This is a genomic window from Micromonospora sp. NPDC023956 (genome assembly GCF_040639195.1).
In the GTDB taxonomy this organism is placed as follows: Bacteria; Actinomycetota; Actinomycetes; order Mycobacteriales; family Micromonosporaceae; genus Micromonospora.
Window position 1 is genome coordinate 1 of record NZ_JBEZZN010000021.1, and the last position, 57671, is coordinate 57671.

The 57671-nt window shown below is 74.2% G+C and carries 46 protein-coding genes and 2 riboswitches (1 of these 48 running past the window's edge); of the genes, 25 read left to right on the forward strand and 21 right to left on the reverse strand.

Going from position 1 to position 57671, the window contains the following annotated elements; genetic code table 11:
• Nucleotides 1-306: 306 nt before the first annotated feature.
• Nucleotides 307-1536 carry an ROK family transcriptional regulator gene (locus tag AB0F58_RS27525; protein WP_357148904.1) on the forward strand — a complete coding sequence of 410 codons (1230 nt, stop codon included), beginning with the start codon at nucleotides 307-309 and terminating at the stop codon, nucleotides 1534-1536.
• A gap of 111 nt (nucleotides 1537-1647) precedes the next feature.
• Here the strand turns inward: AB0F58_RS27525 and AB0F58_RS27530 are convergent, their stop codons facing one another.
• A complete protein-coding gene (locus AB0F58_RS27530) occupies nucleotides 1648-1779 on the reverse strand; it encodes a hypothetical protein (protein ID WP_357148907.1) in 132 nt (43 codons plus the stop codon).
• Nucleotides 1780-2001: 222 nt separating this feature from the next.
• Complete coding sequence (locus AB0F58_RS27535) at nucleotides 2002-2538, reverse strand: pyridoxamine 5'-phosphate oxidase family protein (RefSeq protein ID WP_357148910.1); 537 nt, start codon at nucleotides 2536-2538, stop codon at nucleotides 2002-2004.
• Between the two features lie 696 nt (nucleotides 2539-3234).
• Here AB0F58_RS27535 and AB0F58_RS27540 point away from each other — a divergent pair.
• Nucleotides 3235-3531 (forward strand): hypothetical protein, encoded by a 297-nt coding sequence (locus AB0F58_RS27540; RefSeq protein WP_357148913.1) that lies wholly within the window; start codon nucleotides 3235-3237, stop codon nucleotides 3529-3531.
• Nucleotides 3532-3593: 62 nt separating this feature from the next.
• A complete protein-coding gene (locus tag AB0F58_RS27545) occupies nucleotides 3594-3887 on the forward strand; it encodes a hypothetical protein (protein WP_357148916.1) in 294 nt (97 codons plus the stop codon).
• A 111-nt stretch (nucleotides 3888-3998) separates the two neighbouring features.
• On the opposite strand, the gene cobN is transcribed toward AB0F58_RS27545, so the two are convergent.
• On the reverse strand, nucleotides 3999-7637 hold the full coding sequence (cobN, locus tag AB0F58_RS27550; RefSeq protein WP_357148919.1) for a cobaltochelatase subunit CobN: 3639 nt from the start codon (nucleotides 7635-7637) through the stop codon (nucleotides 3999-4001).
• A gap of 72 nt (nucleotides 7638-7709) precedes the next feature.
• Nucleotides 7710-7787: riboswitch (cobalamin riboswitch) on the reverse strand.
• Nucleotides 7788-7856: 69 nt separating this feature from the next.
• Here cobN and AB0F58_RS27555 point away from each other — a divergent pair.
• From AB0F58_RS27555 to AB0F58_RS27565, 3 genes are read left to right on the forward strand one after another with little or no spacing between them, the layout of a single operon-like run.
• Nucleotides 7857-9056: a precorrin-3B synthase gene (locus tag AB0F58_RS27555; RefSeq protein ID WP_357148922.1), complete on the forward strand. Its 1200-nt coding sequence runs from the start codon at nucleotides 7857-7859 to the stop codon at nucleotides 9054-9056.
• On the forward strand, nucleotides 9053-9682 hold the full coding sequence (locus AB0F58_RS27560; protein ID WP_357148925.1) for a precorrin-8X methylmutase: 630 nt from the start codon (nucleotides 9053-9055) through the stop codon (nucleotides 9680-9682). The genes AB0F58_RS27555 and AB0F58_RS27560 overlap by 4 nt, the downstream gene beginning before the upstream one ends.
• Nucleotides 9679-11202: a precorrin-2 C(20)-methyltransferase gene (locus AB0F58_RS27565; RefSeq protein WP_357148927.1), complete on the forward strand. Its 1524-nt coding sequence runs from the start codon at nucleotides 9679-9681 to the stop codon at nucleotides 11200-11202. The genes AB0F58_RS27560 and AB0F58_RS27565 overlap by 4 nt, the downstream gene beginning before the upstream one ends.
• 133 nt (nucleotides 11203-11335) lie before the next feature.
• Here AB0F58_RS27565 and AB0F58_RS27570 read toward each other — a convergent pair whose 3' ends face one another.
• The 5 genes from AB0F58_RS27570 to AB0F58_RS27590 are packed head-to-tail and all read right to left on the reverse strand — an operon-like array spanning nucleotide 11336 to nucleotide 14703.
• On the reverse strand, nucleotides 11336-12127 hold the full coding sequence (locus AB0F58_RS27570) for a cobalt-precorrin-6A reductase (RefSeq protein WP_357148930.1): 792 nt from the start codon (nucleotides 12125-12127) through the stop codon (nucleotides 11336-11338).
• The gene (locus AB0F58_RS27575; RefSeq protein WP_357149083.1) at nucleotides 12124-12945 is read right to left on the reverse strand and encodes an ATP-binding cassette domain-containing protein; all 822 of its coding nucleotides are present in this window, start codon (nucleotides 12943-12945) and stop codon (nucleotides 12124-12126) included. Before AB0F58_RS27575 ends, AB0F58_RS27570 begins: the two co-directional genes overlap by 4 nt.
• A 17-nt stretch (nucleotides 12946-12962) precedes the next feature.
• A complete protein-coding gene (gene cbiQ / locus AB0F58_RS27580) occupies nucleotides 12963-13709 on the reverse strand; it encodes a cobalt ECF transporter T component CbiQ (RefSeq protein ID WP_357148933.1) in 747 nt (248 codons plus the stop codon).
• Nucleotides 13709-14026, reverse strand: coding sequence for an energy-coupling factor ABC transporter substrate-binding protein (locus AB0F58_RS27585; RefSeq protein WP_357148936.1), 318 nt, complete (start codon nucleotides 14024-14026; stop codon nucleotides 13709-13711). The genes cbiQ and AB0F58_RS27585 overlap by 1 nt, the downstream gene beginning before the upstream one ends.
• Nucleotides 14023-14703, reverse strand: a complete 681-nt coding sequence (locus AB0F58_RS27590) for an energy-coupling factor ABC transporter permease (RefSeq protein WP_357148939.1) — start codon at nucleotides 14701-14703, stop codon at nucleotides 14023-14025. The genes AB0F58_RS27585 and AB0F58_RS27590 overlap by 4 nt, the downstream gene beginning before the upstream one ends.
• A gap of 29 nt (nucleotides 14704-14732) precedes the next feature.
• Nucleotides 14733-14903: riboswitch (cobalamin riboswitch) on the reverse strand.
• Between the two features lie 293 nt (nucleotides 14904-15196).
• Between AB0F58_RS27590 and AB0F58_RS27595 the strand changes: the two genes are divergently transcribed.
• Genes AB0F58_RS27595 through AB0F58_RS27615 form a run of 5 tightly spaced genes read left to right on the forward strand, consistent with a single transcriptional unit; the run spans nucleotide 15197 to nucleotide 20390 of the window.
• Entirely contained in the window at nucleotides 15197-16780 is a 1584-nt protein-coding gene (locus AB0F58_RS27595; protein ID WP_357148941.1) for an ABC transporter substrate-binding protein, read from the forward strand.
• Nucleotides 16777-17802 (forward strand): ABC transporter permease, encoded by a 1026-nt coding sequence (locus AB0F58_RS27600; RefSeq protein ID WP_357148944.1) that lies wholly within the window; start codon nucleotides 16777-16779, stop codon nucleotides 17800-17802. The genes AB0F58_RS27595 and AB0F58_RS27600 overlap by 4 nt, the downstream gene beginning before the upstream one ends.
• Nucleotides 17795-18670, forward strand: coding sequence for an ABC transporter permease (locus AB0F58_RS27605; protein ID WP_357148947.1), 876 nt, complete (start codon nucleotides 17795-17797; stop codon nucleotides 18668-18670). Before AB0F58_RS27600 ends, AB0F58_RS27605 begins: the two co-directional genes overlap by 8 nt.
• A complete protein-coding gene (locus tag AB0F58_RS27610) occupies nucleotides 18667-19689 on the forward strand; it encodes an ABC transporter ATP-binding protein (RefSeq protein WP_357148949.1) in 1023 nt (340 codons plus the stop codon). The genes AB0F58_RS27605 and AB0F58_RS27610 overlap by 4 nt, the downstream gene beginning before the upstream one ends.
• The gene (locus AB0F58_RS27615; protein ID WP_357148952.1) at nucleotides 19686-20390 is read left to right on the forward strand and encodes a dipeptide/oligopeptide/nickel ABC transporter ATP-binding protein; all 705 of its coding nucleotides are present in this window, start codon (nucleotides 19686-19688) and stop codon (nucleotides 20388-20390) included. The genes AB0F58_RS27610 and AB0F58_RS27615 overlap by 4 nt, the downstream gene beginning before the upstream one ends.
• A 124-nt stretch (nucleotides 20391-20514) precedes the next feature.
• Here the strand turns inward: AB0F58_RS27615 and AB0F58_RS27620 are convergent, their stop codons facing one another.
• The 7 genes from AB0F58_RS27620 to AB0F58_RS27650 all read right to left on the reverse strand — a co-directional run bounded on the left by AB0F58_RS27620 (nucleotide 20515) and on the right by AB0F58_RS27650 (nucleotide 26890).
• A complete protein-coding gene (locus AB0F58_RS27620; protein ID WP_357148955.1) occupies nucleotides 20515-21690 on the reverse strand; it encodes a zinc-dependent alcohol dehydrogenase in 1176 nt (391 codons plus the stop codon).
• 25 nt (nucleotides 21691-21715) lie between these two features.
• A complete protein-coding gene (locus AB0F58_RS27625) occupies nucleotides 21716-22693 on the reverse strand; it encodes an SRPBCC family protein (protein ID WP_357148958.1) in 978 nt (325 codons plus the stop codon).
• 85 nt (nucleotides 22694-22778) lie between these two features.
• The gene (locus tag AB0F58_RS27630; protein ID WP_357148961.1) at nucleotides 22779-24218 is read right to left on the reverse strand and encodes an aldehyde dehydrogenase; all 1440 of its coding nucleotides are present in this window, start codon (nucleotides 24216-24218) and stop codon (nucleotides 22779-22781) included.
• Between the two features lie 42 nt (nucleotides 24219-24260).
• On the reverse strand, nucleotides 24261-25046 hold the full coding sequence (locus AB0F58_RS27635; RefSeq protein WP_357148964.1) for a thioesterase domain-containing protein: 786 nt from the start codon (nucleotides 25044-25046) through the stop codon (nucleotides 24261-24263).
• Nucleotides 25043-25285 carry a tautomerase family protein gene (locus tag AB0F58_RS27640; RefSeq protein WP_357148967.1) on the reverse strand — a complete coding sequence of 81 codons (243 nt, stop codon included), beginning with the start codon at nucleotides 25283-25285 and terminating at the stop codon, nucleotides 25043-25045. Before AB0F58_RS27640 ends, AB0F58_RS27635 begins: the two co-directional genes overlap by 4 nt.
• Nucleotides 25248-25961 carry a fumarylacetoacetate hydrolase family protein gene (locus tag AB0F58_RS27645; protein ID WP_357148970.1) on the reverse strand — a complete coding sequence of 238 codons (714 nt, stop codon included), beginning with the start codon at nucleotides 25959-25961 and terminating at the stop codon, nucleotides 25248-25250. The genes AB0F58_RS27640 and AB0F58_RS27645 overlap by 38 nt, the downstream gene beginning before the upstream one ends.
• Complete coding sequence (locus AB0F58_RS27650; protein WP_357148972.1) at nucleotides 25958-26890, reverse strand: class I SAM-dependent methyltransferase; 933 nt, start codon at nucleotides 26888-26890, stop codon at nucleotides 25958-25960. Before AB0F58_RS27650 ends, AB0F58_RS27645 begins: the two co-directional genes overlap by 4 nt.
• Nucleotides 26891-27502: 612 nt before the next feature.
• Between AB0F58_RS27650 and AB0F58_RS27655 the strand changes: the two genes are divergently transcribed.
• The 11 genes from AB0F58_RS27655 (at nucleotide 27503) to AB0F58_RS27705 (ending at nucleotide 47504) form a co-directional block, all read left to right on the forward strand.
• Nucleotides 27503-27790, forward strand: a complete 288-nt coding sequence (locus tag AB0F58_RS27655) for a phosphopantetheine-binding protein (protein WP_357148975.1) — start codon at nucleotides 27503-27505, stop codon at nucleotides 27788-27790.
• Nucleotides 27787-28956, forward strand: coding sequence for an acyl-CoA dehydrogenase family protein (locus AB0F58_RS27660; RefSeq protein WP_357148978.1), 1170 nt, complete (start codon nucleotides 27787-27789; stop codon nucleotides 28954-28956). Before AB0F58_RS27655 ends, AB0F58_RS27660 begins: the two co-directional genes overlap by 4 nt.
• A complete protein-coding gene (locus tag AB0F58_RS27665; protein WP_357148981.1) occupies nucleotides 28956-29960 on the forward strand; it encodes a hypothetical protein in 1005 nt (334 codons plus the stop codon). The genes AB0F58_RS27660 and AB0F58_RS27665 overlap by 1 nt, the downstream gene beginning before the upstream one ends.
• On the forward strand, nucleotides 29957-31054 hold the full coding sequence (locus AB0F58_RS27670; RefSeq protein WP_357148984.1) for an HAD-IIIC family phosphatase: 1098 nt from the start codon (nucleotides 29957-29959) through the stop codon (nucleotides 31052-31054). The genes AB0F58_RS27665 and AB0F58_RS27670 overlap by 4 nt, the downstream gene beginning before the upstream one ends.
• On the forward strand, nucleotides 31051-34869 hold the full coding sequence (locus AB0F58_RS27675) for an amino acid adenylation domain-containing protein (protein ID WP_357148987.1): 3819 nt from the start codon (nucleotides 31051-31053) through the stop codon (nucleotides 34867-34869). Before AB0F58_RS27670 ends, AB0F58_RS27675 begins: the two co-directional genes overlap by 4 nt.
• Nucleotides 34856-38086 (forward strand): amino acid adenylation domain-containing protein, encoded by a 3231-nt coding sequence (locus tag AB0F58_RS27680; RefSeq protein ID WP_357148990.1) that lies wholly within the window; start codon nucleotides 34856-34858, stop codon nucleotides 38084-38086. The genes AB0F58_RS27675 and AB0F58_RS27680 overlap by 14 nt, the downstream gene beginning before the upstream one ends.
• Nucleotides 38083-44289: an amino acid adenylation domain-containing protein gene (locus tag AB0F58_RS27685; RefSeq protein ID WP_357148993.1), complete on the forward strand. Its 6207-nt coding sequence runs from the start codon at nucleotides 38083-38085 to the stop codon at nucleotides 44287-44289. Before AB0F58_RS27680 ends, AB0F58_RS27685 begins: the two co-directional genes overlap by 4 nt.
• Entirely contained in the window at nucleotides 44286-45176 is an 891-nt protein-coding gene (locus AB0F58_RS27690; RefSeq protein WP_357148996.1) for a 3-hydroxyacyl-CoA dehydrogenase NAD-binding domain-containing protein, read from the forward strand. Before AB0F58_RS27685 ends, AB0F58_RS27690 begins: the two co-directional genes overlap by 4 nt.
• A gap of 95 nt (nucleotides 45177-45271) precedes the next feature.
• The gene (locus AB0F58_RS27695) at nucleotides 45272-45442 is read left to right on the forward strand and encodes an MbtH family NRPS accessory protein (protein WP_357148999.1); all 171 of its coding nucleotides are present in this window, start codon (nucleotides 45272-45274) and stop codon (nucleotides 45440-45442) included.
• A 59-nt stretch (nucleotides 45443-45501) separates the two neighbouring features.
• On the forward strand, nucleotides 45502-46557 hold the full coding sequence (locus tag AB0F58_RS27700; RefSeq protein WP_357149002.1) for a ketoacyl-ACP synthase III family protein: 1056 nt from the start codon (nucleotides 45502-45504) through the stop codon (nucleotides 46555-46557).
• Nucleotides 46557-47504, forward strand: coding sequence for a LysR family transcriptional regulator (locus AB0F58_RS27705; RefSeq protein ID WP_357149005.1), 948 nt, complete (start codon nucleotides 46557-46559; stop codon nucleotides 47502-47504). The genes AB0F58_RS27700 and AB0F58_RS27705 overlap by 1 nt, the downstream gene beginning before the upstream one ends.
• Before the next feature lie 114 nt (nucleotides 47505-47618).
• Here the strand turns inward: AB0F58_RS27705 and AB0F58_RS27710 are convergent, their stop codons facing one another.
• The 5 genes from AB0F58_RS27710 to AB0F58_RS27730 are packed head-to-tail and all read right to left on the reverse strand — an operon-like array spanning nucleotide 47619 to nucleotide 53618.
• Nucleotides 47619-49103 carry a UbiD family decarboxylase gene (locus tag AB0F58_RS27710; protein WP_357149008.1) on the reverse strand — a complete coding sequence of 495 codons (1485 nt, stop codon included), beginning with the start codon at nucleotides 49101-49103 and terminating at the stop codon, nucleotides 47619-47621.
• Nucleotides 49100-49654 carry a flavin reductase family protein gene (locus tag AB0F58_RS27715; RefSeq protein WP_357149011.1) on the reverse strand — a complete coding sequence of 185 codons (555 nt, stop codon included), beginning with the start codon at nucleotides 49652-49654 and terminating at the stop codon, nucleotides 49100-49102. The genes AB0F58_RS27710 and AB0F58_RS27715 overlap by 4 nt, the downstream gene beginning before the upstream one ends.
• A gap of 17 nt (nucleotides 49655-49671) precedes the next feature.
• Nucleotides 49672-50430: a dioxygenase gene (locus AB0F58_RS27720; RefSeq protein WP_357149014.1), complete on the reverse strand. Its 759-nt coding sequence runs from the start codon at nucleotides 50428-50430 to the stop codon at nucleotides 49672-49674.
• Nucleotides 50431-50475: 45 nt separating this feature from the next.
• On the reverse strand, nucleotides 50476-51984 hold the full coding sequence (locus AB0F58_RS27725; protein ID WP_357149018.1) for a 4-hydroxyphenylacetate 3-hydroxylase N-terminal domain-containing protein: 1509 nt from the start codon (nucleotides 51982-51984) through the stop codon (nucleotides 50476-50478).
• On the reverse strand, nucleotides 51981-53618 hold the full coding sequence (locus AB0F58_RS27730; protein WP_357149021.1) for an aromatic amino acid ammonia-lyase: 1638 nt from the start codon (nucleotides 53616-53618) through the stop codon (nucleotides 51981-51983). Before AB0F58_RS27730 ends, AB0F58_RS27725 begins: the two co-directional genes overlap by 4 nt.
• 372 nt (nucleotides 53619-53990) lie before the next feature.
• On the opposite strand from AB0F58_RS27730, the gene AB0F58_RS27735 reads away from it, so the two are divergent.
• The 3 genes from AB0F58_RS27735 (at nucleotide 53991) to AB0F58_RS27745 (ending at nucleotide 57537) form a co-directional block, all read left to right on the forward strand.
• The gene (locus AB0F58_RS27735; protein WP_357149024.1) at nucleotides 53991-54713 is read left to right on the forward strand and encodes a response regulator transcription factor; all 723 of its coding nucleotides are present in this window, start codon (nucleotides 53991-53993) and stop codon (nucleotides 54711-54713) included.
• A 325-nt stretch (nucleotides 54714-55038) separates the two neighbouring features.
• Nucleotides 55039-56385, forward strand: coding sequence for an MFS transporter (locus AB0F58_RS27740; protein WP_357149027.1), 1347 nt, complete (start codon nucleotides 55039-55041; stop codon nucleotides 56383-56385).
• Nucleotides 56386-56460: 75 nt separating this feature from the next.
• Nucleotides 56461-57537 (forward strand): histidinol-phosphate transaminase, encoded by a 1077-nt coding sequence (locus AB0F58_RS27745; RefSeq protein WP_357149030.1) that lies wholly within the window; start codon nucleotides 56461-56463, stop codon nucleotides 57535-57537.
• A 35-nt stretch (nucleotides 57538-57572) separates the two neighbouring features.
• Here the strand turns inward: AB0F58_RS27745 and AB0F58_RS27750 are convergent, their stop codons facing one another.
• A protein-coding gene (locus AB0F58_RS27750; protein WP_357149032.1) for a class I SAM-dependent methyltransferase crosses the window boundary here: on the reverse strand, nucleotides 57573-57671 show its end. 729 nt of this gene lie beyond the right edge of the window; only the last 99 of its 828 coding nucleotides appear in the window; its start codon lies off the right edge, out of view; its stop codon occupies nucleotides 57573-57575.

Consider the following 57671-nt stretch of genomic DNA (forward strand, 5'->3'; position numbering starts at 1 on the left):
GACCCCGTCGCCGGCGGTGAAGGGCGTGCGCAGCCACTCGCGCCGCACCACCCGCCAGCACAGGGGGGACTCCCGCGCCCCCACGCCGGGCGGGCCGGAGCGGTACCCCGGTCCACCCGGCGGGGAGCCGGCACTGCCCGGCCGGCTCCCCGCCGACCACCGCCGGTCGTCCCGCCGGCCCGCGACGCCGTCCGGATCTCCGCTCGACCTATGCTGCGATCGAAGCGGTGGGGGCATGCAGCCGTGTGCCGGCACACCGCCGGAGTCAGGGCGGCCCGCGCGCCGCCGGAGCAGGGAGCACGACAGGTGGAGGCGAAGCGAGCGACCGTGCGGGACATCCGACGGCGCAACCGCGCGGTCCTGCTGTCCAGCATCTACTTCGACGGGCCGCTCAGCCAGCAGGAGCTGGTCCGCGGCACGGGACTCAGCGGAGGTACCGTCAGCAACCTCGTCGGCGAGATGAGCGAGGAGGGCCTGATCGAGGAGGCGGGCTCGGCCGACTCGGACGGCGGCCGTCCGCGCACCCTGCTCCGGGTACGACCGACCTACGGCTACCTGGTGGGGGTGGACGTCGGCGAGACCCGGGTGCAGGTCGAACTCTTCGACCTGGCCATGGGACCGCTGGCCAAGGCGGACTTCCCGCTCGACCCGCAGGACCGGCGCGGTCGCGAGCCCGGGACGATCGCGCGGCACATCCTCGCCGGACTGGACCAGGTGATCGAGGCGGCCGGGGTGAGCCGACGGTCCCTGTTCGGCGTCGGCATCGGGGTGCCGGGAGTGGTGGAGCAGGGCCGCGAGGCGGTGGTGCACGCCCAGACCCTCGGTTGGACGGCCGTCCCGCTGGAGGCCATGCTGCGCGACGGCGTCGACGCCACCATCCACATCGACAACGGGGCCAAGACGCTGGGCCGGGCCGAACTGTGGTTCGGCGCCGACCGCAGCGTCCGGCACGCGGTGGTCGCCCTGGTCGGGTCCGGGGTGGGCGCCGCCGTCATGACCAACGGCGTGAGCTACCGCGGGGCCAGCAGCAGCGCCGGCGAGTGGGGGCACACCACGCTCGTCTACGGTGGCCGGGCCTGCCGGTGCGGGGCCCGGGGCTGCCTGGAGGCCTATGTCGGGGCCGAGGGCGTGCTGGACCGGTGGCGGCAGGCGGGACGCGGGCCCGGTGCCCCCGGGGCGGACGAGGAGTCCGAGATCGCTGCCCTGCTCGCGGCGGCCGACACCTCGGAGGTCGCGGCGCGCGTGCTCCAGGAGACCGCCGGTTACCTGGGGGCGGGCATCGCCAACCTGATCAACCTGTTCAACCCGGAGCGGATCGTGCTCGGCGGCTGGGCGGGACTGGCGCTGGGCGGCCGGCTGCTGCCGGAGATCCGCGCCGCCGCGGCGGCCCACGCGCTGCACCACCCGTACGCGCAGACCACGATCGACCTGTGCCGCCTGGGCCCGGACGCGGTGTCGGTCGGTGCCGCGACCCTGCCGGTGGCCTCCCTGCTGGAGCGCGGCGGCACCCGCCCGGCCCCGCGCGTCACCCCATGAGACCGGGGCAGCCGCGGACCCGCCATTGCCCGGCCAGCCACTCCGAACGCCCGCCGCTGCGAGGGCCCGGTCCAGCCCCGTCCGAACGCCCGCCGTCGTGGGGCGTAAGGCTCAGTCGTCCTCCCGGACGTACGCCGCGTCGACCTGCCCGTCCTCGGGCTCGTCGACGTTGTCCTCGGGTGCAGGCTCGGGAGCGACGCGGGGCCGGTGCGACGTCGCGGCGGCCCGGGTCCTGGCCGCCACCCGCCGGTCGGTCTCGCCCGGCGGGGCTTGCGGTGTGGGGCCCTCACCGGCGCGGCCACCATCGGCAGGTGTGTCCACCCGGCGCGAATCCACCCGCCGTCGCGGTGGTTGCGCACCCAGACGTGCGTCAAGTCGTAGGGGGCGTTGCGGACCTCCCACGAACCCTGCTTATCACCAGAACTCTCGTCACGTGGCTGGTCCCGATGCGGCCCGTGCTGCGGATCAGGACTGGGGCGCCGCAGTGAGCTTCGCGAAGTCGGGGGCGTAGACGGTCATCCAGTGCGGATGTAGCCGGTAGTAGACCACGTCGTTTTCCCAGTCGAAGAAGTCGTCGCCGTCGCCGTAGAAGTCCTTGAAGTACGCGAGCAGGTCGGGCCAGTCCGCGGCCGGCTCGCCGTCCTGGGGGTTGAGGATCTCCACCTTGCCGTGCGTGAACACGCCTAGGTCCTCACCGCGCATATGCGCGGCGCTGACGGCGGGCCGCGCCGCGAGATGGCGCGCCTTGGCGGCGTTGCGCGCCGTGCCAAAGTGCCACTTCCCGTGCAGGAAGTGCCCGTCCACACCGCTGATCCGTGGCTCGCCCTTCGCCGTCACGGTGGACAGGGCGAGGGTGCGCATGCCGGTGAGGACCTGGGTGAGCTGCTCCGCGGTCAGTGTGCTCTCAGCCTTGATGATCGAGCGGAGGTGCGAGGTGGAGCGGGAGAGGGAGGCGTCAAGGAGGGCCTGAAGCTCTTGGAGATCTTCTGGAGTTTCGAACATGGAGGTCCTTGTCTATCCCATGTGTATCCGTGGTGCCCAGTCCGCGCCATCGACGCCGACCGGTGAAGCCATACTCGACCCGAAGTCTGACACCTTGTGTCATATTTCCTCCTCTGTCTTGCGGACATCACCGCCCCGGTAATCATCGGCAGGGTGCCCGGCCATGGATCCCCTAACGGGACGCCAGCACAGACGCCGATGGCCGAGCCCACACCACCTACCAAGATCCACTATTTGGCCCCTGGTGTCGCCGTACCTACCAACACCCCAGTAACGCCCGTAGTGCCGCCGCCAGCCCACGCTCCACGTCGTTACCCGCCGCCGCCTCCAGACGGTCAACATCGGCGTCGAGCTGCGGCAGATCACAGACACGTCGAGCAGCAAACCGCGTTCCTTCGCCGCGTCCCACTCTTCGGCGTCAGCGCGGTGGCGCTCACGCCGCTGCGTCCGGGTGGCACGGCAGGATCTTCGGACGCGGCTGCGGAGGGCGCAGCACCAACAGCAGACCCATCCCGGTGCCGCTTCGGCATCACTTTCACCGAGCCGGCGTCAGATCCACTGATCCGAGGCGCCAACTCTCCCGACCCGCATCAGTTGCGCCGAGCCAGGACATCGACTGGGGAGGGCTTCCGGTACCGGTCGGTGTGCGTCGTGGCGATAATCGAGATCAACACGAGGGACATCGAAAGGACGCGAGTGATACGTCGACTTGTGCACGTGATGGCGGCGATGACCGTCGTTCTCGCCGGTTCGGCCGTGGTGGCCGCCCCGGCCTCGGCGAGTGACCGGTTCGGCTTCGTGTGCAACCTGAGGGACAACACCTGGTTGCGGTCCGCGCCGCACGGCTCGGTGCTGCGGACCCTGACCGCCGGGCGCGGGTTCCGGTGGCACGGCGAGGTCTGGGCCATCGACAACGACACCTGGATCTACGGCCACGGCGCCGAGTACCCGGACGTCGACGGCTGGGTCCCGGCCGGCAACACCACCTGCTGAGTGCCGTCCCGGTTCGTCCGGGTGGCCGAAGGCGGCAGAGGACCACAGTGGAAAGGACTCGAGTGAAGCGCAAACTTCTGCACATCACGACGGCCGCAGCCGTCGTTGTCGCCGGTTCGGCCGTGGTGGCCGCACCCGCCTCGGCGAGTGACGCGCCCGGCACCGTCTGCAACCTGAGGGAGAACACCTGGCTGCGGTCCGCGCCGCACGGCTCGGTGCTGCTCACCCTGACGGCCGGACGCGGCTTCCGCTACCACGGCCAGGGCTGGTCCGACGGCACCGACTGGATCTACGGCCACGGCGCCGAGTACCCGTCGATCGACGGCTGGGTGCTGGTCGGCAACACCACCTGCTGAACGGCGGCTGCACCGGGGACGACCGCCGGCGACGGCGGTCGTCCCCGCGCTCGACGCTCCCGTCGCCGTCCCGTCCGGACCGTGCAACCCCGGACGGGACGGCGACGAGGGTCAGTCGCCGTCCTCCAGGTCGCCCTCGACCTCCAGGTACGCCTGGCGCAGTGCGTCCATCAGCTCCGGGTCCGGCTTGGCCCACAGCCCCCGGTCGGCGGCCTCGGTGAGCCGCTCGACGATGCCGCGCAGCGCCCACGGGTTCGACCGGCGCAGGAAGCGCTGGTTCTCCTCGTCCAGCACGTAGCTCTGGGCGAGCTGCTCGTACATCCAGTCGGTGACCACCCCGGCGGTCGCGTCGTAGCCGAAGAGGTAGTCGACGGTGGCGGCCATCTCGAACGCGCCCTTGTACCCGTGCCGGCGCATCGCCGCCATCCAGCGCGGGTTGACCACCCGGGCCCGGAAGACCCGCGCGGTCTCCTCGGTCAGCGAGCGGGTCCGCACCGCGTCCGGCGTGGTGCTGTCACCGATGTACGCCCGGGGAGCCTGACCGGTCAGCGCCCGTACCGTGGCGATCATGCCGCCGTGGTACTGGAAGTAGTCGTCGGAGTCGGCGATGTCGTGCTCGCGGGTGTCGGTGTTCTTCGCCGCCACCGCGATCCGCCGGTACGCCGACTCCATGTCCTGCCGGGCCGGTCGGCCCTCCAGGCCGCGCCCGTAGGCGAAGCCACCCCAGACGGTGTACACCTCGGCCAGGTCGGCGTCGTCGCGCCAGTTCCCGCTGTCGATCAGCGGCAGCAGCCCCGCCCCGTACGCCCCCGGCTGGGAGCCGAAGATCCGGGTGGTGGCCCGCCGTTCGTCACCGTGCTCACCAAGGTCGGCGCGGGCGTGCGCGGCGAGGTAGTTCTCCTCGTCCGGCTCGTCCAGGGCCGCCACCGCCCGGATCGCGTCGTCGAGCAGGAGCACCACGTGCGGGAAGGCGTCCCGGAAGAACCCGCTGATCCGCACGGTCACGTCGATGCGTGGCCGGCCCAGGTCAGCCAGCGGGACGACCTCGAAGCCGGTGACCCGCCGGGACATCTCGTCCCAGGTCGGCTGCACGCCGATCAGGGCCAGCACCTCGGCGATGTCGTCGCCGGCGGTGCGCATCGCCGAGGTGCCCCAGACCGACAGCCCCACCGACCGGGGCCACTCACCGGTGTCCCGGCGGTACCGCTCCGCCAGCGAGGTGGCCATCGCCTGCCCGGTCTCCCAGGCCAGCCGGCTCGGGATCGCCTTCGGGTCGACGGTGTAGAAGTTCCGGCCGGTGGGCAGCACGTTGACCAGGCCCCGCAGCGGGGAACCGCTCGGCCCGGCCGGGACGTACCCGCCGTCGAGGGCGTGCAGCACCGCGTCGATCTCACCGGTGGTACCCGCCAGCCGGGGCGCGACCTCGGTCGCGGCGAACGTCAGCACCGTCCGGACCGCCTCGGCCTGCGGCGCGTCGTCGCCGAGCACCTCGGCGCAGACGCCGGCCACCGCCTCCGCAGCCCAGTCGTGCCGCTCCATCGCCTCGGCGAGCCGCCGCGCGACGGCCTCGACCCGGTCCACCTCGGCGGTCTGCTCCGCCGCCGTCTCGTCCAGCCCGAGCACGGTCCGCAGCCCCGGTACCGCACCGACCTGCCCGCCGAAGACCTGTCGGGCGCGCAGGATCGCCAGGATCAGGTTGACCCGCGCCTCGCCGGTCGGCGCCTGCCCGAGCACGTGCAGCCCGTCGCGGATCTGGGCGTCCTTGATCTCGCAGAGCCAGCCGTCGACGTGCAGCAGGAACTCGTCGAACTCGGCGTCGTGCGGGCGCTGGTCCAGACCGAGGTCGTGGTCGAGGCGGGCGGCCTGGATCAGCGTCCAGATCTGCTGGCGGATCGCTGGCAGCTTGGCCGGGTCCATGGTGGAGATGTTGGCGTACTCGTCGAGCAGCTGCTCCAGTCGGGCGATGTCGCCGTAGCTCTCCGCCCGTGCCATCGGCGGGACGAGGTGGTCGACGATGGTGGCGTGCGCGCGTCGCTTGGCCTGCGCGCCCTCGCCCGGGTCGTTGACCAGGAACGGGTAGATCAGCGGAAGCTCACCGAGGACGGCGTCCGGGCCGCAGGAGGCGGAGAGGCCGACGTTCTTGCCGGGCAGCCACTCCAGCGAGCCGTGCTTGCCCAGGTGCACCACCGCGTGCGCGCCGAACTCCTCGTCCAGCCAGCGGTAGGCGGCGAGGTAGTGGTGCGTGGGTGGGAGGTCCGGGTCGTGGTAGATGGCCACCGGGTTCTCGCCGAACCCGCGCGGTGGCTGGATCATCAGCAGCACGTTCCCGGCCCGCAGGCCGGCCAGCACGATGTCCCCGTCGGGGTTGGCCGACCGGTCGACGAACAGCTCGCCCGGGGCCGGACCCCAGTGCTCGGTCATCGCCTCCCGCAGGTCCTCCGGCAGCGCGTCGAACCAGCGGCGGTAGGTGGCCGCCGGCACCCGGACCGGGTTGCCGGCCAGCTTCTCCTCGGTGAGCCACTCCGGATCCTGCCCACCGGCGGCGATCAGGGCGTGGATGAAGCGGTCACCGTCGGTGTCGTCGCCCTCTCCACCGGGCACCAGGCCGGGCAGCGCGTCCGGACCGTCGAGCGGGCCGACGTCGTAGCCACGGTCGCGCAGCTCGCGCAGCAGACGGACCGCGCTGGCCGGGGTGTCCAGGCCGACCGCGTTGCCGACCCGCGCGTGCTTGGTCGGGTACGCCGAGAGCACCACCGCGATCCGTCGCTGCGCCGGCGGGACGTGCCGCAGCCGGGCGTGCCGCACGGCGATGCCGGCCACCCGTCGGGCCCGCTCCGGGTCGGCCACGTAGTGCGGCAGCCCGTCGGCGTCGGTCTCCTTGAACGAGAACGGCACGGTGATCAGGCGTCCGTCGAACTCCGGCACCGCGACCTGGGTGGCGGCGTCCAGCGGGCTCAGCCCGTCGTCGCTCTCCGCCCACGTCCGCCGGTCGCTGGTCAGCGCGAGCGCCTGGATGATCGGTACGTCCAGCGCGGCCAGCGCGCCCACGTCCCAGGCGTCGTCGTCGCCCCCGGCGGACGCCTCCGCCGGCCGGGTACCACCGGCCGCGAGCACCGTGACCAACAGCGCGTCCGCCCGGCCGAGGGTGCGCAGCAGCTCGGTGTCGGCGGTACGCAGGCTCGCGCAGTACACCGGCAGCGGCACCCCACCGGCGTCCTCGATCGCCGCGCAGAGCCCCTCGACGAAGGCGGTGTTCCCGCTGAGCTGGTGCGCCCGGTAGTAGAGGACCGCCACGGTCGGCCCGTCGACCTGCCGCCCCGTGCGCTCCAGCGAGCCCCAGGTGGGCTGCTCGGCCGGCGGGGCGAAGCCCTGCCCGGTCAGCAGCACCGTGTCGCTGAGGAAGGCGTGCAGTTCGCGGAGATTGTCCGGTCCGCCCTGCGCGAGGTAGGCGTGTGCCTCGGTGGCGATGCCCCGGGGCACGGTCGAGCGGGCCATCAGGTCCGCGTCGGGCAGCGCCTCGCCGCCGAGCGCCACCACCGGGACGTCCCCGGCGAGCAGGGTGTCCAGCCCCTGCTGCCACATCCGGTAACCACCGAGGATCCGGACCACCACCAGGTGGACGCCGTCGAGCAGCGCGGTCAGTTCGGCCGGGTCGTCGCCGAGTCGGGCCGGGTTCGCCAGGCGGTAGTCCGCAGCGCTGGCCCGGGCACTCAGCAGGTCGGTGTCCGAGGTGGACAAGAGCAGGATCATGGCGTCACTCGGCCAGACAAGGCTGACTCCTCCCCGGGTCCGCGCCCGTGGTCGTCGGTCGCGGCCAGCCGAAGTGTCTGGCTCCCGGCCCGGCGTTGCCGCCGACCCGGTGACAGTGGCGGGACCGCCCCGGACTCGCACCGGGTTCCTCCGCGCCGACCGCGTGATGCTGATCTCGGCGCGGATCCGCGCCCAGAACCACGACTCTACGATGACGAGGTGCCTGATGTCTCCTCCCCGTCCGGTCGTCCTGCCGACGACCGGTGCCCGGGAGCGCTCCGCGCCCACCAGGCCGCCGACGGGGCACTGGTCCGTGTCCGGATCCCGGGGGGCCGGCTCGCCCCCGCGCAACTGCGGTGTCTGGCCACCGCGACCCGCCACGACGGCGACGGCACGCTGGAGCTGACCTCCCGGGGCAACGTGCAGGTGCGCGGCATCACCGACCCGGACGGCGTCGACCGGATCGCGGACGCGCTGGCCGGGGTGGGCCTGCTGCCCAGCGCCACCCACGAGCGGGTCCGCAACATCGTCGCCTCGCCGCTGAGCGGCCTGGACGCCGCCGGCCGGGCCGACGTACGACCCCTGGTGGACGCGGTGGACGCCGCGCTCTGCGCCGCCGCCGACCTCGCCGGGCTCAGCGGCCGGTTTTTGATCGCGATCGACGACGGCCGGGGCGACGTCACCGGCCTCGGCGCGGATCTGTGCTGGACGGCCGGCACCGGCGCGCTGCTGCTCGACGGCACCGACGTCGGCCTGCGGGTGACCACCGACGTGCCCGGCGCGCTGGTCGCCGCCGCCCGGGTGTTCCATCGGCTCTGCGCCGGACGCACCGGACTGTGGCGGATCGCCGACCTGCCGGACGCGCCGTCGGCGATCACCGCCGCGCTCGGCGGCCCGCACGCCACGCCGGTGCCGCCACCGCACTGCGCGCCGCCCCCGGTCGGCGTCCACCCTGCGGGCCTGGCCGTGGTCGCGGTCCCGCTCGGTCGGCTCACCGCCGACCAGGCCGACACGGTCGCCGCCGTCGCCGACGACGCCACGCTGGTGGTCACGCCGTGGCGCACCGTGGTCGTCCCGTCCGCCGCGCCCACCTCGGTCCGCACCCTGGTCGCCGCCGGACTGGTCGTCGACCCGGCCTCGCCGTGGGTCGGGGTGACCTCCTGCACCGGCCGGCCCGGCTGCGAGAAGGCCCTGGCCGACGTCCGCGCCGACGCCACCGCCGCCCTCGCCGCCGCCGGTCCCCGCGACCCGGCGGCGTTGCCGCTGCACTGGGCCGGGTGCGACCGGTGCTGCGGACGGCCGGCGGGCCCGGCGGCCCTGGCGGTGGCCACCGGCTCGGGATACCGTGTCGCGGGCCCGATGGGGGAACACCATGGGCCGATCGGCGTCCGACTGGCACAGGCACGGAGACCACAGTGAGCTACGACTACGTCCGCGAGGGCGCCGAGATCTACCGGCGTTCCTTCGCCACCATCCGGGCCGAGGCCGACCTGTCCCGGCTCCCCGGTGACGTCGGCCAGGTGGTCGTCCGGATGATCCATGCCTGCGGCATGGTCGACCTCGTCGACGACGTGCAGGCCCATCCGGACGTGGTCTCCGCCGGTCGGGCCGCCCTGGCCGCCGGCGCGCCGATCCTCTGCGACGCGGCCATGGTCGCCGCCGGGATCACCCGGGCCCGGCTGCCCGTCGACAACGAGGTGGTCTGCACGCTGCGCGACCCGTCCGTGCCGGAGCTGGCCCGGCAGCTCGGCACCACCCGCAGCGCCGCCGCCATGGAGCTGTGGCGGGACCGGCTCGGCGGCGCGGTCGTCGCCATCGGCAACGCCCCGACCGCGCTGTTCCGACTGTTGGAGATGATCGACGAGGGCGCGGCCCGGCCCGCCGCGATCATCGGGGTGCCGGTCGGGTTCATCGGCGCCGTCGAGTCCAAGCAGGCCCTGGCGGCACACCCGGCGGGCATCCCGTACCTGGTCGTGCACGGTCGCCGGGGCGGCAGCGCGGTCACCGCCGCGGCTGTCAACGGCATCGCGAACGAGGTGGAGTGAACGTGTCCCCAACCGGCAAACTCTACGGCGTCGGTGTCGGCCCCGGTGACCCCGAGCTGCTCACCGTCAAGGCGGCCCGGCTGATCGGCGAGGCCGACGTGGTCGCCTACTACTCCGCCCGGCACGGCCGCAGCATCGCCCGGTCCATCGCCGAGGGCCTGCTGCGCGAACACCACGTGCACGAGCCGCTGGTCTACCCGGTGACCACCGAGGACACCGACGATCCGGCCGGCTACGAGGGCGTCATCCGGCAGTTCTACGACGACAGCGCCGAACGGCTCGCCGTCCACCTCGCCGCCGGGCGTGCCGTCGTGGTCCTCTGCGCCGGTGACCCGATGTTCTACGGCTCCTACATGTACCTGCACGAGCGCCTCGCCCACCGCTTCCCGGCCGAGGTGGTGCCCGGCGTGACCTCGGTCAGCGCCGCGTCGGCGGTGCTCGGGCGGCCCCTGGTCGAACGGGACGAGGTGCTGACCATCCTGCCGGGCACCCTGCCCGCCGAGGAACTGTCCCGCCGGCTCGCCGACACCGACGCCGCCGCCGTGCTCAAGCTCGGCCGCACCTTCGACAACGTCCGCGCCGCCCTCGACGACGCCGGCCGCCTGCCGGAAACCTGGTACGTCGAGCGGGCCACCTCGTCCCGGAGCCGGCACGCCCCGCTGGCCGACGTCCCCGCCGACGAGGTGCCGTACTTCTCGCTGGCGATGCTGCCCAGCCCCACCAGCGCGGCGGCCCGCGACGACCTGCCCGCCCCGGCGCCGGCGACCGGTCGTGGGGAGGTCACCGTAGTCGGCCTCGGTCCGGCCGGGCCCCGCTGGCTCACCCCGGAGGTGGGTCGGGCCCTCCGGGAGGCCGAACACCTGGTCGGCTACGGCCCCTACGTCGACCGGGTGCCGGTGCGTCCCGGCCAGGAGCGGCACACCTCCGGCAACCAGGTGGAGACCGAACGGGCCGCGCACGCCCTCGAACTGGCGCTCGGCGGAGCCCGGGTGGTGGTCGTCTCCTCCGGTGACCCCGGGGTGTTCGCGATGGCCAGCGCCGTCTACGAGGTGGCCACCGGTCAGCCCCGGTTCGCCGGGGTGCCGGTCCGGGTCCTGCCCGGCCTGACCGCCGCGCAGGCCGCCGCGAGCCGCATCGGCGCGCCCCTCGGGCACGACTTCGCGGTGATGTCGCTCTCCGACCGGCTCAAGCCGTGGCCGGTCATCGAGTCCCGCCTCGCCGCCGCGGCCTCGGCCGACCTGGTGCTCGCCCTCTACAACCCCGCCTCGGCCAGCCGCCGTTGGCAGGTCGGCGCGGCCAGGGACGTCCTGCTGCGGCACCGCGACCCGAAGACCCCGGTGGTCGTCGCGCGGGACGTGGGCCGTCCGGGTGAGGCGATCACCGTGGTGACGCTGGGCGACCTCGACCCGGACACGGTCGACATGAAGTGCCTGCTGATCATCGGCTCGTCCACCACCCAGGTCAGCACCCGGGGGGACGACTCGGTGGTGGTCTGGACGCCGCGTACCTACCCCGAGTGACCGACGCCGTGTCCCGGCGGGCGGTTCAGCCCGCCGGGCGGCGCGGATGGGCGGGTCCGCCGCTGGTCCGGCGCGGGTGGGCCGCTCAGCCCGTCGGGCGACCCGGGCCGGTGGTCCGGCCCGGGTCCGCCGCTCAGCCCGTCGGCAGGCGCCGGTCCAGCCAGCGCACGGCCTCGTCGACCGTCGTCACGGTGGCGGGTGGGGTGGCCGGCGCGGGCCGGTCGATCATCAGCACCGGCAGGCCGAGCCGGCGGGCGGCGGTCAGCTTCGCCTCGGTGAGCGCGCCGCCGCTGTCCTTGGTGACCAGCACGTCGATGCGGTGCTCGCGGATCAACGCGGTCTCTCCGTCGACGGTGTACGGGCCGCGACTGCGCAGCAGCCGCACGTGCGCCGGCACCGGATCGTCCGGGGCGTCCACCACCCGGGCCAGGAACCACAGCCCGGTCAGCGGGACGAACGCGGCCAGGCTCTGCCGGCCGGTGGTCAGCAGCACCCGCCGGCCCAGCGTCGGCACTGCGGCCACCGCGGCGGCCAGATCCGGCACCCGGTGCCAGCGGTCACCCGGCTGCGCCGTCCAGCCCGGCCGCTCCAGCCGCAGGTGCGGCACGCCCGCCTGCGCCGCCGCCTCGATGCCGGAGACCCGCATCCGCGCCGCGTAGGGGTGGGTGGCGTCGACCACCGCGTCGATCCGGTGCGCGGCCAGCCACCGGGCCAGACCGGTCGCGCCGCCGAAGCCGCCGATGCGCACCTCGCCGACCGGCAGCCGGGGATCGGCGACCCGCCCGGCCAGCGAGGAGACCACCGCGACGTCCGGCCGGGCGGTGACCGCCGCCGCGAGGGCGCGGGCCTCGGCGGTGCCGCCGAGGACGAGCAGCCGCCACCTCGGCTCCGGGGACGTCCGGTCGGGGTGGTCGTCGATGGTCATGCGGTGCCCTCCTCGGCGGTCGCCAGCAGGCTGGCCAGTTCGGCGGCGGAGCGGGGGCGGGCCCCGGCCAGGTGGGGAAACCGGTCGATCAGCCGGTGCACCAGGGGAGCCCAGGCGGGGGTGAGCCGCGCCTCCGTGAGCAGGTCGGGGTCGGCCAGCGCCTCGGTGGTGGGCACCCGGCGCACCCCGCCGCCGGCCACGACCACCACCTCGTCCGCCCACCGGAACGCCAGGTCGACGTCGTGGGTGGAGACCAGCACGGTGGTCCCGGCGGCGTGCAGGTCGTCGAGGGTACGCAGCAGCGCCTCCACGCCCGCCGGGTCGAGTCCGGCGGTCGGCTCGTCGAGGATCAGCAACTCCGGCCGCAGCGCCACCGCCCCGGCGATGGCGACCCGCTTGCGTTGACCGTACGAGAGCAGGTGGGTGGGGCGGTCCGCCAGCGCGGTGATCTGCAACGCGGCCAGCGCCTCGTCGCACCGCTGCCGCACCTGTTCGGGACGGAGGCCGAGGTTCACCGGTCCGAACGAGACGTCCTGCCGGACGCTGGCGGAGAACAACTGGTCGTCGGGATCCTGGAGCACCAGTTGCACCCGTTGCCGCAGCTCCAGCAGGCCCGACCGGGTGCGCCGCACCGGCGTCCCGGCCACCTCGATCCGCCCGGCGTCCGGGGCGAGGGCGCCGACCGCCAGCCGGAACAGGGTGGTCTTCCCACCGCCGTTGGGCCCCAGCACGGCCAGCCGCTGACCGGGCAGGACGGTCAGCTCGACCCCGGTGAGCACGGGCTGGCGGGGCTGGTAGGCGAAGTCCACCCCGGACATCCGCAGCAGCGGTCCGGTCACCGCCACGGTTCCCCGGTGACGGCCGTCAGCGCCACGATCGTCGCCAGCAGCGCGACGGACGCGGCCACGAAGGCCGGGGAGAGCCGCCGGGGCTCCACCTGCACCGCCAGCGAACCGGTGTAGCCGCGCATCGCCAGCCCCTCCTCGAGGCGGCGGGCCCGGGTGAAGGCGCGGACGAAGATCGCCCCCGCCTGTCCGGCCAGCGACCGGTACGCCGTGCGCCAGGTCCGGTAGCCCAGCCGCGCCGCCTGCGCCTCCCGTACCGCACGCACGCTGTCGACCAGCAGGAACAGCATCCGGTACGTCAGGGCGGCGACCTCGGTCACCGCCGCCGGCACCCCGAGCCGGACCAGCCTCGGCAGGACGTCGGACAGCGGAGTGGTGGCGCTGAACAGCAACAGGCAGAGCAGGGCCGCCGCCGCTCGTCCGGTGGTCGTCGCCGCCACCCCGAACCCGGCCGGGTTCCAGCCCAGCCGGGTCGGGGAGTGCACGGAAACCAGCAGTGGCAGCGCGGAGGTGGCGATGAACAGCGCCGGCACCCGGGCCGCCCGCAGCAGCACCGGCACCGGAACCCGGGCCGGACCGACCAGCAGCAGTGCGGCGGCGGTGCCCGACAACGCCGCCCCCGGCCAGGTGGGCAGGACCACCGCGCACCCCAGCAGACCCAAGGCCAGCAGGGCCTTCTCGCCCGGGTGCCGGAGCCGCCAGGGACCGGTGTGCGCGGCGACGTCGAGGGCGAACACTAGCCGGCGGAGGCGTCGGCGTCGCGCATCCGCTGCCGGGTGCGGGCGACCCCGAAGTAGTAGCCGAGGAACCCGGCTCCCACCGCTGCCTGGAGGGCGAACAGCCCCGACTCGATCTCACCGGAGGGCGGCTCGTAGATGGAGGAGAACCACGGCTCGTAGTCCGGGTGGTCGGCGACGATCGCCTCCTCGGCCTGGGCGTCCGCCCCGGTGAACGGCTCCTCCGCGGAGCCGCCGAGCCCGAGCACCAGCGGGGCCACCGCCAGGGCGACCACCGCCAGCAGCAGGAGCAGGTTGATGCGTCCGAAGCGCTTCACGCGGGCACCTCCTGGGGCTTGCGCAGCACGCCGAGGCGCCGCAGTTCGTCGCCGCTGACGCGGGTGAGCAGTCGCACCACCAGCACCGACAGCAGCCCCTCGCTGATCGCCAGGGGGATCTGGGTGACGGCGAAGATGCTGCCGAACTTCGCCACCGCGCCGAGGAAGCCGGACGTCGGGTCGGGGAACGCCAGGGCGAGCTGCACGCTGGTGACGCAGTAGGTCGCCAGGCCGCCCAGCGCGGCGGCCAGGAACACCGCCACGTCGAGTCCACCGCCGAGGCGGCGGGTGAGCAGGTAGACGGCGTAGGCGACCCAGGGGCCGACGATCGCCATCGAGAAGATGTTGGCGCCCAGGGTGCTCAGCCCGCCGTGGGCCAGCAGGACCGCCTGGAACAGCAGCACGATGCCGCCGAGGACGCTCATCACCGGTGGTCGGAACAGCACCGCGCCGAGGCCGGTGCCGGTGGGGTGGGAACAGGACCCGGTCACCGACGGGATCTTCAGGGCCGAGAGCGCGAAGGTGAAGGCACCCGCCGCTCCCAGCAACAACTTCGACTCGGGGTCCTGCCGGACCTGCCGGACCAGGGCCCGGCTGCCGTGGACGACGAAGGGTGCGGACACCGCGAACCATGCCGCTGCCTGCACCGGGGGTAGGTACCCCTCGGCGATGTGCATCGAAGACCTTCCTCTCCAGCACCTCGTGGACGAGATCACACCGTCAAGGCCGGTCTCCTGGCTCCCGGATCGATGCTTCCTCCGGCCTTCCCAGGCCGTCGGCCTAGTGGCGCAAGTCGGAGGTCACTCCCCGGTCACAGTGGCGAGGGCCGCGCCGGTCTTCCACCGGCTTCCCGAGCACCTTGACGGCGAGAGGCTATCGACCGGCGACCGGCGGGGCAAGAGTGGTGATCCAGCAGGGTCGGAACCCGGCCGCCGCCACCCGCTCCGGTGCGGCACGAGACGCAGGTCAGCGGGGTCCGGCGGTGTGACCGTCGGACCACTATTGCCAACTGTTGGCAACTACGTAAGGATTGCCCCTGCGGTGCGCTCGCCACCGTCCCGACCGGTTCCCGGCCGGAACGGTGGGGCCACGTCCGGTACGGCGACGATCGGTTCCTGTGCCGAAGTGGCCGCCACCGCGCCACGTCGTCGACCAGGAAAGAGGAAGTCGTTGCGGTCTGCGCGGATGGTGGCGCTGCTCGCCACCGGTCTTCTCGCCCTGTCCGCCTGTTCGTCCCCGACGGACACCTCCACCGCTGACGGCGGCGCCCCGCTCGTGGTGGCGACGGCGGGCGAGCCGGACACGCTCAACCCGGTGCTCAACTACGGTGTCGACGGCGGCTCGCTGATCTTCGACGGCCTCGTCGCCCGCGACGACCGCAACCAGCTGGTGCCGGCCCTGGCCCGCGAACTGCCGACCGTGTCCGCCGACGGGAGGACCGTCACGGCGACGCTGCGCGACGGGGTGGTCTTCCACGACGGCAGCCCGCTGACCGCGCAGGACGTGGTCTTCACCTATCAGGCGGTGCTGGACCCGAAGGTCGACTCGACGCTCCGGTCCGACCTGGACATGCTCGCCTCCGTCGCCGCGCCCGACGCGTCGACCGTGGTCTTCACCCTGGAGTACGCCTACGCGCCGTTCCTCCAGCGCCTCGCCCTGGGCATCGTGCCGGCGAAGGCACTGGCCGGGCAGGACGTCAACAAGGCCGCGTTCAACCGCAAGCCGGTGGGCACCGGCCCGTACCGGGTGACCTCCTGGACCCCCGGCGACCGGTTGGTGCTGGCCGCCAACGAGCGGTACTGGGGTGGCAAGCCGGCCAACTCCGGCGTGGTGGTGGCGTTCGTCCCCGACGACAACGTCCGTGCGCAGCGCACGCGGGCCGGCGAGTTCGACGCGGCGGAGCTGGCCCCGAAGCTCGCCGCCGGGTTCGACGGACGGTCCGGCCACCAGGTGCAGCGGGTGCCCACCGCCGACTACCGGGGCATCATGCTGCCGATGGGCGGGCCGGTCACCGGCGACCCGGCGGTGCGCAGGGCGTTGCACGCGGCGGTGGACCGCTCGGCGATGGTGGCCGGCGTGCTCGGCGGGGCGGGGGAGCCGGCGTTCGGGCCGATCCCGCCGACGTCGGAGTTCGCCGAGCCGTCGATCGCCGGCAAGCCGTTCGCCGACCCGGCCGCGGCCACCGCCGCCCTCGACGCGGCCGGCTGGAAGCCGGGGCCGGACGGCGTCCGGGTCAGGGACGGCCGCCCGGCCGCCTTCTCCCTGATGTACCCGGCCACCGACAGCCTGCGCAAGGAACTCGCCCTCGCGGTCACCGCCGACGCGCGGAAGGTCGGCATCAAGATCACTCCCGAGGGCCTGACCTGGGACGCGATCACCCCACGGATGAAGACCGACGCGGTGGTCATGGGCTTCGGCACGCCGTACGACCCGGACTTCGTCTCCTTCAAGCTGTTCACGTCGACCTTCGCCGGCCAGGGCTTCTTCAACCCCGGCTCGTACCGGTCGGCCGTGGTCGACCAGGCCCTGCGGGACGCGCGGGCCACCGCCGACCCGGCGGTCCGCAAGGCCGCGTACGCCACCTTCCAGAAGCAGCTCGTCGCCGACCTGCCCTGGGTGTTCCTGACCTACCTCGAGCACACCTACGTGGTCGCCGACGGCGTCACCGGCGTGACGCCCCGGGTGGAGCCGCACGAGCACGACGTGGCGAACAGCATCTGGTGGAACATCCACACCTGGACGAAGACGTCGTGACCCCGTCCACTCCGGTGCCGGCTCCCACCGGCCGGCGTACCCGTCGGCTGGCGGGGGCCGGTACGGTCATCGGCCGCCGGTTGCTGGTCGCGGTGCCGATCCTCGCCGTCACCAGTGCCGGCATGTTCGCCCTCGGCGCGGCCTCGCCGATCGACCCGGCCCAGCAGTACGCCGGGGCCGCCGCGTTCACCACCAGTGAGGAGAACCTCGCCCAGATCCGGGCCAACTGGGGCGTCGACGATCCGCTGCCCGTGCAGTACGCCCGCTGGGTGGGCAACCTGCTCCAGGGTGACCTCGGCTGGTCGACCAGCCGGCACGAGCCGGTCGCCTCGGTGCTCGCCGCCCGCGCCGGCTGGACCCTGCTGCTGGTCGGTCTCGCCCTCGCCCTGGTCCTCGTGGCGAGCCTGCTGCTGGGCACCCTCGCCGCCTACCGGCGTGGCGGGTGGTTCGACCGCGCGCTGCGTGCCACCGCGTACGCGGTGCAGTCGATGCCGGTGTTCTGGGTCGGGCTGGCCGCGATCGCGCTGTTCGCGCTCACCCTCGGTTGGCTGCCCGCCGGTGGCCTCACCGACGTCGCCGCCACCGGCACCGACCCCGTCGACGTGGCGCACCACCTGGTCCTGCCGGTGACGGTGCTGGCGCTGTCCCAGGCACCCTGGTTCGTGCTGTTCATCCGGGACGCGGTCGCCGACAGCCTCCGCGACGACCACGTGCTGGCGGCCCGTGCCCGGGGCCTGCCCGGCCGGACGGTGCTCTTCGGTCACGCGCTGCGCACCGCGCTGCTGCCGTTCCTCACCCTGGTCGGTACCCACCTGCCGGAGATCGTCGGTGGCGCCGTGCTGGTGGAGACGGTGTTCTCCCTGCCCGGCCTGGGCGCGGTCACCGTGCAGGGCGCCCTGGGCAGTGACTTCCCGCTGCTGGCCGCGATCACCCTGACCACCACCGTCGTGGTGCTGGCCGCGAACCTGGTGACCGACCTCGCCTACGCCGCCGCCGACCCCCGGGTGCGTCTCGATGACTGACCTCGCGACGCGGATCCGCGCCGTCCGGGTCCGCAGGCCGGTACGTCCCGGCCGGACCGGCGTGCTCGTCGCCGCCGCCGTGCTGGGTGTCGCGGTCCTCGCCTGCCTGTTCGCTCCCGTCGTCTGGCCGCTGGACGAGAGCGCGGTGGACCTGTCCCGCACCCGGCTCGCCCCCTCGGCCGCTCACCCGGCCGGCACCGACGACCTGGGCCGGGACGTGCTGCACCGCAGTCTCTACGGACTGCGCGTCTCGCTGCTCGTCGGCGCGGTCGCCGCCCTGGTCGCCGCCGTCATCGGCGGCCTGGTCGGCGCGGTCGCCGGCAGTCTCGGCGGCTGGGTCGACCGGGTGCTGATGCGGATCGTCGACACCGTCGCCGCGCTGCCGCACCTGCTGCTGGGCATCTTCATCGTGGCGATGCTGCGTCCCAGCCTCGGTGCGGTGATCCTCTCCATCGGGCTGACGCACTGGCTCTCCACCGCCCGCATCGTCCGGTCCGAACTACTCAGCCTGCGGAACCGGCCGTTCGTCGACGCCGCCGTCGCCGGCGGGGCCAGCCGCACCCGGGTACTCACCCGGCACCTGCTGCCGCACGTGCTGCCCCGGCTGGCGTTGGCGACCACGCTGATGGTGCCGCATGCCGTCTGGCACGAGACCGCCCTGTCCTTCCTCGGGCTCGGTCTGCCCCCGCACCTGGCCTCCCTGGGCAACATGATCAACGACGGTCAGCGGTCCCTGCTCACCGGCGCCTGGTGGGCCAGCCTCGTCCCCGGGCTGCTCCTGGTCGTCGTCACCCTGGCCCTGGCCGCCCTCACCGGCCACTGGCGCGACCGTCTCGACCCCCGCGTACGAGCGGAGCTGAACCTGTGACCGCCACCCGCGACACCGCCGCTCCCGACCTCGCCACCTCCGTCGGTACGGCCGGTCCCGCCCTGCTGGAGATCGACGGGCTGACCGTCCGGTTCCGGCTCCGCGACGCCGTGGTGCACGCCGTCACCGACCTGAGCCTGACCGTCCACCCGGGTGAGCTGCTCGCCGTGGTGGGGGAGTCCGGCTGCGGCAAGTCCGTGCTCGCCCACGCCCTGCTGGGCCTGTTGCCCGGCAACGCGTCGGTCACCGGGCGGGCCCGGCTGCGTCCGCCCGGCGGGGCCCAGGTCGACCTGGTCGGCTGCGCCGAGCGTCGCCTCGCCCGGACCGTGCGGGGCCGGGCCGTCGGTCTCGTGCCGCAGAGTCCCGCCACCGCGCTCACCCCGGTCCGCACCGGACGGGACCTGCTGGTGGAGACGTTGCGCGCCCACGGCCACACCCGGCGGGACGCGCCGGCCGCCGCCGTCCGGGTCGCCGCCGACGTCGGCCTGATCCCCGACGACCTGGACCGCTACCCGCACGAGCTCTCCGGCGGCATGGCCCAACGCCTGGCCACCGCGCTCGCCCTCGCTCCCGACCCGCCGCTGCTGCTGGCCGACGAACCCACCACCGGCCTCGACCGCCCCCTGGTCGACCACACCCTCGACCTGCTGCGTCGCCGCTGCGACGCCGGCGCGGCCGTCCTGCTCATCACCCACGACCTCGCCGCCGCCCGCCGGGTCGCCGACACGGTGGCGGTGATGTACGCCAGCCGCATCGTCGAGCACCGGCCCACCGAGGCGCTCTTCGCCACCCCCGCCCACCCCTACACCGCCGGTCTCCTCGACGCCCTGCCCGACCGGGCCTTCCGTCCCGTGCCGGGGCACCCGCCGATGCTCACCGACCTCCCCGCCGGCTGCGCGTTCGCGCCGCGTTGCGACCGGGCCACCGACAGCTGTGCCACCCCGCCCACCGTCGACCCGGTGACCGGCTCCGGTCGGGTCGCCTGCCACCACCCGCTGACCGTCGGAGTCACCGCATGAATCCCGCCGGCCTCGCCGCCTGCCAGGTCACCGTCTCCTACGGCCGGCAGCGCGTCCTCGACCGGGTCGACCTGCACGTCGCTCCGGGGGAGACGGTCGGCCTGCGGGGCCCGTCGGGGAGCGGCAAGTCCACCCTCGCCCGGGTTCTCGCCCTGCTGCACGCCCCCGACGCCGGGCACGTCACCCTCGACGGGCACCCCGTCGCCGGGGCCCGGCACCGGTTGCCCGCCGCGGTGCGTACCCGGGTCGCGGTGCTCTTCCAGAGCCCGCGCGCCGCGACGGACCCCCGGCTGAGTCTCACCGACATCATCGCCGAGCCGCTGCGTGCCACCGGCACCCCGCCCGCGGGGGCCCGAGCCCGCGCGGGCGAACTGGCCAACCTGGTCGGGCTCACGCCGGACCTGCTCACCCGCCGCCCGCACGCGGTCAGCGACGGGCAGCTGCAACGCGCCTGCCTCGCCCGCGCCCTGGTGCACCGGCCGGACTACCTGCTCTGCGACGAGGCCACCGCCATGCTCGACGCCTCCACCCAGGCCCACCTCGCCGGGGTGGTCACCGACCACCAACGGGAGCACGGCACCGGCGTCCTGGTGATCACCCACGACCCGGCCCTGATGGCCCGCTGGGCCACCCGGGTGGTCGACCTGCCGGCCACGGGCGGGGCCCGGCCGACGGCGGGGCGCGGCGCGCTGGTCGGGTAGGCGCACCCGTCACCGGGGCCGGGCGACCGGTCGATCCGGCCCGGGGGCGGCCACCGTGTCGGTACCTCAAGGTGATCATGTCGTGCGGGTGCTGGGCTGCGCGACGTCGCGACGGCCCGGTGGTCTACGCCTTGAGCAGCACCTTGACGCAGTCCTCCTGCTTGTTCTTGAAGATGTCGTAGCCGCGCGGCGCGTCGTCGAGCTTCATGACGTGGGTGATCACGAAGCTCGGATCGATCTCGCCCCGGCGGATCCGTTCCAGCAGGGGCCGCATGTACCGCTGCACGTGGGCCTGACCGGAGCGCATGGTCAGGGAGCGGTTCATGAACGAGCCCATCGGGAACTTGTCGATGAAGCCGCCGTACGCCCCGACCACCGAGACCGTGCCGCCGTTGCGGCAGCTGAGCACCGCCTCGCGCAGGGCGGGCGGCCGGTCCGTCTCCACCCGGACGGCCTGCTTGGCCCGGTCGTAGGCGTGCAGCGCCGCCGAGGCGTGGTGCCCCTCCATGCCGACGGCCTCGATGCAGGCGTCCGGCCCGCGTCCCGCCGTCCGGTCCCGCAGGGCCTCCAGGACGTCGGTCTCCTCGTAGTTGATGGTCTCCGCGCCGGTGTGCTCCTCGGCCATCCGCAGCCGGTTCGGGAACCGGTCGATGACGATCACCCGGTCCGCGCCGAGCAGGAAGGCGCTGAGGGCGGCGAACTGTCCGACCGGTCCGGCGCCCCAGACGGCGACGGTGTCGCCGGGGGTGATGTCGCACATGTCGGCGGCCTGGTAGCCGGTGGGGAGCACGTCGGAGAGGAACAGCAGCTTCTCGTCGGGCAGGTCGTCGTCGACCTTGAGCGCGCCGACGTCGGCGTAGGGGACGCGTACGTACTCGGCCTGCCCGCCGGCGTAACCGCCGAGCAGGTGCGAGTAGCCGAAGATCCCGGCGGGGGAGTGGCCCATCGCCAGTTCGGCGGTGGCGGCGTTGGGGTTGGAGTTCTCGCACACCGAGTAGAGGCCGCGCCGGCAGGAGAAACAGTCGCCGCACGAGATCGGGAAGGCGACCACCACGCGGTCACCGACCCGCAGGCCGTCGCGAACACCCGGCCCCAGTTCGACGACCTCGCCCATGAACTCGTGGCCCAGGATGTCGCCCTTCTTCATGGCCGGGATGTAGCCGTCGAGCAGATGCAGGTCCGAGCCGCAGATCGCCGACGAGGTGATCCGTACGACGGCGTCTCGGGGGTTGAGGATCCGGGGGTCCGGTACGTCCCGCATCGCCACCCGGTTCGGGGCGATCCAGCAGTTGGCTCTCATCGGTGATCCCGTCTCTCGCCGCCGGTCAGCGCACCCGCGTCGGCTGCGCCGCGTGTTGCATCATCTGCTGATGGACGCTCGTTCCCTCCGGGACGGCGTCCGAGCGCGTGATCTCGCCCGTCTCGATGACCTGCTTGAACCGTCGCAGGTCGTCGCGGGCCTGTTGCTGCGGGTTCTCGCCGAACACCCGGGCGGCCAACCGGCCGAGGCGCCCGCCCGGTGCGGCGTACCCGAGTTCGACCCACACCTCCGTGCCCTGCCCCTCGGCCACCGGGACGAAGCGCACGCAACCGGAGTTGGGCACCCGCGTCCGGCCGACCGACCGCCAGGTGATCAGCTCGTTGGGCAGGTCCGACATGACCTCCGCATGCCACCGGACGGTCCTCCCGGCGGGCGCCTTCGCCTCCCAGTGGGACCGCCGGGGGCCGGTGACCCGGACCGACCGCAGGTGCTGCATGAACCGGGGCAGGTTCTCGAAGTCGTGCCAGAACCGGTAGGTCTCCTCCGGGGTGCGGTTGACCGTCACCGACGCCTCCACCCGGCTGTCGCCGGGCAGCCGCCGACCCCGGGTCGCCCGGATCGCCGTGGTGAGGTCCACCGCCGTGATCGCGGCGAGCACCCAGGTCGTGGTGGTCGCCCGCCGGCGTCGCTCGCCGCGGCGTCGCCCTGCCGCGCTGCCGCAGGCCGCGAGGTCCACCAGGTCACCCGCGACCCTGGTCCACACCGCCCAGCCGGGCCTTCTCGGGATCAGCAGGGCCGCCGCGTGGCCGACCTCGCGCAGCCCCACGATCCGCAGTACGGTCCGCGCGGTGGGGGAGTCGTCGACGCCACAGAGGCGACCGACGCCGTCCGGGGCGCGCAGGAGTGCCGCCCCGAGACCGAGGCTCAGCCATCCGAGGGCTCGGGCCGTGCCCTCGCCCCCACGATCCCGCCGCCCGCGCTCGATACCCAGCGCGTCGGTCACCGACCGTACGCCCATGGTGTTGGCGCGGCTCCTGGCCACCTGCCCACCCCCGTCCGGACCCGTCTGCTGTGAGGCCCCGGTCTTCCCGGCAGGAGGGCGCTCACACCTCGACGCGCCGACGAAGTCAGCAGCCGGCGATGTCGATCACCACGGTCTTGGGCTCGGTGAAGAAGTCCCGACTGAACAGCCCGCCCTCCCGGCCGACTCCCGAGGCACCGACCCCGCCGAAGGGGGCGCGCAGATCCCGGACGAAGAAGCAGTTGACCCACACGGTGCCGGCGCGCAGCCGCGCGGCGACCCGGTGGGCGCGGGACAGGTCGGTGGTGCACACCGTCGCGCTGAGGCCGAAGGGCGTGTCGTTGGCGAGCCGGACCGCGTCCTCCTCGTGGTCGAACGGGGTCACCGTGGCCACCGGCCCGAAGACCTCCCGGGTCTGCACCGGGGCGTGCCGGGGCACGTCGGTGAGCACCGTCGGCCGGACGAGCCAGCCGGAACCGTCGCCGCCGTACACCCGGCACCCGTCCGCGCGGGCGCGGGTCAGGTGGTCGGTGACCTTGCGGTGGTGCGCCGCGGAGGCGAGCGGTCCGATCTCGGTGGCCGGGTCGCCGGGGTCGCCGGCGGTCATCGCCCGGCCGGCGGCGTGCAGCCGCTCGACGAACTCCCCGTGCACCGGGCGTTCCACGTAGATCCGGCTACCGGAGAGGCACATCTGGCCGGCGTTGCCGAAGGCCGCCGCGGCGGCCGTCCGTACGGCGACGTCCAGGTCGGCGTCGGCGAAGACCAGCGCGGCGTTCTTGCCGCCCAGTTCCAGGCTCACCGGTACGTGGTGGCGGGCGGCGGCGGTGGAGACCGCCCGTCCGGTGGCCGACTCCCCGGTGAAGGTGATCCGGTCGATGCCCGGGTGTTCGGTGAGCGCCTGGCCGACACCGTCGGCCCCGGGGCCGTGCACGACGTTGAGCACCCCGGGCGGTATCCCGGCCTCCAGGGCCAGCCGGGCGAGGAGCGTCGCCGACGCCGGGCTCTGCTCGGCGGGCTTGAGTACCACGGTGTTTCCCCAGGCCAGGGCAGGGGCGATCTTCCAGGAGGAGAGCATCAGCGGGAGGTTCCACGGCGCGATCGCGGCGACCACACCGGCCGGTTCGTAGCGGGTGTAGGCGTGGTGTCCGTGGTCGGAGGGGAGCGCCTCGGCCGGGGTGAGGCGGGCGTGGTCGGCGAAGAACCGGAAGTTCGCCGCCGCCCGGGGGACGTCCCGGCCGACGGTGGAGGTGACCGGCCGCCCCATGTCGGTGGTGTCGGTGCGCGCGAGCAGGTCGCCGTTGGCGACGATCAGGTCGGCCAGCCGGTGCAGCAGTCGGCCGCGTTCGGTGTGTCCCATCCGTGGCCAGGGGCCCTGGTCGGCGGCGGCGCGGGCCGCCCGGACGGCCCGGTCGACGTCGGTCCGGTCACCGAGGGCGACCTCGGTCCACGGGGCGCGGGTCCACGGGTCCACCGACTCGAAGCGGTTCCCACGGACCGACTCCACCAGTTCCCCGTCGATGACGTGTGCGACGAAGCCGGTTGCCACGATGTCTCCTTCCCGTCGGGTGTACGCGGTGCTCGTCGGTGTTCAGCTCCCGGGCCTTCGGCCCAGCACCGCGCCGTCCGTCCCGCTGCCGTCCCCGGGGGGCCGGTCGAACGCGGCGAGCAGCACGGACTCCTCCACCGGATCGAGGAAGTGCCCGCCGGGCAGCGGGGTGAGGTCGAACGCCACGTCGGTGTGCGCGTGCCACCGGGCCGCCGCCTCCGGCGTGACCAGCGGGTCGCGTCGGCCGTGGAAGACGTGGATCGGCACCGGCAGGGCGGGGCGGGGGGTCCACCGGTAGGTCTCGGCGACCTCCAGGTCGGCCCGGAGGGTGGGCAGCAGCAGCCGCAGGAGGTCCCGGTTGGCCAGCAGGGCCGGCGGGGTGCCGCCGAGTTCGGCGGCCCGGTCGATCAGCACGTCGTCGGGCAGGTGGTGCAGGAGATGACCGGCGCGGCGGCCGACGTCCGGCGCCTCCGCACCGGAGACGACCAGCCGGTCGGGCAGCCGTCCGCCCGACCCGCGCAGGTGCTGGAGCAGTTCGTAGCCGACCAGCGCGCCGAGGCTGTGCCCGTAGAGCACGTAGCGGCCGTCGAGCAGGGGGCGCAGCGCCGTGGCGAGGTCGGCCACGAGTGGTCCGATGCGGGTGTACGGGGGCTCGGCGTAGCGGGCCTCCCGACCCGGTGGCCGCACCAGCACCACCTCCATGCCGGTGACCTGTCCCGCCCAGTGCGCGTAGCCGGCCGGTCCGCCGCCGGCGTGTGGCAGGCAGATCAGCCGGGCCCGCGCGTCGGGCCGGGCCACCGGGATCTGCCACCAGCGGTCGCCGGTCATGACTCTCGGTCGGCGAGGATGACGCCACCGGCGATGACCTCGGCCGGGTCGACCTCGACGATCCACGCGCGGACCGCCTCCCGGGGGGCGCCGATGGTGGCGCTGACCGCGTCGGCCAGCGCGGCGAGCAGGTCCCGCTTCTGCTGGGCGGTCCGGCCGGTGGACATGGTGACCTGGATGAACGGCATGGGTGACCTCCGGTCAGGGTTGGATCGCGACGGTGAGGGTGCGCCCGCCACCGTGCACCACCAGCGAGCCCGCGCGGGCCGGCACCGAGGCGGCCGGGGAGCCGAGCAGCACCCGACTGCCGGCGGCCAGGCCACCGACCTGACCGGCCAGCCAGGCGAGTTGGGGGGCGGGCGGGGCCAGGTCGGCCAGGTCGCCCTCGGCCAGCGTGGTGCCGTCCAGGGTGAGTCGCAGGACCCCCGTACGGTGGTCGACGGGTTCGGCGGCCAGGACCACCGCGCCGCCGGAGGAGTTGTCGGCGACCACCTCGGCGGCACAGAACCGGTAGTCCCGCCAGGCGCTGTCCAGGACGTCGAGGGCCAGCACCAGGTGGCTGACCGCCTCCTCGGCCTGCGCCGGGGTGGCGTCCGCCGGAAGGTCCGCGCCGAGCACCGCCGCCAACTCCGGTTCGACCCGGGGCTGGAGGAAATCGGCCAGTCGGACCGGGCCGGTTCGCAGCTGGGGCGCGGGAACCCGTCCGTAGATGGGTTCGGTCAGCCCCATCTGCCGCTGCTTGGCCGGGCTGAGCAGGCCGAGTTTCCAGGCGGCGGGGGCACCGAAGAGGTCGGCCTGGATCCGGTAGGCGTCGGCCAGCGGCACGGTGCCGAACCGGTTGCCGGCGGTGGGCCGGCGGTCGGCGCGGGCGGCGCGGACCGTGTCCCGCAGGGCCCGGACGGCGACGTCGGTCACCTCGATGCTCCCTTCCGGGCCAGCATCAGCAGGCTGCCGGGCATCCGGGGATGGACCGCGCGCACCAGCTCGAAGCCACCGGCGGCGAAGGTTTCCCGCCAGCCTGCCTCGTCCATCAGCCGTTGCCGCATCATCGCGTGCACCAGCGTGAACTCGGGATTGAACAGGTGGCCGCCGGTGGGCCGGGCCGGGTCGGGCGAGACCTCGGCGACCAGCAGGTGCGCGCCGTCGGGTAGCCGGTCGGCCAGGTCCCGCAGGTAGCCGACGAGCGCCGGACGCCCGTCGGCGAGGATCTCGTGCAGCAGGAAGAACGCGATGACCAGGTCGGTGCGGGCCAGTTCCGGGATGCCGTCGAGCGATCCGGCGTCGGCGCAGCGGACCGCGATCCGGTCGCCGACGCCGGCCGCGTCGATCTCACGGCGGGCCTCGGCGCAGGCGTCGGCGTTCACGTCGAGGCCGAGTCCGGCGGCGTCCGTGGCCCGGCAGACCGACAGCAGGAACCGCGCGTTGCCGCAGCCGAGGTCGACGACGTGGTCGACGCCGACGCCGTCCAGCAACTCCCGGGCCGGTGGGACGAGGTCCCGCGCGCCGACGATGGCCGAACCCACGGCGACCCCGCGCCCGTCCCGCCGGATGTCCGTGCCGTAGCGGACCGCGCCGGTGAGGAGATCCCCGACGGAACGCAGCGGGACGCCGTAGCCCCCGCAGAGCCAGACCAGGTAGCCGACGTCCGCGCGGACGGCCTCGGCCAGCGGGGTCAGCGCGTACCGGCCGTCGTGCCGGTGCACCATGCCCCGTTCGGTGAGGTAGCGCAGCAGTTCGGCGGCGAGCAGTTCCTCGCCGTCGGCGGCGAGACCGTTCCAGTCGCCGTCGCGGACGAGAACGTCCAGCGCGCCGGTGGTCTCCAGCGACGCCAGGACGGCGCACAACGCAAAACCCTGGAACACGTCGAACGCGGGACGGGCATGCGGGGTTGAGGTGGGTGCCAGGTTGCCAAGGACCATTATCGGCCTCCGGAAAATCGGTTGCGGCCTACGGGCATGGTGTGGCCGGTGCCGTTGCGGCCAAGAGCAGAAGCTATCACCGTCATCAATCTATCGACAATCTCTGTCCACTGCACACCGCGTGCTGTGCCAGTAAACGCAGCCAGTGTCGGCCCGGGGCCGGTCAGGGGGTCGTGCGGAGCTTCGCCAGCGGTCGCCGAAGCGCTTTCCGGCCCCTGGTGCCCCGGTGCCGACCGGTACGTCGTAAACCCCCATCGCCCGGTGTGGCGATGGGGGTAAGGCCTGGTCGTCGTGGCTGGAAGGGGGGGTGTCCGGATGGCTGGTGGTGTGCTCGCCGCCCGGATCGCCGATGGCCGACGAGGGGGCTTAACTAAATTTCAACGAGCCATTTAGTAAAGGTGAATATCAATGTTAGGGAATCGTACCAGTGGGGTTGACAAAAGTCAATGCTGTTTTCGTGCCGAATCTGCGTGTACCAATGGAGGGGGTCAGCCTTAATTGTCACTCGCGTGTTTGGGGACTACCTTGTCACTCGAATTGGACGAGCAAGTCGCCGGTCAGTACGACCCGGAGCCGATCATCCGTGACTACCTCGAAACGGAATTCGGCGACCGGCGCCTCGGTCGCACGGACGACATCTTCGCCCTGGGCTACGTCAACTCCCTGTTCGCCCTCGAACTGGTGACGTTCATCGAACGCACCTTCGCGGTCGTCCTCGAAATCGAGGACCTCGACCTGGCCAACTTCCGCAGCATCGCCAGCATGACCGACCTGGTCGACGCCAAGCGGGGTGGCCGCGCCGGCGCGCCGGAGCCACGTCCGTGACCGGCGACGTCCGCGTCCGGCCCGCCCCCGCCGGCACGGAACCCGTGTCGGGGCTGGCCGGGTTCCGTCAGCGGTACCGGTCGGACGCGGGGGAGTGGGACCGGGCCGGCCGGCTGCCCACCGAGGTCCTCGACGCGGTGCGCGGCAACGGCTGGCTCGGCGCCGCCGTCCCGGCCGCCTACGGCGGGGCCGACCTGGACGCGATGACCTTCGGCCGGCTCTGCGCCGGGCTCGGCGCGGTGTGCAGTTCGGTGCGCAGCCTCGTCACCGTGCAGTCCATGGTGGCCGACGTGCTCGCCCGGCGCGGGGACGCGTCCCAACGTGCCACCTGGCTGCCCCGACTCGCCGACGGCACGGTCCTCGCCGCGCTCGCCGCCACCGAGGACACTTCGGGCAGCGACCTGGCCGGCGTCCGTACCCGGATCGACCGCATCCCGGCCGGCCTGCGGATCACCGGTCGCAAGCGCTGGGTGACCTTCGGCGAGCTGGCGCGGGTCTTCCTCGTGCTGGGCGTCTCCGACGCCGGCCCCACCGCCGTGCTCGTACCCCGGGACACCCCCGGCCTGACCGTGCACCCCGTCCGGGGACAACTCGGCCTGCGCGCCGCCATGCTGGCCGACGTCGCACTGGACGGGGCCGTGGTGCCGGCCGGCAACCAGCTCGCCGGGGCCGGGGTCGGGCTGACCCACGTGGTGGCCGCCGCGCTGGACCACGGGCGGTTCAGCGTCGCCTGGGGTTGTGTGGGCATGGCCGAGGCGTGCCTGGAACTCAGCGCCCGGCACGCGGTGTCCCGCCGTACCGGCACCGGTGTGCTCGCCGACCGGCAACTGGTCCGCCGGCTGGTCACCGACATGGTCGCCGCGGTCACCTCCGCCCGGCTGGTCTGCGAGGACGCCGCGCGGTGGCGGCAGACCCGCCCCCGACCGGACCGGACCATGCTGGCCAAGTACGTCGCGGCCCGGGCGGCGGCGCGGGTTACCCGGGACGCGGTGCAGGTGCTCGGCGCGCAGGGCTGCGCGCCGGGCCACCCCGCCGAGCGGTTCTTCCGGGACGCCAAGATCATGCAGATCATCGAGGGAGCCGACGAGATCTGCCAGGACCACGTCTGCGACGCCGAGTTCCGCCGCTGGGCGGGTACCGCGACGGCCGGGCAGGGGGTCGGCTGATGCCGTTGTACGTCCGCCGGGTCGCCACCTTCCTGCCCGAACGCGTGTGCCCCGTCGCCGGGCTCCCCGAACTCGCCGCCGCCGACGAGGCGCAGCGGACCGCCGTGCTCCGGTTGGGCGTCGAGCGGGTACGCGACGCGGGTGACCTCGGCGAGGTGTCGCTCGCCGCCGGGGCCGCCAGCGCCGCGCTCGCCGAGACCGGCACCGACCCGGCCGAGGTCGACGTGCTGCTGCTGGTGCAGGGGCGCGCCCCCGAGCACCTGCTCTCCAGTGAGGCCACCCGGGTACAGCGGCTGGTCGGTGCCAGCCACGCGGTCACCCTCGGCGTCGGCGAGCTGGGCTGCGTCTCCTCCTCGGCCGCCCTCGCCGTCTGCTCCGGACTCTTCGCCGCCAACCCCGGCTGGCGCACCGGACTGGTCGCCATGGGCGCCCGCGCGGCCACGGCGGCCCGGTACCGCCCACCGATGACCGTGCTCGGCGACGGCGGGCTGGCCGCGCTCGTCACGTCGTCCCCGGGTAGTGGCTTCCGGCTGGTCGACCAGATCCTGACCAGCAACGGCGAGTACGCCGACCTGTTCCGGATCCGCTACCGCGACCGCCCGGCGTCCCGCTGGCAGGAGGAGTGCGCCGACCCGCACACCTACTCCTTCCGGCTGGCCCTGGAGAGCCGGCGGCGGCTGGCCGACCTCAACGCCGAACTGCTGGCCCGCAACGGGCTGCGGGCCGACGAGGTGCGCTACGTGATGCAGAACCTCTCGACCGGCGCGTTCGCCTTCTGGCAGGAGGCCCTCGACGTCGAGCTGCTTCCGGTCTGCGTCCGCAACCTGCGCGAGTACGGCCACCTCGGCTCCGCCGACGTGCTGCTCAACCTGGCCGGGGCGGCGCCCGCACTGCGCGCCGGGGACCGGGTGCTGGTGATGAACAGCAGCCCGGTGGCCGCCTGGAGTTCGGCCCTGTTCGAGTACCTGCCCGACGACGACCGGAAGGAAGGATCACCACGGTGAGCGGAGCGACCGAGCCCGTCGGGGTCAAGTGCGTGGTCTGGGACCTCGACGACACACTGTGGGACGGCGTGCTGCTCGAAGGTGACGTCCCCCGGCCCCGGGCGGAGGTGGTGGACACGCTGCGCACGCTGGACGGGCGGGGCATCCTGCACGCCGTCGCCAGTCGCGGCGACCACGACCGCGCCGTCGCGCACCTGCGCGACCTGGGGCTGCTCGACTACTTCGTGCACGTCGAGATCGGCTGGGACGCGAAATCCGTCGCGGTGACCCGGACCGCCGCGGCCCTCAACCTGAACCCGGACTCGTTCGCCTTCGTCGACAACGATCCGTCCGAACGCGACGAGGTGGCCGACGCCCTGCCCATGGTCCGCTGCTACCCGCACAGCGCGGCGGCCGACCTGCCGGACCGGCCGGAGTTCGTGCCCGAGCGGGTCACCGAGGACGCCCGGCGGCGGCGGACGATGTACCAGGCCGAACAGCGCCGTCGCGGCGACGAGGAGCGCGCCGGGGCACACCGGACCGAGTTCCTGGCCGGACTCGACCTGGTGATGACGGTGCGCCGGGCCCGCGAGGAGGACCTGGAACGGGCCCGGGAACTGACCGTCCGCACCCACCAGCTCAACACCACCGGGCGTACCTACTCGATGGAGCAGCTACGGGCGCTGTGCGTCGACCGCCGGCACGAGGTGCTGGTGGCGTCGCTGACCGACCGGTACGGCTCGTACGGCACGATCGGTCTGGCGGTCAGCGAGCTGACCGGCGACGACCACGTGCTCACTCTGCTGCTGATGTCCTGCCGGGTGGTCTCCCGGGGAGCCGGCAGCGCCCTGCTGCACCACGTCGTCGCCCGGGCCCGGTCGGCCGGACGCCGGCCGTGCGCGGAGTTCATCCCGTCCAGCGTCAACCGGATCATGCTGGTGAACCTGCGCTTCGCCGGGTTCGCCCCGGCGGGGGAGCGCGACGGCGTCCTGCTGCTCGCGATCGACCCCACCGCCGCGCCCGCTCCGGCCCCGGCCCACGTGCGCATCGTCGACGGCGACGACGCGGAGCCGGCGGGGGTCGCCGATCCGATGCCACCGGCAGGCCGCCGATGAGCCCCCTCGACCCGACCGAGCTGGCCGCCCGGGTGCGCGCGGCCGTGGCGGCGGTGCTGCGGACGGACGCCAACCAGCTCGCCGCCGACCGCTCGCTACGCGACCTCGGGGTGAACTCCATGCGCGCGATGCGGGTGGCGGCGCGGCTGGAGACCGGCCTCGGCGTCCCGGTGCGCCCCTGGCTGCTGCTCGAGCACGACCGGATCGACACCCTGGTCGACGCCCTCGCCGCCGAACTGTCCGCCGCACCCGACGACGCCGCCCCGACCGGGGCTGCCCCGACCGACGCGCCCGACGGCGTCGCCCCGGTCGCCGTCGTGCCGGCCGGGGGCGCGGCGCCGCCGGCCGACGCCGGGCCGGCCACCGGAGCGGGCCCGGCCACCCCCGCCGTGCCGTCGTCGGGGTCCCCGACCCGGCCGCTGTCCCACGCCGAGCAGACCCAGTGGTACCTGGCCTGGTCCCAGCCGCACGCCACCCGGTACGTCTTCTCCGGTGCGGTACGGCTGCGCGGTGACCTCGCCGTCGAGGCCCTCCGCGCGGCGTTCCAGGCGGTCGTCGAGCGCCACGAGCCTCTGCGGACCCGCTACCGGCTGGACGCCGACGGGGTGCCCCGCGCCGTGCCGGTCGCCCCGTGGCGCTTCCCGCTGCCGGTGACCGACCTGCGGGGCGACGCCGACCCGGCGGCCGGCGTGGCGGCGGCGGTACGCCACGAACGGGACACCCCGTTCGACCTCACCGGCGGTCGGCTGTTGCGGGCCCGGCTGCTGCGCACCGCCGACGACGAACACGTCCTGCTGGTGGCCGCCCACCACATCGCCTTCGACGGCTGGTCGCTCGGTCTGCTCTTCCGGGCGCTCGGTGCCGGCTACCGCGCGGCGACCGGCGCGCCCGCCCCGGCGCCCGCCCCGGCGCCCGCCCCGGCCCCCGCGCCCGCCCCGGCCCCGGCGCGCCCCGGCTACCGGGACTACGTCGAGTTCCAGGCGACCACCTGGCGACGGGACCGCCGGGCCCGCCTGGACTGGTGGCGCGACCAGCTCGCCGACGCCCGGACGGTGCTCGACGTGCCGGGTGACCTGCCGGGCGACCCCGGGCCGGACGGACCCGGGGAACTCCTGCGGTTCACCGTGGCACCCGCCCTGGCCGCCGGGGTGCGCGACCTCTGTCGTACCACCGGGGTCACCCTCTTCGTCGCCCTGGCCACCGCCTACGCGACCGTCCTGCACCACCGCACCGGCCAGGACGACCTGCTGCTCGGTACGCCGCTGACCCACCGCCCCCGGCCGGCCTTCCACCAGCTGATCGGAATGTTCGTCAACACCGTCGTGCTGCGCGCCCGCTTCGGGTCCGCCCCCACCTTCCGGGACCTGCTCGGGGAGGGCCGCCGGCGGGTGCTCGGCGCGCTGGAACACCAGGACGCCCCGCTCAACGCGGTCATCGAGGCCGCCGGCGCGGTCCGCGACCCGGACCGCAACCCGCTGTTCCAGGTGATGTTCGACCTGCACTCGTTCCCCCCGGACGAGTTGTCGTTGCCGGGCGTCGAGGTGCGCGCCCTCGACGGCGGCCCGGTGGGTCTGCACCGCTTCGAGACGCCGGGTCGGGAGGCCAAGTTCGACCTCACCCTCACCGTCGAGGACAGCGGTGAGGCGTTGCTGGCTGCCCTGGAGTACCGCGCCGACCGGTACTCGGCGGCCTGGGCGCGGCGCTTCGCCGACGACCTGACCACCCTGCTGGCGCAGGTGGTGGCCGATCCCGACCGGCCGGTCCGGGACCTCGCCGCCGCCCGCGCCGGGGACTCGGTCGCCCACGGGGAGGTGCTGGCCGTGCCGTCGCGCACCGTGCCCGAACTCGTCGAGGAGCAGGCCCGGATTCGGCCGGAGGCGGTCGCGGTGGTCGACCGGGAGCGCCGGATGACCTACGCGAAGCTGGACCGGGCGGCCGGGGAACTGGCCGGGCGGCTGCGTGCCGCCGGGGTCGGCCCGGAGACCACCGTGGGGGTGCTCGCCGAACGCTCCGCCGACCTGGTCGTCGACCTGCTGGCCGTCCTCAAGGCCGGCGGAGCGTACCTGCTCTTGGAACCGCGGCACCCGCGACAGCGGTGGCGGACCATGCTGCGCGACGGTGACGCGCGGCTGCTGCTGACCCGGACCCCGCTGGCCGCCCGGCTCGCCGACGACGACGGCGCGGACCCGCTGGAGGACGTCACCGGCGCGGCGGCGGACACCGACCGCCGGCTGCTGCTGTTCCCGGACCGTCGCCCGGCCCTCGACCGGTCACCGGCCCCGGAAGGGCGCCCCACCCCGGAGCGGTCGTCGGCGTCGACCGGCCGGGCCGGACCGGACAACACCGCCTACCTGCTGTTCACCTCCGGCTCCACCGGCACCCCGAAGGGCACCGCGGTCAGCCACCGGGCCCTGGTCAACGCCCATCTCGGCTGGCACCGCCGCTACCGCCTCGGACCGGACACGGCCCTCGCCCAGCTCGCCGGACCGGCCTTCGACGTGTTCAGCGGGGAGCTGGTCCGCGCGCTCTGCTCCGGTGCCCGGCTGGTGATCGTGCCCGACGAGGACGTCGTCGATCCGGTGCGCCTGCACGAGCTGCTGTGGCGGGAACGGGTCACCACCGCCGAGTTCGTCCCGTCGGTGCTGCGGCCGCTGCTCGACCACGCCGCGCCGCTGCCCAGCATGCGGTTGGTCGCCCTCGGTGTGGAACCGTGGACCGCGGCCGACCACCACCTGCTGCTGCGGCTGCTGCCGACCGGGACCGAGGTGGTCAACACCTACGGCGTCACCGAGGCGACCGTGGACACCACCATCGGCGCGCTGCCGACCGCCGGCCCCGAGCTGGCCGGTCGCGCGGCGGCGTACCGGTGGCCGGTCGGTCCGCCGATGCCCAACACGTCCGTCTACGTGCTCGACCACCGGCTGCGGCCGGTCCCGGTCGGCCAACCCGGCGAGGTGTGGATCGGCGGGGCGGGGGTCGCCCAGGGCTACCGGGGCCGGCCCGGCCACACCGCCGACCGGTTCCGGCCCGACCCGTACGCCCCCGCGTCGGGCAGCCGGATGTACCGCACCGGGGACCGGGGCCGGATGCTGCCCGACGGTCAGCTCGTGCTGCTCGGACGGGTGGACCGGCAGGTCAAGGTGCGTGGCATCCGGGTGGACCCGGAGGAGGTCGAGGCGGTGCTCGGCGCTGCCCCCGGGGTGCGCCGCGCCGTGGTCACGGTGGCGGTCGACGGCCCGGGTGCGGGGCTCACCGCCTACCTGGTCCGGGAACCGGGGGCCAGCCCCGACCTGCGCGTCGTCGCCACCCACGCCGCCCGCGCCCTGCCGCAGGCGATCTGCCCGGTGCGGTACGCGGTCCTGGACCGCCCGCCGCTCACCCCCAACGGCAAGATCGACTTTGCCGCGCTGGCGGCCGTCCCCACCCGGCCGGTCGGCCGGGACCGACCCGTCGACCGGCCGGCGACCGCCACCGAACGACAGGTCGCCGCCCTCTGCGCCGAGGTCCTCGGCGTCGACGAGGTCGGCACCCGCGTCGACTTCTTCGAGCTGGGCGGCCACTCGCTGCTGCTGGCCCGGCTGGTCGGCATGGTCCGCGACCGGCTCGCCGTCGAGCTGCCGGTCCGCGAGGTGCTGCTGGACCCCACGGTCGCCACGATCGCCGCGCTGGTCGACGCCGGGGCGGGCACCGTGGACCGGGCCGGTGCCGGCACCCCCACCGCGGCACCGACCGCCCGACGCGTCCGCGTGCGGGCCGTCGTCGGCGCCGACTCCACCCTGCGAGTACGACGAGGTGGTACCGATGTCCGAAGCTGACCGGAGCACCGAACTGGACGCCAGCCTGCTCCCGGCGACCGCCGCGCAGGAGCGGCTCTGGCTGGCCGAACGGTTCGCCGACGACCACGCCGTCTACCCGGTGCCGGTCCGGGTCGACCTGCGCGGCCCGCTGGACGTGCCCGCGCTGCGGGACGCCCTCGCCCGCTGCGTGGCCCGGCACGAGGCGCTGCGCACCGGATTCGACACCGTCGACGGCCGACCGCACCAGGTGATCGTCGACCCGCCCGGCCCGCCCGTCGCCGTCGACGTCACCGACCTTCGTCAGCTGCCACCGCACCAGCGCGCGCAACGGGCCCGGGACGTGGCCGACGCACAGCACCGCCGTCCCTTCGCCCCCACCGAACTGCCCCTGCTGCGGGTCCGGCTGCTGATGCTGGACGCCCGGCACCACGAACTCTGCCTCACCGTCCACCACACGGTCTGCGACGGCGCCTCCGTCGAGCAGCTCGTCGACGAGCTGCTCACCGACTACGCCGCAGCCGTCGCCGGCGGCCCGTCGCCGGTGCCGGAACCCCGGGTCGGGCTCGCCGAGTGGACCGAGCGGCGGCTCGCCCTGGCCGACTCACCCGCCGCGCGCGCCGATCTGGACCGGTGGCGGCGTCGCCTGGCCGGCGTGCCGTCCGTCCTGGAACTGCCCACCGACCGGCCCCGTCCCCGCACCGCGCCGGGCCGGGCGGCGGTGCACCGGTTCACCGTCGGGGCGCCGCTGCTGCCCCGGCTGCGCGAGGTGGGCCGGGAGTGCGGCGTCAGCCTGGTCGGCACCCTGCTCGGCGGACTGGCGGCGCTGCTGCACCGCTACACCCGGCAGCCGGACCTGTGCGTGGGCGTGCCGGTCACCCTGCGCGACGCCCCGGACCTGGACCGGACGCTCGGGCCGCTGCTCAACACCGTCGCCGTACGACTGACCGCCACCGGGTCCACCACCACCCGGGAACTGCTCACCGCCACCGGCCACGCGGTCCGCGAGGCGATGGCCCACGGTGCCGTGCCCTTCGAGCGGGTGGTCGACACCCTGGACCTGCCCGGCGTACCCGGGGTCACCCCGCTGTTCCAGGTGATGTTCTCCCACGAGCGGATCGGCACCCGTCGCTGGCGGGTCGGTGACCTGACCGCCACCGCCGAGGTGCTGGCGTACCCGTTCGCCCGCACCGACCTGGTCGTCGCGGTGGAGGAGTCCGACACCCGGCTGGACGGCCGGCTGGAGTACCGCGCGGACATCTTCGACGCCGCGCGGATGGCCCGGCTCGCCGGCCACTACACCACCCTGCTCGCCGCCGCCGTCCGGGAACCGGACCGGCCGGTCGCCACCCTGCCGCTGCTGACGACCGGGGAACGCGCGCTGGTCCTGGACGCCTGGAACGACACCGCCGTGCCGTACCCCGACACGGCGACCGTGGCCGAGCTCTTCGAGGAGCAGGTCCGTCGGGCCCCCGACGCCCCGGCGGTGCACACCGGCGGCGTGGCGACCAGCTACCGGGAGCTGAACCGGCGGGCCAACCGGATCGCCGCCGCCCTGACCGGCCTCGGCGTCGGTCCCGAGGTGGTGGTCGGCGTCTGCCTGCGCCGTTCGGTGGACGCGGTCGCCGCGTTGCTCGGCGTGCTCAAGGCCGGCGGTGGCTACCTGCCGCTGGACCCGGGCCACCCGCCGCGGCGGCTGGCCGCGCTCGTCGACGACGTGGCCGCGCCGGTGGTGCTCACCGACCAGGCGTGCGCCGACCGGGTCGCCGACGTCGGCACCCGGCTGCTCCTGCTCGACGACCCGGCCGCCGGGCTCGACCGGCACCCGGCCGACGACCCGCCCCGGCGCGGCGGTCCGGAGAGCCTGGCGTACGTCATCCACACCTCCGGCTCCACCGGCACCCCCAACGGGGTGGCCGTCGCCCACCGCGCGCTGGTCGCCCGGGTCCGCGAGGTGACCTACGGCCACTTCGGCCCCGGCCAGACGGTGCTGCACCTCGCCTCCCTGGCGTTCGACGCCTCCGTCACCGAGGTGTGGGCGCCGCTGCTCAACGGTGGGGCGCTCGCCGTTCCCGACCCCGACCTGCCCTTCCTCGACCAGGTGCGGGAGGGGATCACCCGCAACCCGGTGACCGTCGTGCAACTGGTCTCGCCGCAGCTGCCGCTGGTGCTCGACGCGGCGCCGGAACTGCTCGACGGCGTCGAGCGGGTCCTCGTCGGCGGCGACCTGATGTCGCCCCGGCACGCCGCCGCGCTGCTCGCCCGGCACGACCCGGGCCGGTTCACCTTCGTCCACCTCTACGGTCCGACCGAGTGCACCCTGATGGCGACGTGCGAGCGGGTCACCCAGGTCGACCCGGACGCGCCCTCGGTGCCGATCGGCCGGCCGCTGCCGAACACCCGGGTGTACGTGCTCTCCCCGGAGCTGGTCCCGGTACCGGTGGGGGTGCCCGGCGAGGTGGTCATCGCCGGGGCCGGCCTGGCCCGTGGCTACCTGGGCCGTCCGGCCGCGACCGCGCGACGGTTCCGGCCCGACCCGTTCGGCCCGCCCGGCAGCCGGATGTACCGCACCGGGGACCTGGGCCGGTTCCTTCCCGACGGCCGGATCGAGTTCCTCGGCCGGATCGACCGGCAGGTCAAGATCCGGGGTTTCCGGATCGAGACCGGCGAGGTCGAGGCGGCGTTGGCCGGCCATCCGGCGGTCGCCGAGGCGGTCGTCACCGCCCGGGACGACCTGCCCGGCGGTCGTGGGCTCGCCGGCTATCTGGTGCCGGCCGACCCGGCCGCGTCGCCGGACCCCGACGCGCTCCGCGAGCACCTGCGGGCGATCCTGCCCGGCCACATGGTGCCGGCCGGTTTCGTGGTGCTGCCCCGGCTGCCGTTGACCGGCAACGGGAAGGTCGACCGGGCCGCGCTGCCCCCGGTCGAGCTGACCGTCGGGGTGCGGGACCGGGCCGCCCGTACCCCGGTGGAACGGCAGCTCGCCCGGCTGTGGGCCGAGGCGCTGGAGGTGCCCGACGTGCCCACCGGCGCCGACTTCTTCGACATCGGCGGCAACTCGCTCCGGGTCACCAGGCTCTTCGACCTGATCGAGGCGACCTGGCCCGGCCGGCTCCGGCTGGCCGAACTGCTCGAACTGGGCACCGTGCGGCGTCAGGCGCGGGTGCTCCGGGACCGGATCGGCCCGGCCGCCGGCACGGCGGTCGCGGCATCGGACGTGAGAGGGGACGGTTCGTGACCGGGGAGGACATCGCGATCATCGGGGCCGCCGTGCGGTTTCCCGACGCGTCGGACCTGGCCGGGTTCCGGTCGGTCCTGGCCAAGGGGCGCGACTGCGTCCGGCCGTTGCCGGGTCCGCGCATCACCGCCTGCGGACTCGACCCGGCCGCCGGCTATCCGCAGGCGGCGTACCTGGACCGGATCGACCTGTTCGACCACCGGTTCTTCGGTCTGTCCCGCCGCGAGGCGGAGGCGATGGACCCGCACCACCGGCTGACCCTGCAACTGGCCTGGCACGCCGTCGAGGACGCCGGTTACCGGCCGGATCCGCTGCGCGAGGCACCCACCGCGGTCTTCCTCAGCGCCCCGAGCACGGACTGGGCCCACCTGGTCGCCGAACCGGACACCCTGGACCTGCTCGGCGGCAACCCCGCGGCGGTCGCCGGCCGGATCTCCTACCTGCTCGGACTCACCGGCACCTCGGTGACCGTCCACACCGGCTGCAACGGTTCGCTGGTCGCCGTCCACCAGGCGTGCCAGGAACTGCGTACCGGCGCGGCCCGGTACGCGCTGGCCGGCGGCCTCGCCGTGAAGACCGCCCACCCGACCGACGGGTTCCTGGAACGCTATCCGGAGATCATGTCGCCGGGCGCCCGGTCCCGGGCCTTCGACCGGGACGCCGACGGCACCGGTGACGGCGAGGGCGGCGCGGTCCTGCTGCTGACCACCCTGTCCCGGGCCCGCGCCGCCGGCGACCACGTGTACGCGGTCATCCGGGGCAGCGCCGTGCGGCACAACGGCACCCGCTCCGCCACCCTGACCGCCCCGAGCGCCCAGGCCCAGGCCGAGACGATCCGCGCCGCGTGGCAGGAGGCCGGCCTCGACCCGGCCGACGCCGGCTACCTGGAGGCCCACGGCTCCGGCACCCGCCTCGGCGACGCGGTGGAGATCGAGGGGATCGCCCTGGCCCGGCCGGACGCCACCACCCCGGTCCCGATCGGCTCGGTCAAGACCAACATCGGCCATGTCGACCACGCCGCCGGGATCGCCGGACTGGTCAAGGTGCTGCTCGGTCTGCACCACCGCGAGCTGTACCCCTCCCTGCACTTCACCGCCCCGCCGCCCGGGGTGGACCACACCGCCGCCCGCGTCGCGGTGGTCACCACCGCCCGCCCCTGGCCCGCCCCGGCCCACGGGCCACGGGCCGGTGGGGTCAGCTCGGTCAGCCTGGTCGGGGTCAACGCGCACTGTGTGCTCGCCGAGGCGCCGCAGCCGGACCGGTCGCCCCCCGGCCGCGACGACGACGCCCCCCGCCTGGTGACGGTCAGCGCCGCCAGTCCCGCCGCGCTCGCCGCCTACTGCCACCGCCTCGGCGCCGCCGTCGCCGAACTCGACGCGCCCCTGCCCGACGTGGCCCGCGTCCTCAACGAGGGCCGGGTCGACCTGGCCTACCGCACCGCGTTCCTCGCCACCGACCGGGCGGGTCTGGCCGCCCAGCTGACCGAGCGGGCGTCGGTGCTGCGCACCCTGCCGCCCGCGCCGGCCCTGGCCGCGCCCACCGTGGTCGGCCTGCACGACGGCCCGGCCGACGGCACCCTGGCCGCGCTGGGCGTCCGGCCGGACCGGACGGTGGACGCCGCCGGTGACGGTGCCGGCGCGGTCGAGCTGGCCCGACTGGTCGAGGAGTTGACCGTCGACGGACCGGTGGTCTTCGTCGACGTCGGCTCCGGCGAGCGGGTGCTCGGCACGGTACGGGCGCTGACCCGGGGACGCGACGACGTGGTCACCGTCTCGGTGCCACCCGGTCCGGACGGGGCGCTGCGCGCGGTGGCCGACCTGTACCAGCACGGCGTCGCGGTCGACTGGACCACGCACCACCGCACCTGCGGCCCGGACGCGTCGTTCCGGCGGCTCAGCCTGCCCGGCTACCCGTTCGACGAGGAGCCCTGCTGGCTGCCGGCCGCCCGGCTGCGCCGTACCGACCCGGGGCCGGGCACGGCGGCCAGCGGTGACTCCGCCGAGGAGCCGGCGGCCACCGGGCCGGACGACGTCGCCACGGTCGTCCGGGAGGTCTGGGGACAGGTGCTGCGCACCGACGTGCCCGCCGACGCCAACTACTTCGGCCTCGGCGGCAACTCCATCACCGCCCTGGAGATCATCGACGGGATCGACCGGCGCACCGGTGTCCGGCTCAAGCTGCTGGACCTCTACGAGTGCCCCCGCCCCGAGGACCTCGCCGCGCTGATCCGCCGACGGTCCCGGCCGGCCGTGGAGACCGGCGACGTGATCACCCCGAGCGGTGAGCCGGTGCTGTCGTACGGGCAGGAACGCCTCTGGTTCCACCACCAGCTCGCCCCGGACAGCCCGCTCTACAACATCCCGACCACCTTCCAACTGCTCGGTCCGCTCGACGTACCCGCGCTCCGGGCCGCCCTGGACGACTTCGCCGAGCGGCACGAGACGCTGCGGTCCCGGATGCCCACCCGCGACGGACGGCCGTACCTGGTCGTCGACGAGCGGATCCCCGACCTGCTCCGGCAGGTCGACCTCACCGGCCGCCCGGACCCGCACGCCGCCGCGGCGGCGCTGGTGGCCGACGAGGCCCTGGTCCCGTTCGACCTGGCGGCCGGGCCGCTGTTCCGGGCCCTGCTGGTGCGGGTCGCCCCCGAGGAGCACCTGCTCTTCATGAACGTGCACCACGCCGTCGACGACGGGTGGAGCCCGGCCATCCTCGACACCGAGCTCTCCGCCATGTACACCGCGCGCCGGCAGGGGCGGGCCGCGCGGCTGGAGCCGGTGCCGATCCGCTACCGCGACTACGCGGCGTGGCAGCGCCGCCGGATGACCGGGGCGGTGCTGACCGCCGAACTCGACTACTGGCGACGGCGGCTCGCCGACCCGCCGGTGCTGGACCTGCCCACCGACCGGCCCCGACCGGCGACCCGGAGCTACACCGGCGACCTGATCCGGTTCACCATCCCGGCCGAGCTGGCCGCCCGGCTGCGGGCGGTGGGCCAGCGCACCTCCACCACCACCTTCACCGTGGTGCTCAGCGCGATCCAGACCCTGCTGGCCCGGTACAGCGGGCAGCGGGACGTCGTGGTGGGTACCCCCACCGCCGGCCGGTCCCGTCCGGAGACCCGGGGCGTCGTCGGCTTCTTCAACAACTCCGTGGCGCTGCGCGGCGACCTCTCCGGCGACCCGACCTTCGTCGAGCTGCTGCACCGCAACCGGCAGGTGGTGGTGGAGGCGCTGGAACACGACGACGTGCCGTTCGAGAAGGTCGTGGAGGCCCTCGCGCCGGTCCGCGACGGCGGGCGCAACCCGCTGTTCGACGTGATGTACGTCCACCAGACCCTGCCCACCCTCGGCACCCGCCTGCCCGATCTGCGGATGCGGATGTACGACGACGTGCCCGGCACCACCGCCACCAACGGCCTCGCCCCGGGGATGGCCAAGTTCGACCTGACCTTCTTCGTCTGGGACCGGGAGGGCTTCACCGACCTGCCCGCCGGCATCGAGTACAGCGCGGAGCTGTTCGACCGGGGCACCGTCGAGCAACTGGCCCGGCACCTGCTGCGGGTCCTGGACGAACTGACCCGGGACCCGCAGGCCCCGGTCCGGGCGGCGCTGGTCGACCGGCTCGGGGCCGACGACCTGCGCGGGCCGGCCCTGCCGGAGGTCACCGACCCGGCGACGACCCTGCACGGACTGGTCGCCCGGCGGGCCCGCATCGCGCCGGACGACCCCGCGCTGGAGTCGGCCGACGGCACGCTGACCTACCGGGAACTGCACCAGCGGTTCACCGCGACCGCCGCCGAGCTGCGCCGACGCGGCGTGGGCCGCGGTGACCTGGTCGCCGTCGCGCTGCCCCGCTCGGTCACCCTGGTCACCACCGTGCTCGGAGTGCTGGCCGCCGGTGCGGCGTTCCTGCCCCTGGATCCGGAGCACCCCGCCGACCGGCTCGCCTTCCAGCTCACCGACTCCGGCGCCGCCGCCCTGGTCGCCGCCGACCCGGTGCCGGTGCCGCCGGCCTGGCGGGGGCTCCGGGTCCGCCCGGAGGACCTCACCGCGCCACCGGCCGCCGGGAACCCGAACGTCCCCGAGGGACCGGACGACCCCGCCGGCCACCCGACCGACGCCGCCTACGCGATCTACACCTCGGGGTCGACCGGGCGGCCCAAGGCCGTCCTGGTGGCGCACGCGGGCGCGGTGACCTTCGTCCGGGGCACGGTCGAGGCGCTCGGTCTGGGCCGGGACACCCGGATGCTCCAGTTCGCCTCCAGCACCTTCGACGCGTCCGTCTACGAGCTGTTCACCACCCTGGCCGCCGGCGGCACGGTCGTGCTCGCCCCGCCCGGTCGGCTGCTGGTCGGCCGGGACCTGGCCGACTTCCTGGTCACCCACCGGATCGGCGCGACCCTGCTGCCCCCGTCGGTGCTGGCGTCCCTGCCCGACGGTCCGTTGCCCGACCTGCGGCTGCTCGTCGCGGGGGCCGAGCCGCTCAGCGCCGACCTGGTGGCCCGGTTCGCCCCGGGACGACGCATGGTCAACGCGTACGGCCCCACCGAGGGCTCGGTCTCGGTCACCCTGGCCGAGTGCGTGGCCGACGGTCGCCGGCCCACCATCGGCCGGCCGCTGCCCGGCACCCGGCTGCGGGTGCTCGACGACGCCGGCCGCCCGGTGCCCCCGGGCGTCCCCGGCGAGCTGCACGTCTGCGGTCCGAACGTGGCCCACGGCTACCTCGGCCGGCCCGCGCTGACCGCGCAGCGGTTCGTCGTCGACCCGACCGGCCACGGCGACCGGATGTACCGCACCGGGGACCGGGTGCGGCTGCTGCCCGACGGCCGGCTGGACTTCCTCGGCCGCACCGACGACCAGGTCAAGCACCGGGGATACCGGATCGAGCTGGGCGAGATCGAGGCGGCCCTGCGGGAACACCCGGCCGTGCCGGAGGCCGCCGTCGCCCTGCACCCCGACGACACCGGTGGACGACTCGTCGCCTACCTGGTCGACCCGGGCGCGGCCTGGCCGGAGATCCGGGCCTGGCTGGCCGACCGGCTCCCCGGCCATCTGGTGCCGGCCGCCGCCGTGCCGATTCCCCGGCTGCCGTTGACGGCCAGCGGGAAGGTGGACCGGCGGGCGCTGCCGGCCCCGCCCCGCCCGGCCGCTCCCACCGCCGTCCACGACGACCTGACAGCGACGCTGCTCGGCCTCTTCGAGGAGGTGCTCGGGGTCGACGGCGTCGGCGTCGACGACAACTTCTTCGACCGGGGCGGTCACTCGCTGCTCGCCGCCCACCTGGTCGGCCGGCTGGAGGCGGTCACCGGCAGCCGGCTGCCCCTGGCGGTGCTCTTCGAGCGGGCCACCCCGGCCGGGCTCGCCGACGCGCTGCGCCACGCCGACCGGTACGTGCACCGCAGCCTGGTGCCGATCCGGCCGGAGGGCAGTCGACCCCCGCTGTTCCTGGTGCACCCCTCCGGCGGCAACGTGCTCTGCTACCAGCCGCTGACCCGGTACCTCCACGCCGACCAACCGCTGTACGGCCTCCAGGCCCACGGCCTCGGACCGGGGCACGAGCCCGACCGGACCGTACCCGAGATGGCCGCCCGGTACCTGGCGCAGCTGCGCGCCCTGGTGCCGCACGGCCCGTACCGGATCGGCGGATGGTCCTTCGGGGGTCTGGTCGCCTTCGAGATGGCGGCGCAGCTCACCCGGCAGGGCGAACGGGTGGACCTGCTGGCGCTCATCGACGCCGACCTCACCGAGGAGGCCCCGGCCGCCCCGGACGACGACGCCGAGCTGCTCTTCCTCGGGGTGCGACCGTTCGCCACGGCGGACGAACTGGCCGCCCTCTCCGACCCGGTCCGCCCGCCCGTGGCCGAGTCGCTGCGGATCGCCGCCCGGGTCGGCCTGCTGCCGGCCGGGATGGGCCCGGCCGAGCTGGGTCGCTTCCTGCGGCTGCTGCGGGTCAACGGCGAGGCCGTCCGCCGGTGGCGGCCGGAGCCGGTCCGTGGCGACGTGCTGCTGCTCCGGGCCCGGCAGGGCCGGCTCGACCGGGCCGGCGTGGCGGCGCTGACCGCCCTGGTGGACGGCCGCACCAGCGTCGCCGACGTGCCCGGCGACCACCACACCGTGCTCACCGGCCACCCGGAGGTGGTGGCCGCCGCGCTGGCCGGGCACCTGTCCGGCCCCGACACCGGAAGGCAGGAACGGTCGTGACCCTACCGACAGCCGTGCAGGGAACCACGGGCATCGTGGGCGCCGGCACCATGGGAACCGGCGTCGCCCAATGCCTCGTCGAGGCGGGCTACCGGGTGGTGGTGTACGACCCGGTGCCCGGCGCCCTCGACGACGGCCGTACCCGGCTGACGGCCGGCCTGCGTACCCGGGCGCTGCTGCGACCCGGCCCACGCACCGAACCGGCGCTGGTCGCCGAGCGGATGTGCTGGACCGCGACCCCGGAACCGCTGGCCGAGGCGGAGTTCGTCATCGAGTGCGGCCCGGAACGCGTCGAGGTGAAGCGGGACATCCTGGCCACGCTCGACGCGACCTGCGCGCCGAGCACGGTGATCGCGTCGAACACCTCGGCCATCCCGATCACCCGGATCGCCGGCTGGGTCCGGCAGCCGGAACGGGTGCTCGGCATGCACTTCATGAATCCGGCCCCGCTGAAGGACACCGTCGAGGTGATCCGGGCCGTGCACACCAGCGACGGGACCATCACCAAGGCCCGGGAACTGCTGGCCAGCATGGGCAAGGACGCCGTGCTGGTGGCCGACGCCGCCGGGTTCGTCTCCAACCGGGTGCTGATGCTCACCGTGAACGAGGCCGCGTTCCTGGTGCACGAACGCACCGCTCCGGCCCGGGAGGTCGACCAGGTCTTCCGCAGCTGCTTCGGTCACCCGATGGGTCCACTGGAGACCGCCGACCTGATCGGTCTCGACGTCATCCTGGACTCCCTCGACGTGCTCTACGAGCACTACCGCGACCCGAAGTTCCGGCCCTGCCCGCTGCTGGCACAACTCGTCTACGCCGGCCACCACGGACGCAAGTCCGGCCGGGGGTTCCACACCTACCGGGCCACCCCGGGCAGCCGCCCCGGTTGAGCGCCGCACCCGGCGGCGGTCACCGGCGCGGTCGCGTCGGCGGCCGCCGCCCCGATCCGTCCACCCACCATCACCAGCGAGGGGAGCACGAGGCCATGCAGGAGTTTCTGGTCGTGGTCAACGACGAGGAACAGTACTCGATCTGGGCGGCCGACACCGAGCCGCCGGCCGGCTGGCACCGCACCGGCCACCGGGGCACCGAACAGGAGTGCCTCGACCACATCGACCGGGTGTGGACCGACATCCGTCCGAGGTCGGCCCGCTGAGACGCGGGCGGACGACGGACGTCCGGCACGGTCGTGATGACACGGGGGGAGACATCCAGGTGCGGAACAGCGAGCTGTACGTCAGCGGGGTCGGCAGCTACCTGCCGCCCCCGGTCCGGGCGGCGGACGCGGTCCGGGAGGGCCGTTACGCCGCCGCCGACCACGACGACGACGAACTGGACCTCGTCCTGGTCGAGAGGTCGGCCTCGCCGGCCGAGATGGCGGTGCACGCCGGCCGGCGGGCGCTGGCCGACGCCGACCGTGCCGACGAGGTCGCCCTGCTGCTGCACGGCGCCAGCTACTACCAGGGCCAGGACTTCTGGACCCCGGCCACCTACGTCCTGCGTGAGCTGATCGGCAGCGGGGTGCCGGCGTACGAGGTGCGGGCCGCCTCGAACAGCGCGATGGCCGCCCTGGAACTGGCCGCGGCCTACCTGCGGGCCGACCCGGACCGGGCGGCGGCTCTGATCACCGTCGCCGACCGGTTCACCCTGCCCGGCTTCGACCGGTGGGCCACCGACGCCGGGGTGGTCTACTCCGACGGCGCCGCCGCCGCGGTGCTGTCCGCCCGGGGCGGGTTCGCCCGGGTCCACGCCATCACCTCACACACCGATCCCGAGCTGGAGGAACTGGGCCGGGACGTCGAGCGCTTCCACGACGCCCCGGTCCCCGGAGGACGTCCGCTGGACCTGCGCGCGTTCAAGCGCCGGTACCTGAAGCGGGTCGGCTTCGCGGAGCTGTCCCGCCGGTTGACCAGCGGCCTGCGGCGGAACGTGACCGCCACGCTGCGCGCCGCCGGCAGCGAGCTGTCCTCGGTGGACTGTTTCGTCCTGCCCAATCTGGGCCGCGACCTCATGCAGTGGGAGTTCCTCGACCCGCTCGACATCCCCGTCGAGCGGACGTCCTGGGACAACGCCCGGCGGATCGGCCACCTCGGCGCGGGCGACCAGTTCGCCAACCTCGCCCACCTGCGGCGGAGCGGTCGGCTGTCGGTCGGGGACCGGGTGCTGATGGTGGGCGTCGGACTCGGCTTCAGCTGGACCAGCGCCCTGCTGGAGATCACCGCCACCGCACCGGGAGCACAGACCGGGGTTTCCACGGAAGGAATCCGTTGATGAACTTCGTGCGGCTCACGGTGTTCAAGGAGGTCGTCCGGCAGGGCTCGCTCACCCGGGCGGCCAAGCACCTGACCTACACCACCTCCGCGGTGTCCCAGCACATCTCCGCTCTGGAACGGGAACTGGGAGCGGTGCTGCTGGAACGGTTACCCCGCGGCGTCCGGCTCACCGAACCCGGCCGGGCGCTGCTCGACCACGTCGAGCGGATCCTGGACGAGTACCACGCCGCCAAGGGCACCCTGGAGGCGATCGCCGCCGCCAGCGGCGGGCGGCTCCGGCTCGGTTCCTTCCCCACCGCCGACGCGACCCTGGTCGCCCGCGCGGTGGCGCGGTTCCGGCGCAGCTTCCCCGCGGTCGACCTCACCCTGCACCGGGTGGACCTGGCGGAGGCCGCCCACCGGCTGATCACCGGTGAACTCGACATCTGCCTGGTGCACGTCTTCGGCGGGCAGGACCACAAGCAGCTCGTCGGCCTGGAACTGGGCCACCTCCTCGACGACCCGCTGCACGTCATCCTCCCGGTGGGCCACCGGCTCGCCGGCGCGGGCCCGATCCCCCTGGTCGACCTGGCCGAGGAGAACTGGATCCAGGGCACCCGGCAGAACCGGGTCGACGAGGTCCTGCCCGAGGTCTGCGCGCAGACCGGCTTCCTGCCGAAGGTCGTGCTGCGCACCGACGACCAGCTGTCGGTGCAGGGGCTGGTCGCGGCCGGCGTCGGAGTCGGTCTGGTCTCCTCGCTGGCGGTGCCGGTGCTCCGCGCGGACCTGGTGGCCCGCCCGGTCGCGGAGCCCGGCCTGACCGGACGGATCCACACCGCCCAGCCGCTCGGCCTGACCCGGCTGCGCTCGGCGAACATCATGCGGGACCTGTTGGTCGAGGCGGCCCGGTCGACGGTCCGTCCGGACGTCCCGCTCCGGGTACCGTTGCCCGCCCGGCGCTCCTGACCGCCCCCGCCACCCCACCTCGCCCTCCCGGCCCCCGCCGCCCTGGCTGGCGGTGGTCGGGACGGCGGTGGGCGGGACGGCGGTGGGCGAGGGGGCGGTGGTACCGCGGGCGCCTCAGCCGGGTGGGGGTGTGGGCGTGCGGCCGTCCAGCCGGCGGCGTACCCGTTCCTGAAGCTCGGCGGGGTAGGCCCCGCGCAGGGAACTCTGCGCGAGGCGACCCGCGCCGGCCGGCGGCAGCAGACAGTCGTGCACCACCCGGGGACCGGTCCGGGCCTGCCGCTCGCCGTCGGAGTAGCAGGCCAGGATCGGCAGGATCTCGCCGACGCTCACCGCGGCCCGGTCCACCGGGTGCTGCCGGGTGCCGAGCGCCCAGAGCAGCTCCCCGGTGTCGGCCGGGTCGACGTCGTCGTCCAGCACGAACAGCTTCGGCACGGTGAAGCCGAACTTGCTCGCCCAGACGACCTCGCCGATCCGGTCGCACAGCTCGGCGGTGCCGGTGTCCGGCAACCGCTCCCGCCAGTCGGCGGCCACCGTCACCACCAGCCAGTGGTTGGCGGTCTCGAACGGCGACCAGACGGTGGTCACCGGCAGGCCGGCGGCGTGGAGCAGGCCCAGCGCCTCGGCCGAGAAGCAGAGCCCGGCGGCGGTGTGGTACTCGTCCACCGGGCGGCCCTCGGCGACCAGGGGCCACACCGCGTCGTGCCGGTGGGTGACCGCGGTGACGGTGTAGACCGGCTGTCGGCTGGTCTCGGTGACCAGGTAACCGGGGTACTCGCCGAACGGGCCCTCGTCGGCGTCCCGCTCCGTCGAGACGGTCCCCTCGATGACCAGCTCGGCGTCGGCGGGCACCGCCAGGTCGACGCTGACGCACCGGACGAGCTCCAGCGGACGGCCGTAGTGGGCGCCGAGGTAGCCGACCTCGTCCACGTTCTCCGGCAGCGGCATGCTGGACACGAACGGGATGGCCGGTGCGCCGCCCTGGAACAGCGCGAACGGCATCGGCTCGCCCCGTTCGGCCCACATCTGCCAGATCATGGTCAGGTGCTGCCCCGGCACGAACAGACCGGTCATCCGTCGCCCGTCGAGCTGCTGCACCCGGGAGATCGACCAGTTGGTCCAGGACCCGTCCGGCGTGCGGGCCACGATCGTGCCCCAGGTGTTGACGTACGGGCCGCCGTCGCCGAGGTGCAGGGTCGGCACCGGTAGCCGGTCCAGGTCCGCGTCGTCCCCGAGGCGTACCACCTCCTGACACGGTCCGGCAGGTACCAGCCGAGGGGGCACCGGGTCCCGGTCGCGGACCTGCGCCAGCCGCCGCACCAGGTCGGCTGCCGAGGTCTCCGGTGGCATGCCGAGCGAGAGCGCCACCCGGGCGAGCGGTCGGTCCGGGTCGCAGCTGAGCGCGGCCTGGCCGGCGAGCAGCCGGATGCCGTGACCGCCCCGGGGCCGGCCGAACAGCAGGGCCGCCGAGCGGGTCTCGTAACTGTGTCGGGCGAACGCGGCGACCTCCAGGTCCGGGTCGACCTCCTCGGTCACGGTGCGCAGCTCGCCCAACCGTTCGAGCGCGGCCAGATGGCTGCGCAGGTCGGGAAGTTCGGTCACGGGACGCCTCCGTTCGATTCGGACCACCGCCCCGACGGGCCGTCGTCGGCGGGCACCCCCTGTCGGATGCGGGCGGGTGGGCGGCCCGTCGCGGCGAGGCCGGTGAAGCCGCCCCGGTAGAAGACCAGCGGTTCGCCACTGCCCGGTTCGACGTCGACCACCCGGCCGAGGTGCAGGACGTGGTCGCCGCCGTCAGTGCGGGCCCAGGGCACGCAGTCGACGTAGCCGAGGCAGTCGGCCAGCCGGGGGGAGGGGCGGTTCCGGCACCATTCGACCAGCGGCCGGCGGAGCTGCCCCGAGAAGTGCAGGGCCAGGTCGCGCTGCCCGGCGGCGAGGATGTTCACGGTGAACGGCACCGTCGGCAGATGTCGGTTCGCCCGGCTCGCCCGGTGCACCGAGACCAGCACCAGGGGCGGGTCCAGGGACACGGAGGTGAAGGCGTTCACCGTGATGCCGCCGGTCCCACCGTCGGGCAGGGGATAGGTGACGACGGTGACGCCGCTGGCGAACGACCCCAGTAGCCGCCTGAGGTCGCGGGGGGCGACGGGCATGCGGGACCTCCCACGGGTCAGTCGGACTCCTCGGTGGCCAGCACGAAGTCGTACTCGGCCACCAGCTCCCGGTCCTCCGGACGGGGTTTGAGGACCAGTTCGCCCTTGACCGCCTCGGCCACGTCACTGTCCAACCACGGGTCGTCGGCGAAGTAGAGCTGGGTGGTCAGCGGCCGGTGTCCGGGCGCGCAGACCTTGAAGTGCAGGTGCGCCGGCCGCCACGGATGCTTGCCGAGCAGGGCGAACAACCGGCCGGACGGTCCGGCCGCCGGGACCTGGTACGCACCGGGCAGGACGGTCCGGATGTCGAACCGGCCGGCCGCGTCGGCCACCACCCGGGCCCGCAGCAGGTACCCCGGCAACTCCGGCGCGAAGTGCGAGTATCCGCCGGTGGCGTCGGCCTGCCAGGTGTCCAGCACCGCACCGGGCAGGGGGGTGCCGTCCGGGGCGCGGACCACGCCGTGGAGCCGGAGCGCCCGGCCGGGTTCGTCGGGACGCTGCGGCAGCGCGCACGGCGAGTGCCGCAGCGGCGCGTCCGGTACGTAGAACGGCCCCTCCACGGCGCCCGCGCCGGCCCCGTCGACCGCGTTGAACGTCTCGACCGTCTGCTCGAAGAGGATGTCCAGCAGCAGCGGCCACTCGCCCGCCTCGCCGACATCGATCAGGAAACTCTTGATGGTCTGGTAGTCCGGGTAGCTGATCTCGTGACGGACCAGGGAACTCCGGACGTGTGCGACGAGTTCGCCGGCGAAGGCGGCGACCCGGTCCTCGGGCATCTCGTGTCCTCCTCGGTGTGCGGTCGGCCGGCGGCGGAGTCCGGCTCAGGCGATCAGGTCGGGGGCGGTCCAGCCGTCGAGGTCGTACTCGTCGAGGCAGCGGTCGACCAGGGCCCGGAACTCGTCGAGCCGGCCGTTGGTCTCCGCCTGCCGGACCAGGTCCAGCCGGACGCCCTCGTGGTTGCCGGCGTAGTTGCGTTCGTAGAGTTCGTGCCGGCCGGCGAACTCGGTGCCCACGCAGTCCCAGAGCAGCTTCATCACCTTCACCCGGTCCTGCGCCCGGTAGCCGTTGCTGCCCCGCAGGTAGCGGTCGAGGTAGGGGCGGACCTCCGGGTTGGCGAAGTCCCGGGTGCTGGAGTTGACGTAGATCAGGCCGCTGCCCACGTCCTGCTCGATGATCTCCTTGACCCGTGGGTAGCCGACGGTCATGAACCAGCGGTACGCCATCCCGTACTCCGGGTTCGGCAGGACCGAGCCGCCGACCCAGGGCAGCGGGTTGCGGGCCATCGCGTCGCTGATCCCGGCGAACAGGTTGCGCCAGGCCAGCACCTCGCCGAACCGGCTGCGGACGCCCCGGTAGTCCGCCGTGCCGGTGATCTCCAGCGCCTTGGCCAGCAGCCCGGCCAGGAACTCCAGCTTCACGGTCAGCCGGATGCAGCCGTGGAAGGTGAACCGGGGCACGAAGCCGGAACCCGGGAAGAAGGCGTTCGCCCGTTCGACGTCGTGGTGGACGAAGACGTTCTCCCAGGGCACCAGGACCTTGTCCAGCACGAAGATGGTGTCGTTCTCGTCCAGCCGGCTGGAGAGCGGGTAGTCGAACGGACTCCGCGCCGCCGCCGCGGCGGTGTACGACGGCCGGCAGATGAGCTTGACCCCGGGCGCGCCCACCGGGATGGTGCACACCAGCGCGAACTCCTTGCGCCGGATCGGCAGGCCGTGGTGGGCCACGAAGTTGTAGTGGGTGATCGCCGAGCCGGTCGCCACCACCTTCGCGCCGCTGACGATCACCCCGGCGTCGGTCTCCCGTTCGACGTGGACGAACGTGTCGGCGACCTCGTCCGGCGGCAGGTTCCGGTCCACCGGCGGGTGGATGATCGCGTGGTTCCAGTACAGCACCCGTTCCTGGGACTCCCGGTACCAGCGCAGCGCGTTCTCCCGGAACGGCTGGTAGAAGTCGGCGTTGGCGCCCAGGGTGCCCAGGAAGCTGGCCTTGTAGTCCGGGCTGCGCCCCATCCAGCCGTAGGTCATCCGGGCCCACTCGGTGATCGCGGCCCGGTCGGCCAGCAGGTCCTCGGCGCTGCGCGGAGCCCGGAAGAAGGCGTGTGTGCGGCCGCCTCCGCCGGTGTCCGTGGGCACGGTGAGCCGGTCGGCGGTGGCCGGGTCGTGCAGCGCGTCGTAGAGGCGGGCGGTCATCCGGACCGGGTTGCGGAAGGCCGGGTGGGTGGTGACGTCGCGGACGCGTTCCCCGTCGAGCCAGACCTCCCGGCCGTCGCGCAGGCTCTCCACGTACTCCGCCCCGGTCAGCGGACGCCGGGGCGGCGTCGACCCGGTCACGCGACCGGGGCCGGGTCGGTCGGCGCGGTCACCCCGGCGGCCCGGCGCAGCGCCCCGGTGCGGATCAGCCCGGCGACCGCCTCGACGTCGCGGTCCAACCGCCGGTCGCCGTCGACGAACGGGGACACCTCGCGGATCGCCGCGTGCACCCGCCGGAGCGCGGGGGAGGCGTTCGCCGCACCCCGCAGGTCGATCGCCTGGGCCAGCGCGATCAGATGGATGGCGGCGACGCTGCGGGTCAGCTCGACCACCGTCCGGGCGTCCCGGGCGGCGATGGTGCCCATGCTGACCTTGTCCTGGTTGTGCGCCTCGGTCGAGCGGGAGAAGACGGTCGCCGGGGCGGCCATCTTCAACGCCTCGGCGGTGACGGCCGAGCAGGCGATCTGCATGCCCTTGAAGCCGTGGTTCAGGCCGGCCCCGGCGTCGTCCGGCGCGGTGGGGCTGACCAGGTTCGGGGTCAGCCCGGCGTTGAACTTCTCGTCGACGATCAGCTCCAACTGCCGGTCCAACAGGTCGGCGATGTTGGCCACCGCCACCTTCAGGCTGTCCATGGCCTGCCCGAGGTGGCCGGCGTAGAAGTTCCCGCCGTGGTGCAGTTCGCCGAGATCGCCGTCGAAGAGCGGGTTGTCGGTCGCGGAGTTGATCTCCGTGGTCACCCAGGGCCGGACCCAGGAGAGCGTGTCCCGCAGCACGCCGGTGACGTGCGGCGCGCACCGGATCGAGTACTTGTCCTGGATCCGGTGTTCGAGCCGGACGTAGCCCCGCTCGCGCAGCGGCTCCCGGCGCAGCAGGATCTCCTCGTACGAGGTGGTCAGCGCGGACCCTTCGAGCAGCGCCCGGATCAGGCCGGCGCTGCGGCCCTGCCCCGGGTGCGGCTTGCTGTCGTGGACGAAGGGGTGGAAGTGCGACGCGTTGCCGAGCAGCGCCTCGCACGACATCGCGGTCGCCAGGTCGGCCACGAAGGCCAGCTCCTCGGCGTCGACGGTGGCGAGCGCGGCGAACGCCGCGGTGAACGAGGTGCCGTTGATCAGGGACAGACCCTCCTTCGGCTCCAGCCGTACCGGCTCCAGTCCCTCCTCGGCGAGGGCGTCGGCGACCGGACGGACCGTGCCCCGGTGCGCGACGTCGCCCTCCCCGATCAGCGCCGCGGCGACGTAGCAGAGCGGCACCAGGTCGCCGCTGGCGCCGAGCGAGCCCCGCTCCGGGATCAGCGGCAGGACGTCCCGCTCGACGAGGCGCAGCAGCAGCTCCACGGTGCCGGGGCGGATCGCCGAGACTCCCCGGGCCAGGGAGTTGGCCCGGATCAGCATCGACGCCCGCGCGACCTCCGGCGTGGCCGTCGGGCCCACCCCGTTGAGGTGGTAGAGGACCAGGTTGCGTTGCAGCTCCCAGGCCTTCTCCGGCGCGATCTGCCGCACGCAGCTGTCCCCGAACCCGGTGGTGACCCCGTAGATCGGGATGCGCTGCGCCAGCAGTTCGTGCTTGAGGTCGAGAGAGGACTTCATGGCGTCGGCCGCCCCGTCACCCAGGCGCAGGGCGACCTGCCCGGCCGGGCGGGCGACGGACGCCACCTCCTCGATGGTCAGCGAACGGCCGTCGAGCACCAGATCGGCGCTCGGCATGGATCGGTTCATCGGGTGCTCCTCGCAGGGGACCGGGACGGAAAAACGGGGAATCGCGTACGGAGGTCGCCGGAAAACGGTGGCGCCGGGACGGCGCGGAAGTGATCAGGTGATCGACACCGCTCCCCGTAGTCTGCGCACTCCGCCGCCGCCTGTCTTCCGACCCAGGTCCGGTTTTCGGACCGGTCCCCGGTCCGGGTCGCCGGCGGGCGACCGGACCGGGGTCGAGGTCGACGCGGTGCCGAGGGCGTGGTGGAGGAATTCAGAAATGCTGATACCGGACGGCGGTAACTCTTAATTTCTATCGTTGGATGGTTTCCCGCCACCTGTGTAGGCTCATCGGTGTCCACAGATATGTGCAGGTGAGCCGGAACGGAGGTTCTGGTGGGCGCTGGTCTCGCAGAATCCGTGACGCCGGTCGGTGGCGCGACGGTCCGGATCCGCATACTCGTCGGCGGCAACCATCCGATATTCCGGTCCGGTCTCGGCCTCATGCTCGGTGAGCTGTCCCCGACGTTCACGATCGTGGGCGAGGTGGCCGAGGCCGGGGCGGTGGCGGACGCCGCCCGGCGGCGGTCGGCGGACGTGGTGGTCTACGACGAGGACAGCCTGGGGTCCGCGGCGGTGCTGGCCTCCGTGGCGCAGCTCGCCCCGCAGCGCTCCGCCCGGGCGGTCGTGCTGCTCGGCCTCGGCGCCGGGGACTCCTGGCGGGAGCACCTGCGGGCCGGGGCCCGGGGCCTGCTGTTCCGGGACGGCGGCGCGGACGAGCTGGGGTTCGCCGTCCGGTCGGTGGCCGAGGGCGGGGTCTACCTCACGCCTCGGCTGGCCGGGGTCATCGTCCGGCCGCTGGTCCGTTCCGGCCGCCCGGCCGGGCCGGCCGGGCGGGGTGACCCGCTGACCCTCCGGCAGGCGGAGATCCTCGACCTGATGCTGACCGGCGTCTCCAACGCGGAGATCGCCGCGGAGTTGTCGCTCAGCGAGAAGACCGTGAAGTTCCACGTGTCGAACATTCTCGGAAAGTTGAACCTGAAGAACCGGACCCAGGTGCTGGCTCATCTCATGGGCGGGCAGCGGTCCGCCGCCGGTGCTGGCCCGGAGAAGGGGTGACGCCGGTGGTCGGGTCCCGGAGCATGGACTGTCGCCGGTGGTGGGTGTTGCGGGCTGGAACGGTCGCATCGGACCGGGCGCGGCCGGCGATAACTGCGGGGGAACAACAGTAATCCAGCCATCAACTTCGATAGCATATCCGTGCCCGGTCGGCGTGAATGGACGTTCGCTCTGGGCGTATGACCCAGGTTGACCCTCTCCTGCAATGTCGACTACGGTCGGTTGTGATCTGATGAACGTACGGGTCGGCCGGTGGTGTGTCCGGCGAATCCGTGACCCGCGACGACGGTCCGGTCGACCTCCCCAGACGCGAAGGGTTCTGCGCGTGGATCATTCGACGACCCCCGGCGATTCCGCGATCGAGACCGGATCGGCGGGCACGGTCCAGGAGCGTCCCGCCGCCGGTGCCGTACCGCCCGGTCCGACCGTCCCGGACGGCGACGGCACACCCACCCGCCTGCCGGCGGCGTTCCATCGCCTGTGGACCGCGGCGGTCGTCAGCGGTCTCGGGGACGGTCTCCGCTACACCGCCCTGCCGCTGCTGGCCGCGAGTGTGTCCCGGGCCCCCAGCGACGTCGCCGCGGTGACCGTCGCGGGCATGCTGCCCTGGCTGCTCTTCGGACTGTTCGTGGGGGTGCTGGCCGACCGGGTCGACCGGCGCACTCTGATGTGGACCACCGACCTGGTGCGCGGCCTCGTGGTGGCGGGCTTCGCGGTGCTGCTGGTGGTCGGCGAGCCGTCCATCCCGCTCATCGTGGCCTTCGCGTTCGCCGTGGGCAGCGCGCAGGTGGTCTTCGACACCGCCGCCGGGGCCTTCCTGCCCGCCGTCGTCGGCCCGGCGCAGCTCGGCGCGGCCAACGGCCGCCTGATGGCGGCGCAGGTGCTCACCAGCCAGTTCATCGGTCCGCCGATCGCCGGCCTGGTGTTCGCCTTCAGCGTCGGGTGGCTGTTCGCCGTGGACGCGTTCACCTTCGTGCTCGCCGCGGTGCTGGTGCTCACCATCCGGGTGCCCCGCCGGGAGCCGGGGGCGGACGGTGCCGGCGTCGGCCGGGACGTCATCGAGGGCCTGCGGTGGCTCAACCGACACCGGGTGCTCCGCGACCAGTCGGTGATCTACGGGGCGATGGCCCTGGTCAGCGGGGCGCTGCTGGGCATCTTCGTCCTCTACGTCAACGACCACCTGGGCCTCGGCAGCCTCGGCTACGGTCTGCTGATGGCGTGCTTCGCCCTCGGCAACGTGGCCGTCGCGCCGCTGGTGCCCCGGCTGCGCGCCCGGTGGGGTGACCGTGCCGCGCTGACCGCCGCGGTCGTGGTGGTGATCCTCACCCTCACCTCGCTGGCCCTGCTGCCGACCCCGGTGGTCGCCGGGCTGTCCCTGTTCCTCTTCGGTGCCGCCGCGATGACCTGGATGGTGGTCACCGTGACCGTCCGCCAGGAACTGGTCCCCGACGCGCTGCTCGGTCGGGTCACCAGCACCTACCGGATGATCGGGTTCGGGGCCAACCCGCTCGGCGCGCTGGCGGCCGGGGTGACCGCCACCCTGATCGGCATCCGGCCGATGCTGGCCGTCGGCGCGGTCCTGGTGGCGGTGGTCGCGGTGGCGTTCCGGGCCGGCCTGGGCAGCCAGACGGCCGTTGAGGAGCACGTCGGGAAGGACCCGGGCGGGGCCTGACCGTCCACCGTCGACCCGCCCGGCGGTGGCCCGACCTCCGTCGGGGCGGGCCACCCGCGACGACGAGGAGTCACGTTGACCGTTCCGTCCCGGCCGACCGTCAGCGCGCAACCGGGCTTCCGGCCCACCGTCGTCGAGGCGGGGTTGGTCCAGTTGGCCAACAACGAGGTGCCCGACGGGCCGCTGCCCACAGCGGCCCGCGCGCTCGCGGCGGCCACCACGGGCGTCAACCGCTACCCGGACCCGACCGCCGCCGGGCTGGTCGACCGGCTCGCCGACCACCTCGGGGTGCCCGCCGGGCGGGTCGTCGTCGGCGACGGGTCGGTCAGTCTCTGCCAGCAGCTCCTCCAGGCACTCTGCGGACCGGGCGACGAGGTCGTCTCCGGCGCGCCGTCGTTCGAGCTGTACCCGGTGCTGAGCCGGGCGGCCGGTGCCGAGCCGCGACCGGTGGCACTGGCCCCCGGGCACACCCTCGACCTCGACGCGATGGCCACCGCCGTCACCCCGGCCACCCGGGTGGTCTTCGTGTGCAACCCGAACAACCCGACCGGCACCACCGTCGACCGGGCCGACCTGGAGCGCTTCCTCGCCACGGTCCCCGACCGCGTCCTGGTGGTGCTCGACGAGGCGTACCGCGACTTCGTCGACGACCCGGAGGTGCCCGACGGTGCCGTCCTGGCCCGCTCGCGAGGGAACGTGGCGGTCCTGCGCACCTTCTCCAAGGGGTACGGGCTGGCCGGGCTCCGGGTCGGCTACGGGGTGTTCCCGACGCCGGTGGCCGACGCGGTGCGCCGGCTCGCGCTGCCGTACGCGGTGAACACGCTCGCCCAGACCGCCGCGCTCGCCTCGCTCGACGCCGGGGACGAGTTGCGCGACCGGTGCCGCCGGATCGGGCGGGAACGGGACCGGGTGCGGGCGGCACTCGTCGGGGCCGGGTTCGCCGTCCCGCCGAGCCAGGCCAACTTCCTGTGGCTGCCGGTCGGCGACCGGGCCGAGGCGCTGGCCGCGCACTGCCGGCGGCACGGGGTGCTGGTCCGCGCGGTTCCCGGGGCGGGGGTACGGGTCAGCGTCGGGACGCCGGCCGAGAACGACGCCTTCCTCCGGCTGGTCCGGGCGGCGGAGGGCGTACTGCCCGAGCCGGCGGGATCCTGACGGGCGCGCGCCGGGGGGATCCGTCGCCGGCCGGCTCAGCCGCTCTTGACGGCCTGGAGCGTGTACGTGAGGGGGAGCCGCTCCGGCCGCGTGGTGAGCCGCCACTCCCCGTCGTCGCCGAGCGTCATCCGGCC

Excerpts from the sequence above, each read along its gene's own strand:
- AB0F58_RS27695 (WP_357148999.1), top strand. The coding sequence starts at position 45,272 with ATGCAGGAGTTTCTGGTCGTGGTCAACGACGAGGAACAGTACTCGATC.
- AB0F58_RS27720 (WP_357149014.1), bottom strand. The coding sequence starts at position 50,430 with ATGCCCGAGGACCGGGTCGCCGCCTTCGCCGGCGAACTCGTCGCACAC.
- AB0F58_RS27730 (WP_357149021.1), bottom strand. The coding sequence starts at position 53,618 with ATGAACCGATCCATGCCGAGCGCCGATCTGGTGCTCGACGGCCGTTCG.
- AB0F58_RS27635 (WP_357148964.1), bottom strand. The coding sequence starts at position 25,046 with ATGACCGGCGACCGCTGGTGGCAGATCCCGGTGGCCCGGCCCGACGCG.
- AB0F58_RS27680 (WP_357148990.1), top strand. The coding sequence starts at position 34,856 with ATGTCCGAAGCTGACCGGAGCACCGAACTGGACGCCAGCCTGCTCCCG.
- AB0F58_RS27715 (WP_357149011.1), bottom strand. The coding sequence starts at position 49,654 with ATGCCCGTCGCCCCCCGCGACCTCAGGCGGCTACTGGGGTCGTTCGCC.
- AB0F58_RS27705 (WP_357149005.1), top strand. The coding sequence starts at position 46,557 with ATGAACTTCGTGCGGCTCACGGTGTTCAAGGAGGTCGTCCGGCAGGGC.
- AB0F58_RS27675 (WP_357148987.1), top strand. The coding sequence starts at position 31,051 with ATGAGCCCCCTCGACCCGACCGAGCTGGCCGCCCGGGTGCGCGCGGCC.
- AB0F58_RS27615 (WP_357148952.1), top strand. The coding sequence starts at position 19,686 with ATGAATCCCGCCGGCCTCGCCGCCTGCCAGGTCACCGTCTCCTACGGC.
- AB0F58_RS27665 (WP_357148981.1), top strand. The coding sequence starts at position 28,956 with ATGCCGTTGTACGTCCGCCGGGTCGCCACCTTCCTGCCCGAACGCGTG.
- AB0F58_RS27570 (WP_357148930.1), bottom strand. The coding sequence starts at position 12,127 with ATGACCATCGACGACCACCCCGACCGGACGTCCCCGGAGCCGAGGTGG.
- AB0F58_RS27535 (WP_357148910.1), bottom strand. The coding sequence starts at position 2,538 with ATGTTCGAAACTCCAGAAGATCTCCAAGAGCTTCAGGCCCTCCTTGAC.
- AB0F58_RS27605 (WP_357148947.1), top strand. The coding sequence starts at position 17,795 with ATGACTGACCTCGCGACGCGGATCCGCGCCGTCCGGGTCCGCAGGCCG.
- AB0F58_RS27590 (WP_357148939.1), bottom strand. The coding sequence starts at position 14,703 with ATGCACATCGCCGAGGGGTACCTACCCCCGGTGCAGGCAGCGGCATGG.
- cobN (WP_357148919.1), bottom strand. The coding sequence starts at position 7,637 with ATGATCCTGCTCTTGTCCACCTCGGACACCGACCTGCTGAGTGCCCGG.
- AB0F58_RS27620 (WP_357148955.1), bottom strand. The coding sequence starts at position 21,690 with ATGAGAGCCAACTGCTGGATCGCCCCGAACCGGGTGGCGATGCGGGAC.
- AB0F58_RS27575 (WP_357149083.1), bottom strand. The coding sequence starts at position 12,945 with ATGTCCGGGGTGGACTTCGCCTACCAGCCCCGCCAGCCCGTGCTCACC.